The following is a 49,540-nucleotide window of genomic DNA, read 5'->3' as shown; positions in this document are numbered from 1 at the left end:
AGAAACGGTACGGCCGCCCGTCCGGAGCTCATGCCTGGTCCACACAGTCAGCACAAGGGGCCAGCGAAAGGGGCTCGCGCTCGGCGTCGCCTCGCACCTGCGGCGTGTGGCCGTCGGCGAGAGCACGGCGGGCCTCACGAAAGGCTGCCCAAGGCGAGATCGCCGGCCTCACGAAAGAGACTGTGAGCGGCACCGTCGTCGTCGCACTGCGCTTGCCCGCGGGGTCCGGGAGCGACTTGGCCCGAACTGACACCGTCCGTCCCGCAGTCCGCCCCAGGAGCCGACGGGCCGTGCTCATCATCGGGGGCGCAGTGGCGCTGAACTCGCCCACCGATCCCGGCACTTCCTGGAACTGACGAATCAACCCCCGAACACCTGGCGCTCGCCGTCGTCGACGAGCTGGAGCGCCCCGGCGGCGAGCAGCACATCACCGTCGTCGCCGGGAACCCGGGCGACTCAAATCCAGGACGACAGGAACATGTGCGAGACCCAGAAAGAGCGTGAGACCGTCTGTCCTGTCCAGATCGGCCACCAGAAGACTGCTGCCGCACAGGCAAGGAGCGTGACCGCGATGATGAGGCCGATGCCCTCGGTGCGGATCTGCCACGTGGGTGCCATCGTCCACCTCGCCAAGGAGGCCCACGGGCGGCGCCGGTCAGCCAGCCGTGGTACCCCGCCGTCGGACCACGCCGGCTTGGTGGCGTCCCCGGATGTCGACGGGGTCGGGTAGCCGGTCAGCTCGTCGTAGCTGCGCGCCAGGGCCGCATCGGTCCGCGGGTCGCTGAAGGGGGCGCCGGGCTCGAGGTCGTCGCCGTCGACCAGGGTTGGGTTGATGCGGTAGATCCCGGGGTCGGTCTCCTCCACTGGCGGCGTCCACACGGGTGTGCGCGCGAACTGCGGGCCGAAACCCAGGAACCTGGCGCCCATGCCGCGCCACGGTCGGATACCCGGGCCGATCTGCCGCCTGAGGAGAGCCTCCATCTGGGTGTCGGCGCTCGCCGAGCCCGGCAGCGGTGGCAGCAGTCCGGACGCCATGCCCAGCGCCAGCACGAGGACGAGCACGACGCAGGGCACGAAGGCCACTGTGTAGAAGGTGAAGATGGTGCGATCCCGGTACTGGAACCAGGGCACATACAGGCCCAGGTAGCCGATGAGAGGCACCCAGGCCCGCCAGTCGCGGTTCTTCACCCCGATGATGATCACGGCCACCAGCGCCACCACGGCGGACCACCAGATGACGATGTTCCCGATCGAGGTGATGGCCTGAATGCAGTCCCCGCCCCCGCAGGTCTGCGGCACCTGAGCCTTGTCCTCCCAGAAGAAGGAGGTCGGGCGGGTCTGCAGCAGCCAGCCCGAGGGCTTCGACTGGTACGTGTGCGGGGCGTCCAGGCCCACGTGGAACTCGTACATCTGCTGGTGGTAGGCGATGAAGTCGTTGATCTTCTCGAACACCGAGTTGTCGACGTAACCGGACAGCCAGGGGGCGGGAACCGGCAGCCCCTGTTTGATCTGCTCGGCCGTCCAGCCGTGCTTGAAGGCACCCGGGTGGGTGAACCAGGACCACCAGCAGCCGACGTAGACCACGATGACTATCGGAATCGCTTGCAGGAAGTCGCTCACGCCCTGGGCGACCGTCCCCTCCAGGAACCAGGCCCGTGCGCGCACTCGCCGTAGCGCCAGAGTGTCCCAGGTGACGACGGCGATGCCGGATACCGCGACGAGGTAGAGCCCTGACCACTTGATGGAGCAGGTCAGCCCCAGCGCGATGCCCGCGGCCAGCAGCCAGGGGCGGATGGTGGCGTGCGGGGCGCGCGCCCCGGGCGTGGTCCCCGCCATCCTGCGGGCCAGTCTCGTCCGCGACCACTCCCGGTCGCGGACCAGGCAGTACAGGGACAAGGTGGCGAAGAAACCGATGAACACGTCCAGCAGCCCGATGCGGGACTCGGTCAGGGCCACGCCGTCGATCGCCAGGAGCAGCCCGGCCAGGCCCGCCAGCAGCGGTGAGCGCGTCAGGCGCATCGTCAGGCGCGCCAGCAGCATCACCGTGAGGATTCCGGCGACGGCAGGCATGAACCGCCACCCGAAGGGGGACGACGCCGGCCCGAAGATCTCCATGCCGGCGCCGATGAGCCACTTGCCCAGCTGAGGGTGGACGACGTAGGCGGCCTCGGTGGACAGCCCGGAGAAGTCCCCGTTGGCGAAGGCCGCATCGGAGTTGGCCGCCCAGCTCCCCTCATAGCCCAGGTGCCACAGGGAGTAAGCGTCCTTGACGTAGTAGATCTCATCGAACATGAGCGTCTTGGGGTGGTTCAACCCGATGAGGCGCAGCAGGGCTGCGATGACGCCGACGACGCCGGTGACGATCCACCCGCGGGCCCTCACGTCGAGGGGCATCACGGCACCCACCGGGCCCAGCCCGAGCATGGTGCGCAGCTCGGCCTCGGTGCGCTCGGCGGCGGGCTCGGTGTCGCGTTCGGCGATGACCGGCTCGGCGACGGCGACCTCGACCGGCGCGGGGCCCGTGGCCTCATCCCGCGCCGGGGCGGCTTCCTGTGCTCGTTCCTGCTCCGCGTCCGGGCCGCAGGAGCTGTCACGGGTCTGTTCGGAGGACTGCTCTGGGGCCTGTTCGGGGGACTGTTCGGGAGACAGCGCGCTCGGAGTCGTCACACCCCGAGTGTAGGCGGAGGCTTCATCGAGGGCGCACCGACATACTGTGTCCTATGACTGAGAGCAGCCCGCCCCCACCTGCCGCCGCCGACGTCGATCCCGCCGATGCCCCCGCCGCCCACAGCCCGGACCTGCGCGGCGGGACGATCACCCTGGCCGCCACCCCGATCGGCAACGTCTCCGACGCCTCCCTGCGGCTGCGTCGCGCCCTGGAGCAGGCCGACCTCATCGCCGCCGAGGACACCCGCCGGCTGCGGTCCCTGGCCCAGCGCCTCGACGTTGAGCCCCGCGGGCGCGTCATTGCCTTCCACGAGCACAATGAGCGCGAGCGCGCCGCCGAGCTGCTCGAGGCCGCCCGCGCCGGCCTGCGCGTCCTGGTGGTCTCCGACGCCGGGATGCCCTCGGTCTCCGACCCCGGGTACCGGCTCGTCCAGGCGGCGGTGCGCGAGCAGGTGCCCGTCACCGTTGCACCGGGCCCCTCGGCGGTGCTGACCGCTCTGGCCCTGTCCGGGCTGACCTCCGACCGGTTCTGCTTCGAGGGGTTCCTGCCGCGCAAGCCGGGGGAGCGGCGCCGCGCCCTGGAGTCCTTGGCCGGCCAGGAGCGCACCATGATCTTCCTGGAGTCCCCCCGCCGCGTCCACGACTCCCTGACCGCCATGGCTGAGGTCCTCGGTGACAACCGCCCCGCGGCACTGTGCCGGGAGCTGACCAAGACTCATGAGCAGGTGCTGCGGGGCTCCCTGGCGGAGCTGACCCGGGCCACGGCCGACGGCGTCCTGGGGGAGGTGGTCCTCGTCGTCGCCGGAGCCGAGCCCCTCGTCGCCAGTCCTGAGGCCGCCGCGCACAAGGCCCTGGCCCTGGCCGAGGCCGGTATGCGCCTCAAGGCGGCCGCGGCCCAGGCGGCCGGCGAGGGCGGTCTGCGCCCCAACGAGGTCTACCGTGCGGCCCTGGAGCTGCGTGACACCAAAGGCTGAGCCGACCGGGCTCCTGGCGGGGCCGAACCCGCTATGGTCGGGTCATGAACACCGAGCACCGCACCGGTTCCCAGGCCCCCGCTCGCCGGGCCCTCATCATCGTCGACGTCCAGCCCACCTTCTGCGAGGGAGGCGCCCTGGCGGTGGCCGGCGGCAACGCCGTCGCCGAGCGCATCGCCGCCTACCTGTCCTCCCACCGGGAGGACTACGACCTGGTGGTCACCACCCAGGACTGGCACATCGACCCCGGAGAGCACTTCTCCAGCGAACCCGACTTCATCGACACCTGGCCCGTTCACGGCGTGGCCGACTCCGCCGAGGCCCAGCTCCACCCCGCCCTGAACGGACTCGAGGCCGACGCCGCCGTGAAGAAGGGCCAGTACGCCGCCGCCTACTCCGGCTTCGAGGGCGTGGACGAGGACGGGCGCACCCTGGCGGACATCCTGAGCGCCGCCCGTATCGAGGCCGTCGACGTCGTCGGCCTGGCTGAGTCCCACTGCGTCAAGGACACCGCCCTGGACGCGGTCCGACAGGGCTACCGGGTGCGGGTCCTGACCGATCTGACCGAACCGGTCAGCCCCGAGCTGGGACGCGTCGCCCGCGCCGACATGAGCGCCGCCGGCATCGAGCTGGCCCCCTCCCACTGAAGGACTGCCCGCACCGGTCACCGGGGCCGGTCGCCAGGCTGCTCACCAGGGTTGCGGCCCCCAGTCGCCCCCGAACACCATGGGTGCCCTCGCCGATTGCCTCGGCGAGGGCACCCATGCGTTGCCTGAGACGGGTTACTGGGCCGGCCAGCCACCGGGCTGCTGGTACGGGCCGGGCTGCGCCTGCGGGTTGTACTGGCCCTGCTGGCCCTGCTGGCCCTGCTGCACGGGCTGAGTGAAGACCGAGGGCTGCGCGGACTGAGCCTGCTGCTGCGCCGGTTGCTGACCCGTCCAACCGAACTGGGCGGTCGGGGCCACCTGCGAGTACTGGGGCTGGGCTCCAGCCCCCGCGGCCGAAGCTGCATAGGGGGCCTGCTGGGGGGCCGGCTCGGGCTGCTGGTACTGGGGCTGCTGGGCGTACTGCGCCGCCTGCGGCTGCTGGTCGGACTGCCAGGCCCCCTGGGTGTAGACGGTCGGGGTCCCGGGCGCCGCGCCGGACATCGGGCTGAACGCCTCACCCGCCGCAGCTGGAGCGGTCCCGGCAGCGGCCAGCTTGGAGCGCCAGGCCATGCCGCCGGCGCCCATCACCAGACCCACGACCGCCATGATGATCGTGCCGACGACCCCGAACAGCGACATCAAGGTGGCCTTCCCCGACGAGGGGGCGATGATCTCACCCATGGAGACTCCCGCAGTGTTGTTGCAGTCAACGGTGTAGGCGCCCGACTTCTGGGAGGAGAAGGTCGAGAAGAGCTTGCCGCCCTTGACCTTCGTGGACGACGAGCTGGACTTCGTGTCGACGTCGTCGCCATCGGGAGAGGCCACTGAGCACTCCGGCGCGTCGTCGCCGTCGCTGTAGAACAGCCCGTAGGTGCTGCCCTTGTCCAGCTTCACCGTGGCGGCCTGGTCATCCGGCAGGTCGGTGATGGTGGCGTTGAACTGGCTGCGGGTGACCGCCGAGCCGATTCCGCCGATGATGGCGATCAGGAGAATGGCCAGGCCGGCCACCGCCAAGGCTGTCGGGGCGGCCAGGCTCCTGGACGCCGCCGGCTGGCTCGCGGCACCTGAGTAACCGCCCTGAGGCGTCTGGAACGGTGCGGCCGGCGGGTACTGCGAAGGCTGAGGCTGACCGCCGGCAAGAGCCGGGTCATAGCCGTTGGCCGACCAGCCTGCTGAGCTCGCTGGGTACTGGGAGCCGGGGTACTGGGACATAGCTGGCCTTTCTGGTCCATCGTGTCCGTGTGAGAGGCGCGTGGGAACACGTCATGACGGCGTGTACGGCAGCAACGCGAGGCTGGAAGCTCGCAGCGCACCCGAGGCCTCACAGGAGGCGTCGATATGTCGGAACAATTACCGGGCGGGAGCCGCACGACTCGGACAGACTACCGGCAGGTGGCGGTGCCTCGCAGGCCGTGGACCAAATCTGTGGCCGTGAACTGAATCGGCCGGGAACCCGATAGGCTGACCTCCATGACCCACATCCTGTCCGCAGTCGCCTGGCCGTACGCCAACGGCCCGCGTCACATCGGCCACGTCGCCGGCTTCGGTGTTCCCTCTGACGTCTTCTCGCGCTACATGCGCATGGCCGGTCATGACGTCCTCATGGTCTCGGGCACCGATGAGCACGGCACCCCGATCCTCGTCGCCGCCGACGAGGAGGGCCTCAGCGCCCGTGAGCTCGCCGACCGCAACAACCGGCTCATCGTCGAGGACCTCGTGGCCCTGGGCCTGTCCTACGACCTGTTCACCCGCACCACTGCCGGCAACCACTACCACGTGGTCCAGGACATGTTCACCACCGTGCGGGACAACGGCTACATGGTCCAGCAGGTGACCCGCTCTGCGATCTCCCCCTCCACCGGGCGCACCCTGCCCGACCGCTACATCGAGGGCACCTGCCCGATCTGCGGCGCCGAGGGGGCCCGCGGGGACCAGTGCGACACCTGCGGCAACCAGCTCGACCCCACCGACCTCATCAGCCCGCGCTCGCGGATCAACGGCGAGACCCCCGAGTTCGTGGAGACCACCCACTGGTTCCTGGACCTGCCCGCCCTGGCCCAGGCCCTGGGCGCCTGGCTCGACGAGCGCGAGGCCTCCGGCACCTGGCGGCCCAACGTCATCAAGTTCTCCCAGAACCTCCTGGGGGACATCCGCCCGCGCGCCATGACCCGGGACATCGACTGGGGCATCCCGGTGCCCGGCTGGGAGGACCAGCCCACCAAGCGCCTCTACGTCTGGTTCGACGCCGTCATCGGCTACCTGTCCGCCTCCGTGGAGTGGGCGCGCCGCAGCGGCGACCCCGAGGCGTGGCGCGCCTGGTGGAACGACCCCCAGGCCCTGTCCTACTACTTCATGGGCAAGGACAACATCGTCTTCCACTCCCAGATCTGGCCCGCCGAGCTCCTGGGCTACAACGGCCAGGGGGAGCGCGGCGGCGAGCCCGGGCGCCTGGGCTCGCTCAATCTGCCCACCGAGGTCGTCTCCAGCGAGTTCCTCACCATGGAGGGTAAGAAGTTCTCCTCCTCCCACGGCATCGTCATCTATGTGCGCGACTTCCTCCAGCGCTACCAGGCCGACGCCCTGCGCTACTTCATCTGCGCGGCCGGCCCGGAGACCGCGGACGCGGACTTCACCTGGGCGGAGTTCGTGCGGCGCACCAACGGCGAGCTCGTGGCCGGCTGGGGCAACCTGGTCAACCGCACTGCCTCCATGATCCACAAGCGCTTCGGGCAGATCCCCGAGTCCGCCGAGCTGGAGGGCATCGACCGCGCCCTGCTCGACGCCGTCGAGGCCGGCTTCACCTCCGTGGGCGACCTCATCGCCCAGCACCGCCAGAAGGCGGCCCTGGGGGAGGCGATGCGCCTGGTCGGTGAGGCCAACAAGTACGTCGCCGACACCCAGCCCTTCAAGCTCAAGGGCGAGGACCCCGCCACCCAGGCCCGCCTGGCCACGGTCCTGCACACGCTGGCCCAGGCGGTCACCGACCTCAACCTCATGCTCTCGCCCTTCCTGCCGCACGCCGCCAACGACGTCGACCGGGTCCTGGGCGGGAGCGGCAGGATCGCCCCGATGCCCCGCATCGAGGAGGTCGACGAGCTCGACCCCGACCACCTGCCCGAGGCCTTCGACGGTCGCACCGGCTACCCGATTATCACCGGCGACTACCAGGACGCCCCCACCTGGGGACGCCACCCCGTCACCGTCGGCACGCCCGTGGCCAAGCCGGCCCCGGTGTTCACCAAGCTGGACGAGTCGATCGTCGAGGCCGAGCTGGCCCGCTACGCCGGCTCCGTGCCCGACGACGTCACCGGTTCCTGAGGGCGCATGGGCTCGAGGAAGCGCGACCGCTCCTGGCCGCCGGCCGACGCCGTCGCCCCCCTGGCGGTCCCGGTCACCGACAACCACACGCACCTGCCGGTCGCGGCGGACGCCGGCGGCCCCGGCTCCGAGGCGCCACTGAGCGCCGCCGAGCTGGTCGAGCGGGCCGCCGCCGTGGGCGTGACCCGCGTGGTGACCTCCGCCTGCGAGACCACCACCTGGCAGGAGAGCCTGGCCCTGGCCCGCGAGCTGCCAGGAGTGCGCGTGGCCCTGGCCGTGCACCCCAACGAGGCCGTCCTCCACGCCGGAGTGCGCGAGACCGGTCCCGACGGGCTCGAGCCGCGGGCCCAGGAACACCACGGCGAGCCGCTCGAGTCGGTCATGGCCCGCCTGGAGGAGACGCTCAGGGCGAACGCCGACGTCGTCGTCGCCGTCGGGGAGAGCGGCCTGGATTTCTTCCGCACCGGTGAAAAGGGGGCCGCCGCCCAGCGCGAGGCCTTCCGAGCGCACATCGCCCTGGCCAAGGAGCTCGACCTGCCCCTGCAGATCCACGACCGTGACGCGCACGCCGCCTGCGTGGAGGTCCTCAAGGCCGACGGCGCCCCCGAGCGCACCGTCTTCCACTGCTTCTCGGGTGGGCAGCAGCTGGCCGCCGCCTGCACCGAGCACGGCTGGTACGCCTCCATCGCGGGCCCGCTGACCTACCCGGCCAACGACTCCCTGCGGGAGGCGGTCGCCGCCCTGCCCGACGCGCTGCTCCTGGTGGAGACCGACGCCCCCTACCTCCCACCCAAGCGCTGGCGCGGCCGCCCCAACGCCTCCTACCTGCTGGGTGACACGGTCCGCTTCCTGGCCGAGCAGCGGAGCCTGGGTGAGGAAGACCTCTGCCGCCGCCTGCAGGCCACCACCGAGGCGGTCTACGGGAGCTGGTGATCGCCGTCGGCCGCCGAGGACCGGTGGGGGACGCCCGGGGCTCAGACCTATGGACCCTGACGTCCTGCGGGGAGATGCCCGCAATCCCGGGAAGAGGAAAAGAGTGCGCGGTGGTGGCGGCGCGGCCGATTTTGTCCGGACGATACCTCCCAGGTTAACACCGTTCACCCAGGGGTGTCCCAGGTGGGTGGCAGGTGAGAATCAGGGCCTGTCTGCACGGTTCCATCACAAGCGCACAGGGTGTGAGCAGGTGCATTGGCACGTCCCTGGGTCATCGGTTACGGTGACACGCAGTCGTCAAAACGAAGGAAGTTCTATCGTGGGTCGTCACTCCCAGACCAGCTCCCTGAGTACTACGCTCGCCGGCCTTGGCTCCTTGGCCTCCAAGAGGCAGACCGCCTCCGGCGTCCGCGGACGTCGTCGCGCCGAGGGGCCCGCCAAGACCTCCCTGACCCCCATGCTCTTCAAGGCGGGGGGCGCCGCAGCCGCCTTCTCCCTGGCGGTCTCCGGTGCCGCCTACGCGGCCATCTCCGCAGGGGGTGACGAGGGGCGCTCCTCCTCGGGTGGTTCCTTCGGGCTGATCGGCGGCGAGTCGGACGGGCAGGTCAAGGCCGCCGCCACCCAGAAGGCCGGTGCCGGCAAGATCGCCAGTGCCCAGACCTCCACCACCACCGTCGACGAGCCGCAGGTTCACAGCACGGTGAAGAAGGAGACCGACTCCCTGCCCAAGGGTGAGACCAAGGTTGAGACCGCCGGCGTTGACGGGCTCGTGCGCACCACCTACGAGGTCACCACCCAGGACGGCAAGGAGGTCTCCCGCACCCCGGTCGCCCAGGTCGTCGTCACCCAGAAGGTGGACGAGGTCGTCCTGGTGGGCACCGGGGAGCAGCAGGCCCAGCAGGAGGCCGCCCAGCAGGCCCAGTCCGCCGGTGACGGGCAGACCGCCCAGTCCAACGGGAGCGGTGAGGGCTCGAACAGCGCCACTTCAGCGCCCGCGGCCAGCTCCAGCGCGGGGACCGACCCTGACGGCGCCAAGGCCATCGCCCGCTCCATGCTGGCCAGTCACGGCTGGGGAGACTCCGAGTTCACCTGCCTGGAGAGCCTGTGGACCCGCGAGTCCGGCTGGAACTACCAGGCCGAGAACGCCTCCTCGGGCGCCTACGGCATCCCCCAGGCGCTGCCCGGCGCCAAGATGAGCGAGGTCGCCGACGACTGGGCCACCAACCCCGCCACCCAGATCACCTGGGGTCTGAACTACATCTCCGGCCGCTACGGCTCCCCCTGCTCGGCCTGGGCCCACTCCGAGTCCGTCGGCTGGTACTGAGCGAAGCGGCCCGCCCGGGGCATCTTCTCGCCCCACACGGCACCCGGAACGTCGTCGACGGCGCCCGTCTCCCTGTGAGACTGGCGCCGTCACCATTGCTGTGGGAGGTAGGTCACACGGGAGTGAGGTGGCTAATTGTCGCCACTGTAACGTTTCCACTACCGTGGCACTCGCCGTCGACTGGAAGGACGTCCCCCCATGACTCCCCTCGCTCGTTCCCACGCCCACGTCCTGCCGGAGGAGCCGCAGGCCCCGCAGGAGGCGGCCCAGGAACGGCGCGGCATGCGCAGCATCGCGCTGCGCGCGGGTCTGGCGGCCCTGGCCCTGTCGGTCGCGGTCTCCGGGGCCGCCTACGCCGCTGTCCGCGCGGGGGAGCCCTCTCGGGCCTCCGGTGCCGAGGCGGCCGCACAGCGCACCGATGGCCTGGGTGCTGAAGGTGGTCGTGGCCGGGTCTCAGTCACGCCGAGCACCCAGAAGGTGACCACCGAGACGGTCGACGCCACCGACCCCCACGGCTCCGTCCAGCAGGAGAACGGCGACCTGTCCGAAGGCGAGACCAAGGTGGCCACGGCCGGCGTCGACGGCGTCGTGCGCACCACCTACGAGGTCACCACCGTGGGCGGCAAGGAGGTCTCCCGCACCCCCGTCGCCCAGGTCGTCGTCACCCAGAAGGTCGATGAGGTCGTCCTGGTGGGCACCGGCACGGCCAAGAAGCAGGAGAGCAAGCCGGACCAGACTCAGTCCCAGGAGCAGAGTCAGGCTCAGTCCCAGGGACAGGGCCAGGCTCAGGCGCCCTCGCAGTCCGCCGGCGGCTCGGCGTCCGGTGGCAGTGCCGGCACGACCGGCGGCGATGCCGGAGACGACGGCGTCTGGGCCAAGCTCGCCCAGTGCGAGTCCGGCGGAAACCCGGCTACCAACACCGGTAACGGCTTCTACGGCATGTATCAGTTCACCCTGGAGACCTGGCAGGCCCTGGGCGGAACCGGCTACCCCCACGAGGCCGACGCCGCCACCCAGACCGCCATGGCCAAGAAGCTCCAGGCCCAGTCCGGCTGGGGCCAGTGGCCCGGCTGCGCCGACAAGCTCGGCCTGCACTGAGCGGCCCGAGCCGCACCGGGGCGCCGCGCACACCCCGGGTCTCGATCATCCCGATCATGCAGAGAGCGTGCGGCATGTTCCCAGATATCTCACAGTGACAAAGGGTGGGTGCCGGTTACTGTGTCCCCATGACGTTGCCGGCCCCCGATTCACAGGTGCCCCCGGCAGGAGCAGCCCCCACTGACGGGCACGACCCTGCGGGAGCCTGTGAGGCCACCTCCGAGACTCCCGCCGACGCCGCCTGTGCAGAGCACGCCAGTCAGGAACCCCGGGATCCCCAGGATCACGGCGCCTCCCCGGGCTCCCGGGCCGCCGGCCTCCTGGGCCCCACCGAGGTCCGCGGCCTGTCCCAGGCGCTCGGTATCCGCCCCACCAAGGCACTGGGACAGAACTTCGTCCACGACGCCGGCACAGTGCGCCGCATCGTCAGGAGCGCGGGCGTTCGCCCCGACGACACGGTCCTGGAGATCGGGCCGGGCCTGGGCTCCCTGACCCTGGCTCTCCTGGAGACCGGGGCGCGAGTGATCGCCGTCGAGATCGACCCCGCCCTGGCCCGGGCACTGCCCGTCACCGTCGCCGACCGCATGCCGCATGCCGCAGGCCGCCTGACCCTCATCCAGGCCGACGCACTGAGCATCACCGGCCCGGACTCGCTGGGCGAGGCCGGAGCCGCTCCTACCCGCCTCGTGGCGAACCTGCCCTACAACGTGGCCGTCCCCGTCCTGCTCACCGCGCTGGAGGCCCTGCCCAGCCTGGAGAGCGTCACCGTCATGGTCCAGACCGAGGTCGCCGACCGCCTCGCCGCCGAACCCGGCTCGCGGACCTACGGGGTCCCCAGTGTCAAGGCCGCCTGGTACGCCGCGGCCCGCCGCACCCTGACCATCTCCCGCCGCGTCTTCTGGCCCGTGCCCAACGTCGACTCCGCCCTCGTCGAGCTCGTGCGCCGCCGGTCCCCCGCCACGCGCGCCACCCGTGAGCAGGTCTTCGCCGTGGTCGACGCCGCCTTCGCGCAGCGCCGCAAGACCCTGCGCAAGGCCCTGGCCAGGCTCGCCGGAGGGGCCGACGCCGCCGAGTCCGCCCTGCGCGCCGCCGGCATCGACCCGACGCGGCGCGGCGAGACCCTCGACATCACCGCCTTCGCCGCCCTGGCCGAGGTGCTGCAGCCCGTCGCCGTCGATGAGACCGCTGCGCCAACGCCTCCCACCTCACAGGAGCAGTCATGAGTCATCTGCGTGCCGTCCCCGACGGCCCCACCGGTCCGCGCGAGTCCACCGTGCCGCCCCGCAGCGGCTCGGCCAGCTCGGTGCGCGTCGAGGCCCCCGGCAAGGTCAACCTCTTCCTGTCCGTCGGCGCCCCCGGCCCAGACGGCTACCACCCGCTCACCACGGTCTTCCAGGCGGTGCGCCTCATCGAGACCGTCACCGCCCGCCGGCAGTCCGCTCAGGACCACGGCACCGTCACCCTCACCCTCGAGGAGCCCGACGCCGACGTCCCCGCGGACGACTCCAACCTGGCCGTGCGGGCCGCCACGCTCCTGGCGCAGACCACCGGCGTCAGCGAGGGCGTCGACCTCCTGCTGCGCAAGCGCGTTCCCGTCGCCGGTGGGATGGCCGGGGGATCCGCCGACGCCGCCGCCGCCCTCGTGGCCTGCAACGCCCTGTGGGGCACGGGCCTGTCCCTGCCCGAGCTCTCCGCCCTGGCCGCCCGCCTGGGAGCCGACGTCCCCTTCCCCCTGACCGGGGCCACCGCCGTCGGGAGCGGCCGCGGTGACCTGGTCACCCCGATCATGACCCGGGGCGTCTACCACTGGGTCTTCGCCCTGGCTGAGGAGGGCCTGTCCACCCCGGCGGTCTTCCGGCGCTTCGATGAGATGGCGGGCGGCGGGCAACCCGCTTTACACGACGTGCCCGAGGCCCTCACCGCCGCCCTGCGCGCCGGGGACGCTCGCGCCCTGGCCGGCTCCCTCCACAACGACCTCCAGGCCGCGGCCCTCGACCTGCGCCCCGAGCTGGCCGAGGTCATCGCCGTGGCCGAGGAGGCCGGGGCCCTGCGCGCCATCGTCTCCGGATCCGGCCCCACCATCGCCGCTCTGGTCGAGGACCCCGGCAGCGCCCAACGGGTCTCGCGCGCACTGAAGGCCTCGGGCCTGGTCGCCGACGTCCCGCGCGCCGACGCCCCCGTGGCCGGCGCCCGGGTGGTGGGCTGATGGCGCACCTGCTCGGCGTGGAGAACCTGCGTCTGACCGTCGGCTCGCGCCTGCTCCTGGACGAGGTCACCCTGGGGTTGGAGGACGGCACCCGCGTCGGCGTCCTGGGTCCCAACGGCGCAGGCAAGTCCACCTTCCTGGCGGCCCTGGCCGGTCGGCGCGAGCCCGACGGCGGCCGCGTCACCCGCACCGGCGGCGTGAGCGTGGCCGTCCTCAGCCAGACCGACGACCTGCCGCCGGGCGCCACCGTGCGCACCGCCATCCACGGCCAGGCCCCCGAGCACGAGTGGGCCTCCGATCCGGCCGTGCGAGACATCCACGCCGGACTCATCGCCGACCTCGACCTGTCCGCCGACGTCGCCACCCTCTCGGGGGGACAGCGCCGCCGCGTCGCCCTGGCCGCGGTCCTCACCCGCCGCGCCGACGTCGTCATCCTCGACGAGCCCACCAACCACCTCGACGTCGAGGGCGTGGACTGGCTCGCCCGCCACCTGCGGGCCCGCTTCAACGGCCCGGGCGGCCGAGCCTGCGGCGCCCTGGTCACTGTCACCCACGACCGCTGGTTCCTGGACGCCATCTGCACCAACGTGTGGGAGGTCGTCCCCGGCATCGATCCCGGCGGCGGGCGCCCCCAGGTGGCCGGCCGCATCGAGACCTACGACGGCGGATACGCCGCCTACGTCCTGGCTCGGGCCGAGCGCGCCCGCCAGGCCGCCGTGGCCGCCGTCAAGCGCGAGAACCTCCTGCGCAAGGAGCTGGCCTGGCTGCGCCGCGGCGCCCCCGCCCGCACCTCCAAGCCCCGCTTCCGCATCGAGGCCGCAGAAGCCCTCATCGCCGACGTGCCGCCCCCGCGCGACACCGTGGCCCTGACCGCCATGGCCACGGCCCGCCTGGGCAAGAAGGTCCTCGACCTCGAGGACGTCACCGTGCGCTACCCCGGGCCGCCCACCGACGGCGGCGAGACCACCCAGCGGGAGGTCCTGCGCCGGGTCACCTGGCGGCTCGCACCCGGTGAGCGGGTCGGCGTCGTCGGCGTCAACGGTGCCGGCAAGACCACCCTGCTGCGCCTGCTCGAAGGCGTCCAGGAGCCCACTGCCGGCCGTGTCGCCCGTGGCAAGACCGTTCAGGTGGCCACCCTGTCCCAGTCCACTCACGAGCTCGACGCGCTCGCGGACCTGCGCGTTGTCGAGGCCGTGGCCATGGTGGGGGAGAGGGTCGTCGTCGGGGACAAGGAGATGACGGCGGCCCAGCTCGTCGAGCGCCTGGGCTTCACCCGTCAGCGCGCCTGGACCCGGGTCGGGGAGGTCAGCGGTGGGGAGCGCCGCCGGCTCCAGCTCCTGCGCCTGCTCATGACCGAGCCCAACGTGCTCCTGCTCGACGAGCCCACCAACGACCTGGACACCGACACCCTGGCCGCCGTCGAGGACATCCTCGACTCCTTCCCCGGCACCCTCGTGGTCGTCTCCCACGACCGCTACCTCCTGGAACGGGTGACCGACCACCAGGTGGCGCTGCTGGGCGACGGCACCGTGCGCGACCTGCCCGGCGGAGTCGAGCAGTACCTCCAGATGCGCCGTGAGGCCATGGGCGGCGCCGGGAGCCCCAGAGCCTCAGCGGGCGCCGCGGCATCCGCGACGACGCGGGCGGCGGCTGAGCCCACGTCTGAGCGCAGCGCCTCCAGCGGGGCCCGCCGGCACGAGGCCCGCAAGGCCTTGGGGCGCATCGAGCGGAAGATGGAGCGCGCGGCTCAGTCGCTCGCCACGCTGCACGCGCGCATGGAGGAGGTCTCGGCCGATCCGAACCGGGTGGGGGAGCTGGCCGAGCTCGGCCGTGAGCTCGTGGCCGCCGAGGCGACCCACGCCGATCTGGAGGAGCAGTGGCTCGAGGCGGCGGAGGCGCTGGAGGCCTGAGAGGCGCCGTCACGGCCTGGGGCCTCATCGCTGGAAGCGGTGGGGAGGGAGTGGGGTTCGGGGAGAGGGATCAGGAACGGGGAGGTGAGCGGCGGCGTCGCTGCTCACGACCGCCCGGACCGTCCGTGCCGCTCAGACGACGGGGGCGACCTGGCGGGCCAGCTCGACGAGATGATCCAAGTTGGGGGCGATGTCCTCGGCGGCGGCGCCCCACAGGCGCATGACCAGGTCCACCGGGACCGTGGGCAGTCCCGCCAGCCTCAGGACGACGACGCCCTGGGTGGGTCCGTTGGACTCATAGAAGGCGGAGAACCCCACCATGTCCGGGCCCGGTCGCAGGCGCACCAGCTCGGCCTCGGGCAGGAGCGCGGCGACGAGCTGGCGCTGGGTGGCACGGCGTCCCTCCTTGGAGCCGTCATCCTTGGCGATCTCCAGGCTGAGGTCGATGACGAAGGGCGGGTGGGCGACGTCGTCGATATGCAGGAGACGGGCGAAGCGTCCCTGGCGCTCCATGGCCTGCAGCTCGTTGAGCAGGGACTCCAGCTCGGAGCGCCACTGCGGTCCGGTCACTCCCAGGTGGGCGCTGCGGTGCCTGGCCTCCTCCCGCGCCCACCCCGGAGGTGGGAAGGGCGGGATGATCACCCATCGCTGGGGATCAGGGGTGACCGCGATCTGCACTGTGTGTTCCTTCCGAGACCTCGTCCGACTGCGAGGCAGTGGGCTGGGCGCCTACCATGTCTGTCCTATGAGGACCCGAGAGCGACATACGACAATTATGCCTGCATCCGCACGCCGCCGCGTGGTTCGCGTACTGGTGGATGCGGGGCTCATCATCGCACTGTGTGCCGTCACGGAGCGCTGCTGTGGAATCTTATTCGCTGTCGGGGCGGTTGTGCTGCTTCTTGCTGTGATGACTGCCATGATGGCGATGACAGGCGCCACACCCGGTGGGCTGGTGACGGGGGTCCGGTTGCGGAGGGTGGCGGACACGAACGGCCCCCCTGGGCGCTCTGCGGTGATTTATGTCGCATTTTTGGGTCTGTCTTTGGTGGCAACCGCAGGGTTGGCCCCCCTAGTGTTGTGGATTCTCTCACTCTGGCGTGCTGAACAGCGCACCTGGTTCGACCGACTGGCCGGTACGGTTCTTCTCAGTGCTAGACCGACCTCGGTCTCGACCTGCTCCCTGGTGGTTGAGGGCTCAGTAATCCCAGTTCTGGGGCCGATTGTTCTCGGGCGTCGGCCGGCCCCGATCGAGTCCCACCCCGATGCTCAGCTCGTTGCGGTGCTCCGTTCGGAGGACTCCGTGTCCAAGACGCACGCCCTGTTCGTGCCCGCTTCGGATGGGGTACTCGTCACAGATCTGGGTTCGACGAACGGCACCCACGTCGAGGACGAGGAAGGCGTTCACCGACTCTCACCCGGCCGACCGGAGTACGTGCAGCGGGGACGGCAGGCATACTTGGGTGACGGTGTCTGTATCGTCCGTTGAGGAGAAAAATGATGACAAACAGCCCGAACAGCAGCGCGAACAACGAGGTCTGGTGGACCGAGGGTTCGTGGACAGGCGTGGTCACGCCACATGCTGTGATGATCCTGCCCCCGTCGGTGCCGCAGGACCTCACCGAGCGCCTGTGGCGGCTGCTGCGCAGTGAGGAGGCCTCGCTGACGCGGGCCCTGGATGAGCTGGTGATGGGAATGGGCGGACGTCTGGGTGCGATCCCGGACTTCGTGCTCGCCGTCTCGGCGCCCGAGGACGTCTTCCACGTGGCGCTGCGCGGTGCCCCGCAGATGGAGGTCGACGGCAAGGCGCTGGACGCCTCGGCGGTCACCACCTGGTTCGAGACGACGGTGACCGCCCCCAACTCGGTCATCGTCAGCGCGCCCGACGGCGCCGGTCAGGTGCGCCGCCCGGCGGTCGACGCCGTCGTGAGCACCGGCCACCTGGTGCTGCGCGGATCGGAGAAGTCGAGCGGGACCCCGTCCCCCAGCCGTGCATCGTCGAAGGGGTCCGGTGACTCCGACGACGATGACCCTGACCCGGCTGGTCCTGACTACTCCACCGCTTCTGCCGGTTCCGCCGGCACCCCCGCTGCTGCCGTGAGGACCTCTCGATCCTCCCGTCGGGCATCGCGTCGCGCCTCGCGCCGACAGTCCGCCTCGTCGGACCACTCGGAGCAGGACGACTCGTCTGAAGGGGCGCCTGCCGAGACCGCGGCTTCCGCCGACGTCGTCGACGACCTCATCGAGATCGCGCAGGACAACGCCGAGCAGCAGGCCCTCGAAGGCGCCGAGCTCGCCGCGTCCCTCGAGAGCGCTGAGGCCGCTGAAGCCGCCGTCGGTCAGTCGGAGGACTCCGACGCCTCTGAGGAGTCGACCCTGAACGCCGACTCCGAGGGACCCGCTGACCTGCTGGCCGTCGTGGCCGGCATCTCTGAGGCCGCTGAGGCGACTGAGGTGACGCCGTCACCCGAGCTGCCCGAGTCGGCCGAGTCGGCCGAGGCCCCCGTCGCGACCCTGGACGCCCAGACCCCTGAGGCTGCCCAGGCCGCTACCCAGTCCTCACCGGAGGCCTCCGATGAGGATCTGCTGATCGCCCCCGTCTTCGATATCCCGGCCCTGCCGATCCCCTCCGCTCAGGAGGCAGAGGCCATGATCCCGCCCCCTCCGCCCCCGTCGAGCGAGGATCTTGAGGCTGCTGGTATCAAGGACGCTGCCGCTGAGGTCACCGAGGTCGTCCAGACCCCGGCCGACTTCGCGCCCGTTGAGGCCGCCGAGGCTGCCGTGGTCGCGGAGGCCACTGCTGTTGCCGAGGCCGCCGCGCAGGTGCACGCCGAGGAAGAGCCCGTACGCTCCGGGGACCACGACGGACAGACCATCAACGGCCTGCCCGAGGACCTCTCCCAGGAGCTGCGCGCCGAGCTGCTCAACCAGGGGCTCGGCCCCCTGGAGCCGAGCCAGTCGGCGGAGGTTGCCGAGTCTGCCGGATCCGCCGCCGCGGATGCCGCAGTGGTCGAGCCCGTGCAGCCCTCCGGCGACGAGCCGGCGACCGCGGAGCTCGGTCGCGGGGACCACGACGGACAGACCATCAACGGCCTGCCCGAGGACCTGGTCGGCGAGCTCGTCTCCCTCGTGGGAACCGGGCCCTCCAGCCCGGCCTCCCCGGTCTCGGCGAGCTCTCCCAGCGAACCCGACGCCATCCGGATCGTGCTGTCGGCGGTGTGCCCCCAGGGCCACCCCAACCCCACGAACTACACCGTGTGCCGCGTCTGCGGAGCTGAGCTCAACCGTCCGGCCAAGTCGGTGGCCTGCCCCCCTCTGGGGCGCGTGGTCACCTCCGGCGGCGAGAGCATCGAGCTCAACCGTCCCCTCCTGGTGGGTCGCAACCCTGTGGCCGACGACATCACCAGCGTCGCGGAGGTCCCCCTCCGTCCGCTGACCGTCGCCAGCCCGAACCAGCTCGTCTCCCGCAACCACATCCTCATCGACCTGGATGCGTGGAGCGTTCTGGCCCAGGACCTGGGCAACTGCAATGGCACCGTTCTCAACCGCCAGAACGAGGCGCCCGTGCGCCTGTCCTCGGCGAATCCGGTGCTCCTGCGCAGCGGAGACGTCCTCGACCTCGGCGATGGTCAGACCCTCGCCTTTGAGAACCTCCCCTGATGCTGGATCACAAGGGACCGCCTCCGGTCATCTCCGGGTTCACGTACCTGGAGAGACTCGGAGCGGGAGGCTACTCCACGGTCTACCTCTTCGAGCAGCACATGCCCCGCCGCGAGGTCGCGGTCAAGGTCATGAACGCTGACGTGGAGGACAAGACCGCCTCCCGCTTCGAGTCGGAGGCGAACCTCATGGCGCGGGTCTCCTCCCACCCGGCCATCCTGTCCATCTACGGCGCGGGCGTCTCCGCCGACGGCCACCCCTTCCTGGTCATGGAGTACTGCCCGCCGCCGCAGCTGGGTGCCATCTTGCGCCAGGGTCCCCTCAATGTCGCTGAGACCCTGTCCACGGCGATCCAGATCGCCGGAGCGGTGGAGACCGCTCACCGGGCCGGTATCGTCCACCGGGACATCAAGCCCGCCAACATCCTGTTCACCACGTACCGTCGTCCGGTGCTCTCGGACTTCGGCATCTCCGCCATGAGCGGGCCGGAGGGGGCCGAGGAGCTGCGGGGGATGAGCGTGCCCTGGGCTCCCCCCGAGCAGCTGGTCGGTATGCGCTCGGCCAATCCGGCTTCCGACATCTACTCCCTGGGTGCGACCACCTTCGCGATGCTCACGGGGCACAGCCCCTTCGAGACCGACGGCATCCCGGACGTCTACGAGCTCTCCCGCCGTATCGTCAAGGACCCCCTGCCGCCGCTGGGGCGTCAGGACGCCCCGCCGTCGTTGCACCGCGTGCTGTCGGTGGCGATGGACAAGAACCCGGACTCGCGCTACCCAACGGCACTGGCCTTCGCCCGCGCGCTCCAGCAGGTCCAGGCCGAGCTCGACCTGCCGATCACGACTGTCGACCTGTTCCAGGAGCCGGACAAGGCCGCGAAGTCAGCCCGGCGGCCCAACCCCGACGAAGCCGACACCGCCACGAAGATGGGGGTGTTCAACCAGGTCGATGTCACCAGCGAGCACATCGCCATGCGGGTGGAGCCCGACAGCGAGGACAACGGCTCGTCGTCGGACTCGGAGGCAGGTGAGCCGAGCCGCCCGAACCGCATGCGGGCCGTGCTGACCGGGCTGCTCGTCGTGGCCATGATCGCCGCCGTCGTCGCCGCGATCGTCGTCTCCCAGAACCAGGACAAGCGCAAGAAGCCCAACAACCCCATTGCCACGATCGCCCCGCAGCCCGACGCCAACCCCCTGCAGGCCTCGGTGCCCATGGTCGGCGATATCGTCGGCGAGGCGCAGGGCGACGGCACGGTGAAGTTCACCTGGGGCGAGCCGGAGACGAACTGGAGTGGCAGCTACCTCTACCGGGTCAAGCTGCCCGATGAGGAGACCGAGCTGGACTCCGTGCACACCAACGAGGTCGTCGTCGACGCCCAGCCGGCGCGCACCTGCCTGGAGGTCACCGCGGTGCGCTCGGATGGTAAGGCGTCCCCGGCCAAGACCGCCTGCGTCGACACTCCCTGAGGCCACCTCCCGAGGGGATCACGCCCGAGGCGTTGTTGAGCCAACGCCGCCAAGACCCGCAGATACTGGGGCCCGCACTCCTGGAGAGGAGTGCGGGCCCCAGCGCTTGAGGGAACCGGTGCGGGACTCAGACGACCTCCACCTTGAAGGCGATGCGGCCGAAGAAGATCGTACTGCCCTCCAGGGCGGACAGGGCCTTGTCCGGTACGGCCTCGACGGTGCGCCCATCGCGGTACTCCACCCGAGTCCCGTTGGTGGAGTGCAGGTCGGTGACCCACACTCCGTCCAGCAGCGGGAAGATCGCCGCATGCGTCTTGGACACAGAGCGCGTGGGATCGTCAAGAGCGACGCGCTCCGCCCCGGGGTAGGCCGAGATGTTGTCGGGGTCGCGGCCCACCACTGTGGGCTCGTGGATGAGGATCGGGTTGCCGCCCAGCAGCGGGACGAGACGCACCGACAGGGCCGGAGCGGCCGAGGAGGCCGACGGGAGCGACGGCGTGGCTGTCTGGGCACTCGCGTTGGGAACCGGGGTGAGCGGGGGCAGGGAGCCGCCTGCAGCGGGGGCGGAGGCCGGTGCGGCCGCCTCCGGCATGCTGCCGGCACTGCGCCTGGACACACCGGTGCGGGACTCACCGGGGACGGCGCGTCCGTCCGCGGGCGAGGGGATTCCCGGCCCCGAGAAGCGGTGTGAGGCGTGGGACCGGCGCGAGGAACTCTCCTCCGGAGCGGCCGCGCTCGTCGCGCTGCCGGCGGAGGCCCGAGCATGGCTGCGGTGACTGCGCACGGTCGGGTGCGCCGTGCCCTCCGAGGCGGCAGGCAGGCCACCGGGCACGGTGGCGGGGTTGGTCAGGTCCATCGGGGACGCGTGCTGCGCAGGCGCCGACACCGTCTTCGGCTGCTGGGGCAAGCCGTCGTCGGAGACGATGGCTCCCTCCGGCAGGGAGTCCACCGTGGCGGCATCGACCGAGGTAGGAACCGAGGACCAGGGCACCGAGTCGATGAGGGCCTGCGTGTTGCGGTCCTCCGAGGGCAGGATGCTGGAGGTGTCGAAGGTGTGCGCCACCTCCGGGACGGGGCCGGCTCCGGCAGCGTAGCGCTGCCGCTCGGTGGTGAAGAGGCTCTCGCGACGAGGTACGCCGGGCTGTGACACCGACTCTCGCTGATCCTCGGCAGGTGCAGCAGACGAACCGGAGGACTTCTTGCCGGTGTGACCGGGCTGAATCCTCCAGCGCTGGGCGTGGGCGTGTCGTGGTTCCATCGTTTGTGATGTTACGGGTTTTGTGGCTTTCGAGCGCGGGACTTGTGGTGTGGAAGTCGCATCGTGCGACGTGGAGGACCGGGATGCCTCGGAATCGGCAGCAGTTTTGGAGGATTCCGCTGAGGGCGTCGTCGCTTTGGACTGCTGCTGATCGGCCGGGTGCTGAGATGAGGGCGGCGCGTGGGTCGAGGGCTTCTCGGCCTCGTCACCTTGACTGTCGGCGTCATCCGTGGACTGAGACGGCGCGTCCTCCACGACGTCGAGCGTAGCGGTTTCGGTGTCCATCGGCGAGGGCTGCTGCGACGCGGCGTCGTCCGAGCTCGACGATGCGGCTGCCGACGGCTCCTCGGCTTCCTCGGCCGGCTCCTCGGTCGACGTCGGGCTGGTCGGCTCTGATGATGCCCCCGGTGCGGCATCGTGCGCTGCCGGCTCCGTGGCCTCGGTGAGGTCGTCCGGAGCTGTGTCCGCGTCCCCCTGAGCCGGGGAAGCGGCACCCTCCGGGGCCTTGGGGGCGGTTGCGACGGCGTCCTCGTCGGCCGGCCCCGCCGACGGCCTCGAGGCCTCCTCCACCGCCGGCCGGGACCCGGCACGGGCCGCAGTCATCGCAGCGGACGCCTGAGGGTCCATGGGTGTGGCGGAAGCGACTGCGACGGCCTCGGCGTCGGTCTCCACGATCGCCGGACCGGCGGAGGCCGCCGACTTCGCAGAGGCGGACGATGAGACGGTCGCCGCCTTGGTGGCCTTGGCGGCGGTATGAGGCGCGGCCGCGGTCGTCGCGGCAGAGGTGCTCACGGCCTGTTCCTCGGCGGAGGTTTCTGAGACCGCTGACGCGTAGCCGCTGGACGAGCCGGTGTTCAAGGCGCGACCGGCATGGCGTGCGGGCCGGCCCGGGCGGGCCGGACGGGGCCGACGGATCGAGGAGGAGACCGGATCCGACGTCGTCGGGTGCGCACTCCTGCCGGAGGACTCGGTGATACCTGCCTCGGCGGCGCTCTGGGCGCCCGCGGCGGTGGCCTGCCGGGTCTCCTGTGCTGCCTCTTGACCGGACCGTGCGCGCGTCGAGCCCGGGCGGGGGCCGCGTTTCCTGGCCTTCTTGCCCCGTGCCGCCTTCCCGGCCTTCTTCTCGGCCTTGCGCTCAGCCTGTTCGGAGGGCCGAGCGCGGGACGCGGACTCGTCTGGCACCTTGGTGGCCTGGGCGGACGGTTCCGAGGCGGGTTCCCGGCTCGTGGCGCTCTGCTCGTCGGAGGAGGAGAGGGACGCGCGCCTGGCGGCGTCCCACGCCTCACCGATGTCCCGGGAGGTGGACTCCTCCGGCGTGTCGGCGCCGGCGTCGGTCTGAGGGCCGGAGGAGGCGGGTTCGGTGACGGGGTGGCGCTCCGATGCGGCCGCTGAGGGAGCGGGCCGTGCGGGGCGCCTCGTCCTGTGGGCGCTGAGCAGCGCCATCCCGGAGAGCTTGTCGTGCCAGCCGCGCCCCTCAGAGTCAGCGGCCGCCGTGCGCATGAGGGCGATGGTGCCCAGGCCGAGCGTGGTGATGCTGACGGCCAGGATGAGGTCGGCGTGGAGGAAGGAGCCCAGCGGTGAGGGGGTCTGGTTGCGGGCCCCCAGCATGCGGATCCTGAGCAGCCTCCCGCCCAGGGACCAGCCGGTGGCGGCGATGGCGAGCCAGCGCGCACCGACGACCAGCCCGAAGGCGATGAGCCCGCTAGTCAGGACCGGGCGCCCGCCCACCTGCCAGATGACGGTGGTCAGGCCTCCCACCAGAAGTGAGCCGATGACGAGGTCGATGACCCCGGCAACAATGCGTGCCCGCACCGGGGCCGGGGGAAGGCGACGATGCGCAGAGGAGGGCGTATGCGCAACCGGCCGGGTCGCATCGGGCTCCGAGCCTCGGGAGCCGTCGCCGTGCGGGTCATCGGGGGCGCTCAGCGCCGTGCCGTACGGACTGACGACGTCGGTGTGCGGCGCGCCATCGGACACGGGGGAGGACGTTGGCGGGCCCGCAGCGGTCGAGGCGCTGCTACGGGCGTCAGCAGTGATCGTCATGACCGCAACCTCCTGGGGGGACGTGACCGCCTGCCGGCGGGATGGACGAGGGAGCGCGGGGACAAACGGGCCCATACCCGCCCCAGGCGCGAGCGTTCCGCCCCCATGCAGCGGACGATCGCATCTGAGGATTCCCACAACTCCCCTAGAGCGTACGATGGCGGCTCCCCGGAGCTGAAGACCTGGGAGTCAACTGCTCCGGCGAATCGAGGCAGATCGACCTGCGGGAAGTGAGGGGCCAGCTGAGCGGCCGCCTCCCGCCGAGTGGCTCCCCACCCCGGGAAGCGCCCCAGGTCACGGGCCCGGTCGAGGATCTCCTCCCAGGCCCCCAGGGCCTTACCGACGCCGGTGCGTGCGCGCCGGCGACTGCGCCGCCAGGCCTTCCACCCCAGGACCGAGCCCACGATCATCGCGATCGCCAGGATGGAGCCGCCGACGGCGATGACCGCGGTCGGCAGGCCGCCCTTGTCCTTGTCCTGGGGGTCGTCGCGCTGCGGGTCCTCGTAGTTGGGGGGCAGCTGGGCGGGGTCCTCATTGGGCAGCGGGGGCTGGAGGACGTTGGGCTCGGGGTTGGAGACCTTCTGGGTGGTCTGCTGCTGGGGAACCTGGTTGCGGTCCGGCGTGACGTCGAAGGACACCCAGCCCAGCCCTTCGAAGGGGATCTCCACCCAGGCCTTGACGTCCTCACCGGTGACGGTCTTGGCGTCGCCGTCGGTGGCCGGGTCGAAGCCCATGACGACGCGGGCCGGGATGTTGAGCGAGCGGCACATGAGCATCATGAGCACCGAGTACTGCTCGTCGTCGCCGATGGGGGAGTCGGCCTCCACCATGGAGGCGATGCGGGCGGCCCCGTGCCCGGGCTGGGAGGGGCTCTTGGTGCCGTCGGAGTAGTAGCTCGTGCGCAGGCGCTGCTGGAGCGCCCGGATCTGAGCGATGGGGTTGGACTCGGCCCCGACGATCTCCTTGGCCAGGGCGGTCACCGACGGCGGTACCTGCTCGACCGGTCCCAGTGAGGTCTGCGCCAGCGCGGCCTTGTTGAGGGCGGCCTCGGAGGGCGCGGTGTAGGGGGCGACCCGCTCGGTGAGGACATCGCCCGAGGCCAGGCCGCTGGTGGCGATCCCGGTGGAGGAGAACTTGTCGTAGTACATGCCCTCGCGCAGGGCGGACTGACGCGGCCCGGAGGACTCGATGCGGATCGTCTCGGGCATGGTGGGCACCCAGGGGAAGCTGTAGTCCTCGATGGTCAGGGAGGAGGTCTGCTTGCGCCCGTCGAGCCGGTTGGCCGTCAGCTGGGTCTTGTCACCGATGCGCTCGAAGCGCGACTGCCCGTTCTCGTTCTGACCGATGTGGGCCGACAGGCCGTCGTAGGAGTCCAGGGCGGCGATGCGGATGCGTCCCCCCGAGGGCAGGTTGACGGGCTTCATGAGTCGGGTGTGGGCCTTGTCCGTCTCCAGGGTGCGTACCAGGGACAGCGGGCTGGCGTACTCGGTCACGTCCAGCGGCGGCTGGAACAGGTCGCGCACCACCGTCCGGGAGGTGGGGGCGGCGGGGGCGAGGACCATGGCGGCCAGGGAGGTGACCAGCAGCAGCACAGCGGCGATGACCGTTCCGCGCAGGGCCGCCCGACCCAGGTCCCCGGTGGAGCGGGCGCTCGTGGCGCCCGAGGTCGTCGAGAAGGAGCTCAGGTCCAGGGCCTCGACGACGTGGCTGCGCCGCTGACGAAGGGAGCCGCAGGTCCACAGCGCCAGGATCCCGACGACGAACAGGACGCCCAGCACGGTGGGGCGCACGGTCTCCTGCCCACCCCAGCCGATGCCGACGGCGGGCAGGCAGGCCAGAGTCAGGCCGGCCAGGACCTCGCGGCCCGCCAGGATGAGGCGGGTCGCCAGCGCCGAGACCACCAGCCCGGTCATCCAGGGCAGCACCGTCATGCCGCTGAAGGAGCTCAGCGGCATCGGCACGGTCAGGGCGTCGCGCCACACGGTGATCGTGGAGCCCAGCACGGTCTTGATCGCCGCCGTCCCGGAGCCGACGTCGGTCAGCAGCCACGGGGCCACCAGGACGTGGACCAGCGCCAGGGCCGCCATGCTCGGCAGCACCGACAGGCGCAGGCGTGAGCAGATCAGTGAGGTCAGGGCGCCGATGAGCGCGCCGTAGCCGACGGCCAGGCAACCGACCACGGAGGCGAAGACCGGCAGGAAGGGGACCGCTCCGATGGCGAGGATCCCGGCCATGAGGACCAGCTCGAGGGCGGCGGCCGCAGGCGTGGGCGGCTTGGCGCCGCGCCGGGGAGGCAGGAAGCGTCGGGCGGAGAGCGCCGGCCGGGAGGGGCGCGACAGGAGTGGGCCTGCGCCGGTGATGGAGCGGGCCTGACGAGTCGTCTCGTTGCTGGAGAGGCTGCGCGTGCGCGACGACGTCGCCGTCGACCACGAGGAGGGCGACTCGCCCGAGCCGCCTAAGGGCGCGGCGGTGACCTGCGAGGGGGCGTCGGCCGGAGAGGACGCCCCGGCCGGCGAGGCGCCCGAGGTCGGGGAGCCCGCGGTGCGGGGGGACGCGGTGGTGAGGGTCGTCGAGGGGGTCATAGTGCTCGCCTCAGGGCGGTGGGAAGCTGCTCAAGACGGTCCATGTCCACGACCGGCATTGTTCCGGCGTGGTGGCGCGACAGACCGTGCTGGCCCGTGCGCAGAGCAACGGTCACCATGGGCAGCGGGGCGAAGCCGCGAGCCCGGGCCAGCACGGCGCGGTCGACCTGCTGACCGGTGACAAGGACGACGATAGAGGCATCGGGGTGCGCCGTACAGGCGTGTCGCACCAGGAGGTCGCAGCCGAAGTCGTCCTCACCGGTGCTCAACAGGCAGGACGTGTCCAGCATCCGCAGGGCGGAGGAGGTGGGCAGGGCCCCGATCTGGGTGATGAAGCGGACCTCGCGCCCGTCCTGGATCGCGTCCATGGCCAGTGAACAGGCGATGGACACCGCGGTCTCGAAGTCCTCCTCGCCGGCGTAGTCGTCCTGGCGGGTGGACAGCAGGACGAGCAGGCTGGAGCGGCGGGTCTCCTCGAACTGACGCACCATGAGACGGCCGGTGCGGGCCGTGGTGCGCCAGTGGACGTTGCGCCGGTCATCGCCGGGGACATACTCGCGCAGGGCGTGGAAGGCGACGTCGGAGCTGGACAGGTCCTGGGTGACGGCGCCCTCGATGTCCCGCAGGACGCCGTGCAGGACCGTGCCCAGGCGCACGGTACGCGGGTGGATGTGGATGTGCTGCGGGGTGCTCAGGGAGCGCTCGCGCTGGAGCAGCCCCACCGGATCGCGCTGGACCGCCAGGACCGGACCGACGGTGACGATGCCGCGACGCTGCGTGGGCAGGACGAATCCGCGCTCGTGGACGGCTCCGGGGGTCAGGGTCGGCACGACGAAGACGGCGCGCCCCGGCCCCACCGGCATCTCCATGCGCGAGGGCAGCAGTGGCCGGGTGCGGGGGTTGGTGACGGTCAGGCGGATGAGGGCGTGGTCGCCCACGGTGACGCGGGGCTCGAGCAGGTTGTGGTTGACCGAGTAGCCGCGGCGGGGGATGAGCCACAGCCAGGCGCTCACCGCGACGATGCCGACGGCGGCCGCGGCGCTCCACGCCTCCTGCCACCCCATGACGGCCCCGGTCAGTCCGCAGGCCGCCAGCAGCACCAGGCTGCCCCATCCGATCGGGGTCACGGTGTGCATCAGCCAGCGCAGCGGCCGCAGCGCCGCCGCGGCCAGTGCGGTCAGCCGGGACTGAGAGGGCCTGGCGCTCAGGGCCTCGCTCGCGGAGGTCGACGACGCGGCCGATGGCGCGGACTGCGCGGACGCCGGCGCACTCGAGGACGTGGGGGCCGCAGCGGAAGAAGGGGATGCGCCGGACCCGCCCGCCGCGCCCGGACGGGCCTGGCGGGCAGGTTTCTGCGACGTCGTCTGAGGCGTCATGCGGCTCAGTCGCGGGTCGTGGGGGCGGGGACCTGGGCCAGGGCGGCGGTGATGACGCCGGAGGCGGTGGCACCGGTGAACTCGGCGTCGGGGTCCATGACCAGGCGGTGGGCCCACACGACCTCGGCGAGGTCCTTGACGTCGTCGGGCAGGACGTAGCTGCGCCCCTGGGAGGCGGCCCACACCCGGGCGGCCCGTGCCATGCCGATGGCGCCACGGGTGGACACGCCCATGCGGGTCTCGTCGGCTGCGCGAGTGGCCTCCACCAGCGCCCCGATGTAGTCCAGCACCGAGTTCTCGATGTGGTTCTCCGCGGCGAGGTCGGCCATGGAGGCCACCACGGAGGAGGCCACGACCGCGGACAGGCTCTTGGAACGGTCCGGGTGGGCCGAGCTCGACAGGATCCGGGTGAGCGCCTCCCGGTTGGGGTAGCCCACGGAGGTCTTCATCAGGAAGCGGTCGAGCTGGGCCTCGGGCAGGCGGTAGGTGCCGGCCTGCTCGATGGGGTTCTGGGTGGCGATGACCATGAAGGGTCGCTCGGTCGTGTGGCGCACACCGTCGACCGTCACCTGGGACTCCTCCATGACCTCCAGGAGGGCCGACTGGGTCTTGGGGCTGGCCCGGTTGATCTCGTCGGCCAGGACGATGGAGGAGAAGATTGGGCCGGCGTGGAAGTCCCACGTGCCGGTCTTCTGGTCGTAGATCGTCACGCCCGTGATGTCGCTGGGCAGCAGGTCGGGGGTGAACTGGATGCGCGAGTGCGTCCCCTGCACCGAGGCCGCCAGGGCCCGGGCCAGGGCGGTCTTGCCGGTGCCGGGGGCGTCTTCGAGCAGAAGGTGGCCTTCGGAGAGCATGGTGGTCAGGGCCAGCTTGATCACGTCTTCCTTGTCGAGCAGCGCCTGACCGACGTTGTTGACAATGGTGGAGAAGGCGTCAGCGAACCATGTCGCGTTCTCGGGAGTCATCGGCATGGAATCAATGATCCTTCGAGTGGAGAGAGGTGAGTGTGTGACTTGTTGCGTTCCGGGCATCGATCTGGTTAATGACCCGGTTACTTCTGGGTGCAGGTGACGGTCTGGTTCCATCTCGGTGTGCGGTGAGGGAACTTGTGCCGGGCGTAACCGTTCTTATCGAGAGTGATCTCCTCCTCGTTCCAGGCGGGCTGCCAGTCCCAGGTGTCCCAGTACCAGTAGCCGCAGGACAAGGTGCTGTTGGGGTTGCCGGTGAGGTCGAAGACCATCTGATAGCAGGTGCCCCAAGGGCCGAAGGGGCGGCATGTCTGCGAGTAGTCCACGGAGAACTGCTGCTGCGTGCCAACTGCGACGGGCTGCTTCTTGTCATCGTCGTCATCGTCATCGTCGCCGCTGTGCTTGGGCGGCCTGGTGACGGTGTCGCAGCCCCACTCGGAGGTGCCGGCGTTGTTCCTTGCCCGCACGCACCAGGTGAGCGACTCACCGCGCTTGAGCTTGCCGTCGTAGGTGTCACCGATCTTGACGTTCTCCACGGACTTGCCACCGTCGTCGGTCTGCTCGTACTCGGCGCTCGCGCCGTTGTTGGCCCCGGGGCTCCAGGAGCAGGAGACCTTCTTCTGCTTCTTACCGGTGAGCTCGCAGCTGACCGAGGGAGCCGACGGCGGGCCGTAGGGCGCCACCGGCGAGGAGGCGACGACGTCGGAGTACTGGCCGCTGCCGTTGGCGCGGGCGTAGACGGTGTAGGCCTGCCCGTTGGTCAGTCCCCGGATGGTCGAGGAGCTGGTCCAGGTGACCTGGTCGACGGAGTACTCCACCGTCAGCTCGCCCACGCTCCAGCCGTTGCCGGCCCGGGGCGAGGAGCTCACGGACAGCTCGCCGCTGTTGCCAGTGGCCTTGACGGCGGGGGTCGACGGCGTCAGCGGGGTCGGCTTGTAGGTGTAACTGGCCTGGCCCGAGGTCTTGGAGCCGTGACCGTTGTCGGCCTCGACCCAGAAGGTCCAGGTGCCGCGCGAGACCGAGACCGTGGTGGAGGTGGAGCCTCCCACGTTCTTGGAGTCGCTGGTGTGCCCGTTGGAGTAGTGCAGCGTGTAGCTCACGGGGCTGCCATTGCCGTTGGCGGCCTGCCAGCTGACGGTGAGCGTGCCCCCGTTGGAGGTGATGACGGGGGTCCCGGGGGTGCCGGGCTCGCCGTAGGGCGTCACCGAGTTGGACGCGGAGGACCACTCCGAGACCGTCCCCTGGCTGGACCTGGCGCGCACCTGAGCGGTGTAGGCGCGTCCAGGGGCGACGTCGAAGGAGGCCGAGCCCCCGGAGATGCCCGTCTGCACGGTGCCGTCCGACAGGCGCACGTCGTAGGTCGCCGTGCCCCCGAAGGGGTCGTCCACCTCGGTCCAGGTGGCGGTGAGCTTGCCCGAGCCGGCCGTCAGCGTGGGCGCAGCCGGGGTCTTGGTGGTGGCGTTGTGCTGATAGGACACCGTCGCGGCCTCGGAGTCGCCGTACTTGTTGGTGGCCACGACCTGGATGCTGTAGCTCTGACCGGGCGTCAGGCCGCTGATGAGGCAGCTCGAGGTCGAGCAGGCCTGCTCGGTGCCGTTGACACTGACCTTGTAGCCGGTGATGGGGGAGCCGTTGGCGGAGCCGTCGGTCCAGGACACGCGCGCCGAGTCGGCGCCCACGGGGGTCACGCTCACCCCGGAGGGGGCTGCGGGCGCCACCCCGCCGACCTGCACGGTGATGGTGCCGGTGACGGCCCGGGACTCCGAGCCGGTGGAGTCCAGCACCTTGTACTGCGCGGTGATGGTGCCGTGGAACCCGCTGTTGGGCGTGATCGTCACGGTTGTGCCCGAGGCGCTGATCGCGCCCTGGCCGGAGGTGATCGTCGGGGTGCCGGACAGGGTGATCGGCTTGTCCGGGAAGGGGTTGCTCACCGCCTTGGACACGTCGGTGCTGACCGCCTCTCCGTTGCGGGACTCCAGGTTGATCGGGGCCGTGGTCATGAGGGGCTTGTTGGAGGCGCTGACCCGCACGGGCAGGGAGGCGCTCACCGGCGGGTTGACGCCGTCGGAGACCGTGATCGGGATGGAGCCCGTGGTGCCCTCGGCGGTCTTGTCGGCGGCCTTGACCGACAGCGTCGAGCCGCTCAGGGAGATCTCGAATCCCGCGGGGGCCGGACCGGCCTGGAAGGAGAGCTTGTCACTCGGGTCGGGGTCGGTGGTCATGGCGGCCAGGTTGGCCGTCACGGCCCCCTCGCCGGGGGCGACCGTCACCTCGGTGGGGGTGAAGGTCGGCGGCCGGTTCGTCGAGGACTCCACGATGATCGGCAGCGTGAGCGTCGCGCTCAGGGCGTCCGAGCCGGTGCCGTCGGCCACGGTGAAGGTCACCGAGGTCTGCCCGGTGAAGCCCGAGTCGGGGGTGAAGGACAGCGCCGACCCGCCCGAGGCGGCCTTGGCGTCCTTGGTGCCTTTGGCCATGTGGATGGAGGAGGTGTCCGTGATGACGGGCTTGGTGCCCTCACGGGTGAGGATGTAGGAGGACAGGTTGATGTCCGTGGTCTTGTCCGACAGGACGCGGGCGGGAACGGCCGAGGGGTTGATACGGGGTCGCAGGGCCGAGCGTGCTGGCACGACGACGACGGCGTGACCGGTCAGCCCGTCGGCGTCGGTGATCGTGTAGAGCACGAGCCGCTGGGTCTCACCCACCGTCAGGCTCAGGGAGTCCTTGCCCACCTCGACGTCGGGGTCGGAGGAGGACAGCTTGAGGTCCCACGGCGAGCCGTCGGTGTCCTTGTCGTTGTCCAGGACCGGGACGGTGACCCGGCCGTTGGCGTCGACCTGGTCGACGGTGACGTAGTCGTCCACGCCCACCGGGTTGGCCAGGGGGGCGTTGCTTGAGACCTGGACGGTGACGGTGCCGGTGTCCGTGCCGCCGCGTCCGTCGGAGACGGTGTAGGCGACCGAGTAGTTGCCCTCCTTCTTCGGCAGGTCGAGCACCAGGCGGCCGGCCCGGGTGGACACGCCCAGGGAGGGGTCGCTGGAGACCGGGTCGCCCTCCAGGGACAGGCTGTCGCCGTCGGTGTCCAGGTCGTTGGACAGCACGTCCACAGCCACGGTGCGTCCGGGCTTGGCCACGACCAGGTCGTCGGTGGCCACGGGGGCCACGTTGAGCGGCGAGGCCGGGGCGACCCCCACCCGGACCGTGCCGGTGGCCTGAGCCCCGAAGCGGTCCTCGACGACGTAGGTGAAGGTATCGGTGCCGGTGGCCCCCTCGGAGGGTGTGTAGGTCAGCCACGAGGAGTTGATCTCCACCGAGCCCAGGGACGGGGCCTGGTTGAGGCCCACGAGGCTCACCGAGTCGCCGTCGGGATCGATGCCGTCCAGCGGCACGGTGATGTTCGTGGCCGAGCCGGCCAGGGTGCGGGCCTCCAGGTTGCGCGGTGAGGGCGCGGAGTTGTGCTCGGCGTCCTGGGCGCGCACCTCCACGGTGAGGATGCCCGAGGCGGTCTGGCCCTGGTCGTCCTTGGCCGTGTAGGCGTAGGAGGTGCGGCCGGGCTGGTTGCCGGCGCGGAAGCGGACGGTGTTCTCGCTGACCCAGGCGGTGCCCAGCTCATCGCCCACCAGGCCGACCTGGGAGTCCACCGACAGGTTGAGACCGGCGGGGGAGGAGTCGTTGTCCAGGACCGGCACGGTGACGACGTCGCCGGCTCGCACGACGGCGGTGTCGTTGGTGACCACCGGCGGCTGGGGCTGGGACTGGGTCACCGGGACGATGGAGACCTTCCCGGTGGCGCTGGAGGTGCCGTTGGTGACCGTGTACTCCACCGTCAGGTTGGCCGGCACGGTGCTGGCCGCGCTGATCTGCAGCAGGGAGTGGTCCACGACCGTGACGGTGACCCCGGAGTCCGGCGGGGTCTTGACCGACTGCAGGACCAGGATCCCCCCGGAGGGGTCGAAGTCGTTGTTGAGCGGGGCGATGGTTGTCGAGCCGCCGTTGCGCAGCAGGGCGGTGTCGTTCTCGGCCTCGGGAGGCACGGTGGCGTCGGCCTTGGGCGTGACGTCCACGCGCACGATGCCCTGGGCCGTGTTGGCCCCGTCCATGACGTCGTAGGTGAGGTAGTAGGTCTGGGCCTGGGCATTGGCCTCGGTGGAGAAGGTGAAGACACCGGCCTGCTGGTCGACGCTGATCGAGGTCCCGGCCGGGGCCTCCTGCACCGCGGCCAGGCGCAGGGTCCCCCCGGAGGGGGAGGTGTCGTTGTCCAGGGGCGAGACGACGGCCTTGGTGCCGGCGACGACGCGCACGTGGTCGGCGTTGGCGATCGGCTTGGCCGACTGGGCCGGCTGCACGTCGACCTTGACCACGCCGGAGGCGGTCTCCCGACCGTCGGAGACGGTGACGGTCAGGTCACGGGTGCCGGTGCCTGCGCCCAGCTCGCGCACCGTGACGGTGCCCTCGTTGGAGACCTTGGTGTCCAGGCCATCGCCCTGGGCGGAGACCAGGTAGAGGTCGTCCCCGTCGGGGTCCAGCCAGTGGCCCAGCACGTCCAGGGAGCCGGAGGCCTTCTCGGCGACGGTGAGGGTGGGGGTGGTGATCTGCTTCGGGGCGCCGTTGACGTCCCAGCCGTGGACGTCAACGGTGGCGACGGCGGAGTCGCTCATCCCGCGGCCGTCGTCGGCCGTGTAGGGCACGGAGTAGCTGCCGGAGGCGTTGTCCGGGATGTCCATGCGCAGAGCCAGCCCGCCCTGGGCCTTGGTGGCCTTGAGCGACCCGCCGTTGTCCTGGGGGGTGGCGGTGAGGACGTCGCCGTCGGGATCGGTGTCGTTGGCCAGCACCGGCAGGAGCGCGGAGCGGCCCGGGCGCACGCCGAAGCTGTCATCGACCGCCTTGGGAGGGTGGTTCTCCTCGGTGCGCTCCGGCGGGGTCTGGGAGTCCGAGGTGTTGGCCGAGTCGTCCTTCTGATCGGCGTTGTCGTCGGTCTGGGCGGTCTTGTCCGTCCAGTCGTCGATGAGGACGAGGTCCTCGTTGGGCAGCCACACCGAGCCCGTGTCCAGGTCGTTGAGCACGATGGCGTCGCGGTTGACCCGGAAGATCGGGGCGGAGGAGGAGGCGAGCTTGTCGTCGTGGGCGGTGTCGGTGCCGCCGCCGAACAGTCCCGAGCAGCTGCGCACGAACTGGCCCGAACCGGACCAGGCCGCGTACACGCACTTGCCCAGGCGCACCGGCTGGGCGGGCACGCCCTCGGGGGCGGAGCCCTCCTTGGCCGACGGCGTCCTGGTGACTTTGCCCCCGTCCATGGGGACGGAGATGAGCTCGTTGCGGGAGGCGACCAGGACCGAATCGGCCTCGGGACCGGGCTGCTGGAGCACCAGGCCGGAGGTCCCCAGGTTGACGGACTTGCCCTCGGGCAGGTGGAGGATGCCGGTGCCGCGCTCCAGGACCACGGGCTGGTCGCCGACGGCGGTGATGGCCAGATCGGTCCCGGCGGTCAGCTTCAGGGAGGTGTTCGTGGCCTCCTTCCAGCCCTTGTCGCTGGTTTCCAGGGAGACCAGCGACTTGCTGGTGGCCGAGACGGCGTGGATGGCGCCGTCCTTGCCGATGGCGGCCACGACGTCGGGCATGCCGGTGACCACGGGGGCGGCCGCGGTCAGGGAGCCGGCCTCCTTGGTCTTGGCGGCGCGGATGGTGCCCTGAACCTTGTCGACCGCCATGACCCGGTCTCCGCCCTGGGCGATGGTCACGCCCTTGGTGAGCTGGGTGCGCCCGGAGAAGGCGACCTGGGCGGGGTCGACCGAGGAGACGGAGGCGTCGCCGGAGTCGGGGACCAGGACGTCCTCGGCGTTCTGGGTGACGTCGAAGGAGGACGACGAGGTACGGATCGCGCCGTCGACCTCGCGGGAGGGGTAGTTGAGGCGGGCCACCAGGTGCTTGGAGGTGGAGGTGACCCACACGCCGCCGTCGTTGAGGTGCAGGTCGGCCTGGGCCACGCCCTCGTGGAGCCAGGCGGCCGTTCCCAGGGCGGTGACGCACACGACGGCGGCCAGTGTCGACATGCGCTTGCGCAGCCGCACGCGCTGGGCGCGCGACTGGGGGATGCGGAAGGTCGCGGCCAGTCGGGAGGTGGTGGTGCCGGAGGTCAGGCCCGATCCGACGTCCTGAACGTCGTCGGATCGGGAGGCCCTGCTCCGCCGCCGCAGGCGCAGGGCGCCGGCGGCACGGGCGAGCAGACCGGGACGGTCCGCGGCGGACGACTCGGTCTGGGCGGTGCCGGAGTCGGATCGGTTGCTTCCGCCGTCACCGGCACCGGAGGCGGCTGCGGCGGAGTCGATGCTGCTCGACGGGGTGTCGGGCGTCTCGAAGTCGTTGCGTGAAGTGGTCACTTGGCCCCTTGGGGACTACGGGATGCGACCTCCTGGACGAGGGTGCGTCGCAGCATCGTCGAGGAGGTGGTGGGTGTGTAGGGCAGGTAGATCACCGAGGCCCCGACCTCGGCCATCTCGGCCTCCAGACGGCGGCCCTTGTCGGTGCCCTCCCAGTCAGTGCCCTTGAACAGCACGTCGAAGGGGGAGCGCTTCCAGGCCAGGCGCTTGTCCTGGTCATAGTCGGGGACCACGGAGTCCACCATGCGCAGGGCGGCCACCATGGCCATGCGCTCGGCCAGGGGCACGATGGGGGCGCGTCCCTTCATCCGCTCCAGCGACTCGTCGGTGGCAACCCCCGCGATGAGGCGGTCGCAGCGCTTGGCCGCCTCGGTGAGGATGTTGAGGTGCCCCACGTGCAGCATGTCGAAGCCGCCGGGGACGTAGCCGGTGATCATCAGTAGGCTCCTTTTCCGCCGATAACCGCGCGCAGCGTTCCGGCGAAGATCTTCGCGTCCAGGGCTCCGCCCCGGTTCTCCACGTAGTGACGGTCCAGGGCCACGGTCGAGGCCCAGGACAGGTCCGAGCGTCCGGAGATCTGCCACAGGCCGGTCAGCCCGGGCTTGACCAGGAGACGACGCAGCGCCTCGGCGTCGTACTTGGCGACCTCGACGGGAAGGGCGGGGCGGGGCCCCACCAGGCTCATGTCCCCGCGCACGACGTTGATGAGCTGGGGGAGCTCGTCAATCGACAGGCGGCGGATCCAGCGGCCCACGCGGGTGATGCGCGGGTCCTGACGGTCCTTGAACATGACCTCGTTGCCGGCGTCGCCGCCGGCCTTGACCACCGAGGCGCGGCGCGCGTCGGAGTCGATGTACATGGAACGGAACTTCCACATGGTGAAGGGCTTGCCGTTCTGGCCCACGCGGGTCTGGGTGTAGAAGACCGGACCGGGGGAGTCGAGGCGGATGGCGAGCGCGGTGGCCGCCAGCAGCGGCGAGATGAGGGCCAGCCCAATGGCGCCGGCGAGGCGGTCGAACAGGGCCTTGCCCGCGGCGCGGGTGCGGCGGGTCTTGACGGCGATGAGACCGGTCCAGCCGTGCGTGACGGTCAGGGCCCGCATGCGCCCGGGCACGACGTCCTGCAGCCCGGGGGCGACGACGAGGCGCACCTGGGTGCCCTCCAGGCCGCGCATAAGGGTGACCAGGTCCTCGGGGATGACCGAGCCGACCGTCATGACGGCGTCGATGCGCTCGGCGTGCAGGGTCTGGGCGATGTGCTGGGGGCTGCGCACGGGCTCAGCCGAGTGGAAGGCGCGGTCCTGCCCGGAGGACAGGTAGCCCACGATGAGGAAGCCGTCCATGGGGTGGCGGCGCAGCTGGGTGAGCATGGGCTGGGAGCCCGAGCCCATGACGATGAGGGTGCGACGCAGGGCGTGCCCCTCGAGGCGGCGGCGGCGCAGCCACCCGGCCTCGATGGAGCGTCCGGTGATGGCTAGGAGGAGCTGGACCGCCAGAGTGACCAGCAGGGTGGTCCGGGCAACTCCGGACAGGTCGGCCAGCAGCAGGGCCACCGGGACGCTCACGGCGGCCGCGGCGACGAAGCGGCCCGTGCCGGGGCCGGCCTGCTCGACGGCGTCGATGCCCAGAGCACCCAGGAACCAGGCGACGAGCACCATCGTGACGCCCACGGTGGTCGCGGACCAGACCAGTGGCAGGTGGCCACCCAGGAGGGCGAGCCAGAAGGGGACGGCGACGGCGAAGAGATCGGACAGGACGAGCCAGATGACGAGGTCGTGGCGCGTGCGTGCCCAAGGACTGCGCGGAGCGGTGGGGGAGATGGCGTCGGCTGCTGCTGTCGAGGGACGCCGGTGCTGCTCGCGCTGGGGCAGTGTCAGGGTCGAACTAGACAAGGTGGACTCCGCAGGGATGATCGTGGGTGGGCAATAACTGGTCGGCTAGTGCTGACGGGACGTCGTGAACAGCAGCGTTTTAGAATGCTACTAACTCTTGCGGACGTTATTTGTGGGAAGTGGCCAAGATCGCAGGGACAAGGTGAGGAGTCGAAGGGTTTCTGAGACGTCTGTATGTTACAGGTGAGCAACGATATGGAGGTGTCAATGCACCTGTGAGGGACCTTTCAGGGTTCTTCCAGCGAGCCGCGTTCTGGCTGGTCATGACCGGTTTGCTGGGGTTGTGCCAAGGGGGGTGGGTGGGGGACCGTCTATGTCACAAGACGATAAACAAAAGATACCAGGTCGCCGGTCCTGATGCGTCTACTCTCGTGCCTGTCTTCGGGCGTCTTTCCGATGCCGGATTGTGACCTTCCTACAACATCAGGAGTGCTACGTGACCCAGTCGAGTTCTTCGGCGCCGCAGCCGGCTTCCGAGCCAGCCGTGGCGCAACCGGCGTCCGGCGGTGCCCCGGCGGGTGCCTCTGAGCGCGGGCGAGATGCGGATAGCTCAGGTGCCGCAACCCTCTCGGCGGTTGAGGTGAGTGATGGGGCGGCCGCCTCCCGAGGCTCTCGTCGTTCTCCGCTGCGGCGGCTCGGCGGGGCCCTCAAGCGGGGGTCGTCGTCGGGCGCCAGCTGGTCATCTGTGGGAACCACAGCCGTGGCCAAAGTGGTGGTCATGGGGGTGTCCGGCATCTTCGGGCTGGTCAACACCAGTCTCATCATCAGGCACTTCGGGGCCGACGCCTTCGCCCAGTACGGCCTGCTGGCCACCTTCCCCACCCTCATGCCCTTCACCGACCTGGGCATCGGCGCGGTCATCCTCAACACGGTGGCGAGCTCGAGCGACCCGGCCCACGACTCGACCGTACGGCGCACGATCACCACCGCCGTCCGCGTGCTGCTCGGCTCCGCCCTGGTCATCAGCACCGTCGGCGTCGTCATCCTGCTGCTGGGCGCCTGGCCCTGGCTGCTGGGGAGCAAGCTCATGGAGGGCGGCGGGCTCACCGCCACCGTCTGCCTCATCATCTACGCCGCGGCCCTGCCGCTGTCCGTGGGTCAGCGGGTCATCATCGGCCTGGGGCGCTCAACCACCCAGGTCATCAGTCAGGGGGTCGTCTCCCCGGCCATGTCCTGCTTCCTGCTGCTGGCCATTGTCACCGGACTGGGGCGCGGCAACGCCGTGTCCATCTACTCCTACATCGCCAACGCCCTGGTGTCGGTCATCTGCATCGTCGTCGCCTGGCGCGCCACCCGCCCCCTGTTCAAGGGCGCCCTGAGAGACGTGCCGCGGCTGCGCAGCGTGCGCGGCGTGCGTATCGTCAACACCGCGGGACCCCAGCTGCTGCAGTCCCTGGCCATCCCGATCGCCTTCCAGACCGACCGCCTCCTCCTGTCCCACCTGGGCCAGTCCCAGGCCCTGGCCGAGTACAACCTGGCCAACAACCTGTTCAACATGCTCACCCAGACCGTCATGGCCGCCGGCGTCGCCATGTGGCCCATGTTCGCCAGGGCCCGGGCCGACAAGCGCATCGAGAGCCCCTTCAAGCCGGCCATCGCCTTCAGCGGGGGCGGCTTCCTCCTGGCTCTGGCCCTCGTCGCCATCACCCCCTGGGCCGCCCGAGTCATGTCCCACGGCAAGATCGTCCTCCCAACCGTGCTCGTGTGGGCCTTCGCCGCCTATGTCGCCGTCGAGGCCGGCAAGCAGCCGCTGGGCATGTACATGACCGACCCGCGCGGCCTGCAGTTCCAGGTCATCCCGGTGCTCATCCTGGTGCCGATGAACCTCGCCATCTCCTGGGTCCTCATTGGGCCCTTCGACGCCGCCGGGCCTATCCTGGGCTCGGTGATCTCGGTGGTCCTGTGCCAGATCCTCCCGTATGTCTGGTGGGTTCGCCGGGACGTGGCCAGGCGTCGTCGAGAGCTGGCGCAGCGGTGATCCCCTCCTCGTCGGCCGCCGGTGCGGAGCCGGCTCGCGGAGCCCGGGAGCCGACGCCGTGGCCCGACGCCCGGCCGCTGCCCGATGTCCCCCGACTCCCTGATCTCGCCGTTCCTCATCTGTCCAACACCCGGTCCGGTTCCCCGGACCCCACTCAAGGAGAGGCCTCATGAGCTCCCCTGCTGGTTCCCCCACCATCGCCGAGAACATCAGAGCCCTGTCCCGGGCTCAGAAGTCCAAGGCCGGTGCCCCCCTCTACTCCCGCATCATCAACCGCCCCGCGGGGCGGGTCCTGGCCGCGGTCGCCCACCGGCTGGGCGCGACCCCGGACCAGGTGACGGTCCTGTCGGCACTGTGCACCTACAGTGGCATCGCCCTCATCGCCCTGTGGCGTCCTACAGTCGTGTCCGCCGTGGCGACCGCCCTGCTGCTCATGTTCGGCTACGCCCTCGACGCCGCTGACGGGCAGCTGGCGAGATTGCGCAACGGCGGATCAAAAGCCGGTGAGTGGCTCGACCACGTCGCAGACGTTATTAAGCTCTCGACAATTCACGGAGCCATCGCGATCTCACTATTCCGTTTTGCAGAATTACCGGCCCCGGTCCTGCTTATTCCGCTCGCTTTCGGGGCGGTTCAAAATATTCACTTCTTCAGTTACATTCTGACGTATCAGCTGCGTTATCACGGTGGGACACCCCTGGCCAAGGACGAGTCCCGCCCCGGCGTCCTCAAGTCGGTCCTGTCGGCTCCCACGGACTACGGGCTCATGTGCTTCGTGCTCATGACCCGCTTCGCCCCCACGGTCTTCCTGTGGGTGTACGGCATCATGCTCCTGGGCTACGCGGGCTACGTGTCCCTGGCCCTGCCCAAGTGGTACCGCGACCTGCGCAACGACCTCCAGTAGCCCCTCGCGAGATCTCCAATCGCTTCTCCCTCAAACGTCTGTTAAGGAATCTTATGGCTCTGCTCACCGGCCGCAAGGCGCTACTGGTCTATACGGGACGCAAGGACGGACTGGGCAACCGCGTGCGCGCGCTGCTGTCCGCCCAGGAGCTCGCCCGAGTCGAGGATCGCGACCTCTACTACGTGTGGAGCACCGATGAGTACTTCGGCCCCAGGATGGATGAGCTGTGGCACTTCGAAGGGGGCAGCCCCGTATCGCGCCTGACCTCCCGGGCTCTCCTCCCCCTGGCCCGGTACCGCCGGCCCAAGGGCGTCCGGATCACCGCCGACCTGCGTCGCCGCCACCTGTGGCAGATCCACTCCCACGGCCTGCCCGTCACCTGGGAGGACCCCGCCTGGCGGGGGAGCGCCGGGGAGGGGGCCGGACCCGCCGGGCCGCGTCCCTGGACCGAGCGGCTGCGCGAGCTCACCCCCGTTGACGAGATCGCCGACGAGGTCCGCTCCCTCTACGACGCTCACCTGCGGGGACGCCCCTACGTCGGCATCCAGGTGCGCACCCATGCGGTCTCCCACGCCAAGACCATCGAGTCCTCACCGGTGGAGTGGTTCGCCAACCGGATGCGCCAGATCCGCGCCGACCACCCCGACGTGCCCTTCTTCCTGTCCTGCGACACCCCTGAGGCTCAGAAGCAGCTGGCCGGGGAGTTCGACGGCTGCGTCTTCCTGACCGACAAGGGCGGCTACAACACCGTCAAGGGCGTGCGCTCCGGCCTGGTCGACCTCTACCTGCTGGCCAGCTCCCAGCACCTCATCGGGGCCTCCTTCTCCAGCTTTGTGGAGATGGCCGTCTTCCTGTGCGACGGCGTCGTCCCCTTCGAGCGGCCCGACCAGCCGCTCGAAGGCGAGTTCAGCCTCTCCCTGGGGCTGGCCGAGGACCCGCTGCGCCCCGCCCAGCGCTGACGCCCCACCGAGCCGGGCGTTTTTCGCGTAGCCCTACAGAAAAACCGTAGGGCTACGCGAATTTTGTCGGTCTCGGCAGAACCTCGGAGACCGCGGAGGTGGGGCCTCAGCGCTTGAGGAGCTCGTCGACGATTCGAGTCATCGTGGCGCGGTACCCGGCCACGGAGAAGCGCTCGGCGGCCTCGCGCTCACCCTGGGCGGCGAGCCGGGCCGCCAGGGCCGGGTCGGCCGCCAGGGAACCGAGGGCGTCGGCCAGGGCCTGCGCGTCGTCGGCGGGCACGAGCAGGCCGGTCACCGAGTCGGTGACGACCTCGGCCAGGCCCTGGACCCGGGAGGCCACCAGCGGCCGGGCCGCGTGCATCGCCTCGACCGCCGTGTTCCCGAAGGGCTCGGCCCGGGAGGGCACGACGACGGCGTCGGCGGCCTCCAGCACCGGCCAGGTGGGGTGCACGTACCCCAACAGCTCGACGTGCCCCTCCAGGTCCTCCTGATCGGCGCGCTCACGCAGCTCGGCCTCGTACCACTCGTAGCCGGGGAAGACCGAGCCGCACACGCTCAGGGAGGCGTCCACCCCCGATCGGCGCAGCAGCCCGACGGCGCCGAGAGCCACGTCCACGCCCTTGCGCGGGGACAGGCGCCCCACCATGGCGATCCTGAAGGAGTCCCCGGGCTGCCTGGAGCGCAGGGGCTCCAGGGGCCGGTCCGGTCCGGCGACCCCGTTGTGGACCACCTCCGTGCGCGAGGCCAGTCGCGGCTGGGCGTCCAGCAGCGCGTCGCGGGCCGCCCCGGAGTTCGCCACAATCCGGGACGCCGCCAGCAGCGGGGCGTTGAGCCCGGCGCGGATGATCCGACGCTGGGTGTCCTCGGCCTCGTGCACATGGGCCAGCACCGGGACGCCGGCCGCGCTCGCGGCCACCGGCCACCAGGGGATCGTTACCGTGTTGGTGAGGACCACCTCGGCGCGGCTGGCGCGGATGACCGACCGCAGGCGGGCGACCTCCGGGGCGGCCTGGGCGGACAGCCTCGCCAGACCGGTGGGGCTCAGCAGGGCCTTGCGCAGGACCGTGAAGGGCATGACGGCCACGCGGGCGCCGGCGTCGCGCAGCACCGCCACCAGGGGGCCGTCCTGGGGCAGGGCCACGAGGACCTCGTGGCCGGTCTCGATGAGTCCGTGAATGGTCTCCACCAGCTGCCAGTCCGAGCCGTACAGGTCGGGGGAGGGGTGGGCCACAAGAATCCGGGCGGCACCGGTGCGGGCGCTTCCCGCCCCGCCCCGGCTCACCAGCCCGCCTTCCCGGTGCGGCGTCCGGAGGGGCGACGACGGACGGGGCCCTCGAGCGCCAGGCGCCGGGCCAGGGCCTCGTAGCCGGAGGCCACCTCGTCCCAGTCGTAGAGGGCCGCTCGCTTGCGGGACTCCTCGCCACGCGCGGTCTGGGCCTCGACGTCGGACTCGGCGGAGACGACCAGGGCGGCCACCTCGTCGGGCGTGGTCCAGTAGCGGCCGGCCTCGCCCAGGACCTCGCGGTTGAAGGAGACGTCGAAGGCGTCCACCGCGGCCCCGGCGCCGATGGCGCGCAGAAGAGAGGGGTTCGTCCCGCCCACGGAGTGGCCGTGGTAGTAGACCAGGGCGCCGGAGTAGAGGGCGTCGAGCAGATCCTGGTCCCACAGGCCGCCGAGCAGGCGGACTCGGCCGTCGGCCAGGGACTCGATACGGGCGGTGTAGTCGTCGGCGTAGGGGGCCGAGCCGACGACGACCAGCGGCAGAGCGGCCCCGGAGCGCACGTAGCCCTCCACGATGACGTCGACGTGGTTCTCCACCTCGAAGCGGGCCACCACCAGGTGGAAACCCTTGGGCGTCAGGTCCAGGTCGGCCAGGCGCGAGGTGTCGGCGCAGACGCGGGGCGCCCCGTAGGCGAGAAGGTCGGTGGGGGCGTTGAAGTCCTCGGTGTAGTAGTCGGCGATGCCTTGGGCGTCGGCGATGAGCGCGTCGGAGTAGCGCACGGCCAGGGCCTCAGCGGCGCGGTAGTAGCGCTTGCCGGTAGGGCCCCACTTGCCGCGGCGCCACTCCAGGCCGTCGACATGCGTGGCCACCGGAATGCGTGCGGCGCGCAGGGCCGGCAGGAAGGGGGAGTTCGCGGCGTTGAAGACGAAGGCCACGTCCGGGTGGGTGCGGCGCAGCAGATGGGCCACTGACAGGGCCGTGTGGGACAGGGTCTCCAGGCTGCGGTTCTTCACCGAGGGCAGCTCGACCAGCCGCATTCCCAGGTAGGTGTTGGGAAGCGGGGTGTCCGGCTCAGGGTTGCGGCAGTAGACGAGGACCTGATGACCGCGGTCGGCCAGCCGCCGGCCGACCTCCTCGATGGCGGTCTCGAAACCTCCGTAGCGGGCAGGGACGCCTCGCGTCCCGATCATGGCGATACGGAGCCTGTCCGGGTTCACAGCAGTCAACGGAGTCCTTTCGAAGGGCGGCGGGGCCGCTCAGGGATGGGAACCAATGATCCCCCTCGATGCGACTGCCGGTCACGGCAAGGGCGGAGGATCATCGACGAGGGTGATGGGGAGACGGTGATGACGGTGATGATGATGGTGATGAGACGAGGGACTGGGCTCACGCCCTTGAGGTCGCGGGTTCCTGCGGAGCGCCTACGGACTCGTGGTGCCACGCTCGCCTGGTACACCCGGTCAGCAGTCTAGAGGCAGGCGCCGCCGATACACACCGAACGAGTCGTCACGTCAACACCTCCGGCACCTTGGAGTACGGGGGCGGGGCGCCGCCCTGGTGACGTGCCGGAACTATGGTGGGGGGATCGTGTCCGACTGGTCCACACCACCTGGGCAGGGGCTGAGTATTCCAGCTAAGAATCGGGTGTGGAACCCCGCGGCAGTTAATGAGAGTCTATCTGTGAGAAAAGTGGATGGGGGGCGCCTTCTCGCTTGAGAAGTGATTGATTGCACAACAGGAGCTGGAGTAAAGGCCCCTGGAGTCGTTATCAAAGCGTTATCGCTGTAATACTCTCGTGACCGGCGCCGGTCTTGCTGAGGCAGGGCCATCCCGTCATACCGCGCCACTTACCCACGTTCCCTCACGTCTTAAGAACGGAGCACTCGTGCATCCTTTCCGCGCTGTCTCCAGTGTGGGGGCGGTTCTGACCGCCCTCCCCCTTGCCCTTGGTGCGCTCGTCGCCCCAACTGTTGTCACGCCCCCGGCTGCTGCTGCCCAGGGGCAGGTCACTCTCGCCTCCCCGCAGGTTCTGCCCACCCCCCAGATCGACGGCATCGTCTGGGACCAGGCGGTCGTGGGCAATATCGTCTACGTCGTCGGAGAGTTCAACAATGCCCGCCCCTTCGGTGCGGCCGACGGCGAGAACGAGTCCCCTCGCTACAACGCCATGGCCTTCGACATCACGACCGGCGCGCTGCTTGACTGGGCGCCCAAGGTCAACGGCAAGATCAGCTCGGTCACGGCCTCGGCTGACGGCTCCACCATCTACCTCGGTGGCAACTTCACCTCCGTCAATGATGAGACGGTCTATCGGGTGGCGGCGGTGGACGCCACTGGCAAGCGCAAGCCGCTGGGGGCGTCGGCCAACGGGGCGGTCATGGACCTGGAGCTCTCCCCCGACGGCTCGACCCTGTACCTCGCGGGCTCCTTCACCCAGCTCAACTCCTCGTCGCGTCTGCGCGCCGGCGCTGTGGATCTGAAGACGCACCGGGTGACCGGCTTCGCCCCGCAGGTTGATAACTACATGGTGCGCTCCATCACGGTGGCGGCTGACAACTCCGCTGTGGCGATCGGTGGTTCCTTCACCTCGGTGGGAGGGTCCTCCGATGCGTACGGTCTCGCTGTTCTGGAGAAGGACGGGTCCCTGCGTCACACCAATATCGCCGGCGTTGTCCGCAACGCAGGGAGGGACTCCGGGATCATGAGTGTGAAGTCCGACTCCCGGGGGCTCTACGCCGTTGCCTACTCTCAGGAAGGCGCCTTTGAGGGGATGTTCCGGGCCAGCTGGACCACCGGGGACATCGACCTCATGGCCGACTGTCACGGCGACACCTATGACGTGCTGCCCACCAATGACGTCATCTACATCGCCAGCCACACCCACGACTGCAGCAACATCGGCGGCTTCGCTGACGGGGAGGAGAACGGCAAGTATCACCACGCCGTCGGCTTCTCCAGCACGGCCACCGGAACCGTGCAGCGCAACAAGGTCTGGGGCTACACCGACTTCGAGGGGCAGCCTGCGCCCACTCAGTACAACGGCTTCCTGCCCGGTTTTGCCAATGGTAGCTACAGCGGACTGAACCAGGCCGTCTGGACCGTTGAGGGCAACGGCCAGTACATCGTCTATGGCGGTGAGTTCGTCGCGGTCAACGGTATCCACCAGCAGGGGCTCGTGCGCTTCTCCGCGAGCGGAGGCGATGCCAACGGTCAAGGGGGCAACGACAACAACGGCAAGGACAACAACGGCAAGGACAAGAACGGCAAGGACAAGAAGAACAAGGACAAGAAGGATAAGAAGAACAAGAAGAAGCATGACGACTGGGGCGACCAGGATGGCTGGGACAACCAGGGCGGCTGGGACAACTGGGACGATCAGGATGATGAGTGATGATGACGGCCATGAGAGCCGTCGGGTCTGCGGACCTTCGCGGCGTATCCCCTGAATCCGCCGGTTCTATGTCCGGTGGCGGTGTGCTCCCGAACTCAGTGATCGCTGAGGACGGTGCAGGGCGTCGCGGAGGTCGTACGCTTCGGCACGTGTCACGAACTCGAATGCTGATCCTCCCCGCCGTCCTGGTACTGGGTCTGGGACTGGCCGCCTGTGGAGGCGGAAAGTCCCAGAGCACTGCCAGTCCCTCCGCCCCGGCCTCTGCCAGTGGCTCGGCCTTTGCTCAGGCCGCCCCCTCGAACGTCGCCACACCGACGGTCCAGACCGCGAAACCGACGACGGCGCCGGCATCTCCCTCGGGTGACGTCTCCACCCCGGATGCCTCCTCGATCGACCCCAAGGCCGTTGAGACCGGGGATCTGTCGAAGGATGAGTACCCCGAGGTGGGCCTGGACAAGTCCGTCCGTGTTGATGGGGATCTGGTGATCTCCCTGGGGCAGATGCAGGCGAAGGACTTCGCCAGCGGTCCCGGCGAGGTGGGAGGTGCTGGTGTCCTGATCCCAGTGACGGTGACGAACAGGTCCAGCCAGGAGCTGCCGCTGGCCAGCGTGCTGTCCACCACCGTCAACTACGGCGAGGGCGCTGGTACCCCCGCCTCCGAGATCGTCTCGGCCTCGGATGCGGTGCCGGCCAAGCTCGCAGCCGGTGAGACGGTGACTGTGAATCGAGCCTTCGTCATCCCGGCGGAGGGGCGAGGAAATATCAAGGTCGTTGTCGATCTGGGTGCGGACCACGGAGCCGCCACCTTCCGGGGGTCCGCAGGCTGACCCAGGACGAGTCCTCCGAGGGTGTTGACCACCCTTCCGTGTGTCTGTATCAAGGCGCCGTCCGTTGCTCATGAAAGTGAGCGTCGGACGGCGCCTTGGCGTGCTGGATGATCCGCTTGGGGGCCCCGTTGGAGGCCGTGACCGTTGCTTCGTCGTGACATGAGGTGAATCGACACTGAAAGCAACCTGAGTTGTGTCTATATAGAGGGTGTTTCCAATCGTGGAGGCTTATGGGTGCTGCGGACTCCTTGAAACGACGGGAGTATGGCGGGATTTGAACGAAGGGTCGGTGTGTGGCGGAATTGTCCTGCTCTGTGGTGTGCACCAAAACGGGGGCGGGCAGGTTGTTGACGGTGTACGATGAGCCCGCCCGTCGACCCGTGTCGGGCGCGGAATACCAGCCATTCGTAAGGTTGCGTGTCCGTGATCTGAGTATGTTCTGAATGGAATACCTGTGAAGCTCCCCCGCCGATTCCTGAGCGGCCTGCTGGCCGCGGCTCTCGTTTCCATCGGTGCCGTCACGCTCGCTCCGGCCTCCCCTGCCGCCGCGGACCCTGCGCCCACCCCCGCCGGCGCTGCCGGTACTCCCAACACCGTCTCCGCCGATGCCCTGCCCACCGCCCAGATCAATGGCATTGTCTGGGACCAGGTCGTGGTCGGGGACATCGTCTACGCCGTCGGGAAGTTCTCCGCGGTCAGGCCGGCAGGATCGCCTGCCGGCCAGAATGAGTCGCCGCGCGGCAACGCGATGGCCTACAACATCAACACCGGTGAGATCCTCGACTGGGCGCCCACCACCAATGGCACCATCAACGCCATTGCCGCCTCCGCCGACGGCCAGACCCTCTACCTGGGCGGGGAGTTCACGACGCTGGACAACCAGACCGCCTGGCGTGTCGGAGCGGTCCGGGCCTCCGATGGCCAGCGCGCTCCGCTGGGCGCCTCGGCCAACGGCAGCGTCAAGGCCCTGAGCGTCTCGCCCAACGGGCAGACCCTGTACATCGGCGGAGCCTTCACCCAGATCAACTCCTCGGCCCGCCAGCGCGTCGCCGCGCTCAACCTGAGCAATCAGCAGCTGACGAGCTTCGCGCCGAAGATCGACAACTACTACGTGCGCAGCATCGTCGAGGCCGTTGACGGCTCGGCAGTGGCCATCGGTGGGGCCTTCGAGTCTGTCGGGGGCAGTGACAAGCCCGGTCACGGGATCGCCATCTTCGAGAAGGACGGCACCCTGCGCAAGAACAACGCCTCCAGCGTGGTCCACGGCGCCGGCGCTGAGGCCTCCGTCATGAGCGTCAAGGCTGATGAGCAGGGCCTGTACGCGGCGAGCTACTCCCGGCTCGGCACCTTCGAAGGCGTCATGCGCCTGAACTGGGTCACCGGGGACATCGACTACATGGCCGACTGCCACGGCGACTCCTACGACGTCCTCCCCGCCGGTGACGTCATCTACGCCGCCAGCCACTCCCACGACTGCTCCAACATCGGTGGCTTCCCGGACGTCTCGTACCACTACCACAACGCAGTGGCCTACACGAACGCCGCCACTGGAACGGTGGAGGAGAACCACGCCTGGGGCTACAAGAACTACGCCGGCCAGAACGCCACCACGAACCTCAACTTCTACCCCGACTTCACGCCGGGCAAGATCTCCGGCGCCATCCAGGCGACCTGGACCGTCGAGGGCAACGACAAGTACGTCGTCTACGGCGGTGAGTTCCTGGCCGTCAACGGCACAGCCCAGCAAGGACTGGTGCGCTTCGCCCGCCGTGACATCGCCCCGAACAAGCAGGGGCCCATGGACAAGGGCGGTGCCTTCAAGGTCTCCGGCACCTCGCCGCGTGCAGGCGTCGTCTCCCTGTCCTTCAAGGCCAACTGGGACCGGGACGACAAGACCCTGACCTACAACGTCTACCGCGACTCCATGGACGGCCAGCCGGTCACCAGCCAGACGGCGACCGCCGGCTTCTGGGAGCGCCCCGACCTCAGTGCCACCGACGTCGTCGAGCCCGGAAGCACGCACCGCTACCGGGTCCAGGTGACCGACCAGTGGGGGGCCTCCACGGTCTCGGACTGGGTGACGGTCAAAGCCGCTGAGGGCCAGGGCCTGAGCAAGTACGGCGCCCGCGTCCTGGCCGACGGCGCCGCCCACTACTGGTCCTTCGACGAGACCAGCGGCGACAAGGCCGAGGACTTCGTGGCCCAGCGCAACCTGACGATCCGCGGCAAGGCCTACACACGCGGAGCCAAGTCCGTCCTGGGATCGGGGGCCTCGCTCGGCCTGACCTCGGACGCCACGAACAAGTCGCACGCCGCGACACGCGTCGCCTCCCAGGCGCCCACCGCCTTCTCCATGGAGGCGTGGGTCCGCACGACCTCGACCTCGGGCGGGGAGATCATGGGCTACGGCTCCTCCGCGGCCAACCAGTCGTGGAACCGTGACCGCATGGTGTACATGCGCAATGACGGCACGCTCAGCTTCATGCTCTACCCGGGCAAGCTGACCACCATCACCACTCCTAAGAGCTACAACGACGGGCAGTGGCACCACATCGTGGCCTCCATGAGCCCGACCGCCGGCGCCATGCTCTACGTGGACGGCAACCTCGCCGCCTTCGACGCCGCCATGACAGCGGGGCAGAGCTACTCCGGTTACTGGCGCATCGGTGGAGACGCCCTCAGCGGTGTCAACGGCCAGCCCTCCAACACCAACATCCAGGCCGACATCGACGAGGCCGCCGTCTACAGCACACCGCTGTCGCCGCGGCAGATCGCCGAGCACTACACCGCGGCCACCGGCAAGCAGGTCGAGCCGGACAAGGGCGATGGCAAGGGTAAGGACAACGGTAAGGACAACGCCGGCAAGGACAAGGGCAAGCAGCCCGAGGGCAAGGCCCTGCTGGACGACTCCTTCGAGCGCAGCGTCAACGGCGGCTGGGGCAAGGCCCAGGCCGGCGGTGAGTGGAAGACCACCTGGAACGCCGCGGCCTTCTCCGTCGACGGCACCAGCGGCCGGATCGCCATGGCCGGTCCGCGCTCCTCGGCCTCCATCATCTCCGACCCGATCAAGTCGACCTCCACCGACGCCGTCGTGGACTTCTCCCTGGACGCGGTGCCCGCCGGTAACGGTGCCTTCATCTCCTACGCCGCCCGCACGACCAAGGCCGGTCAGTACCAGGCCACGGTTCGCATCGGCGGCGCCGGTAACCCGGTGGTCACGGTCTCGCGCGTGGTCAAGGGCAAGGAGACCTCCCTGGGCTCCTACGTGATGAAACAGCCCTACACAGCCGGTCAGCCGCTCCACCTGCGCATGGTGGTTGACGGCGCGGAGTCGACCACCATCCAGACCAAGCTCTGGGCAGGAGACACCGAGCCCGCCGAGTGGGGGATCGAGGCCGTCGACAACGACAAGACCCTCAACGAGGCCGGAACCGTGGGGCTGACCACCTACATGTCCAGTTCGGCCGGACCGCAGACCGTCACCCTGGCGGTCGACAAGGTCACCATCAAGCAGCACTGACGCCGTCGAGCGCAGCGCGCCTGCGGGGCGGGCCGGGAAGACAC

General features: G+C 70.2%; 30 protein-coding genes. 18 read left to right on the top strand and 12 right to left on the bottom strand.

What is annotated here, in order from left to right; translation table 11 throughout:
- Positions 1-456: 456 nt before the first annotated feature.
- Positions 457-2,667, bottom strand: coding sequence for a phospholipid carrier-dependent glycosyltransferase (locus BKH20_RS07100; RefSeq protein ID WP_075390476.1), 2,211 nt, complete (start codon positions 2,665-2,667; stop codon positions 457-459).
- 53 nt (positions 2,668-2,720) lie between these two features.
- On the opposite strand from BKH20_RS07100, the gene rsmI reads away from it, so the two are divergent.
- Positions 2,721-3,641: a 16S rRNA (cytidine(1402)-2'-O)-methyltransferase gene (rsmI, locus tag BKH20_RS07095; RefSeq protein ID WP_075371304.1), complete on the top strand. Its 921-nt coding sequence runs from the start codon at positions 2,721-2,723 to the stop codon at positions 3,639-3,641.
- A gap of 44 nt (positions 3,642-3,685) precedes the next feature.
- Positions 3,686-4,288 (top strand): isochorismatase family protein, encoded by a 603-nt coding sequence (locus tag BKH20_RS07090; RefSeq protein WP_070660930.1) that lies wholly within the window; start codon positions 3,686-3,688, stop codon positions 4,286-4,288.
- A gap of 135 nt (positions 4,289-4,423) precedes the next feature.
- On the opposite strand, the gene BKH20_RS07085 is transcribed toward BKH20_RS07090, so the two are convergent.
- Complete coding sequence (locus BKH20_RS07085; RefSeq protein WP_075390475.1) at positions 4,424-5,500, bottom strand: hypothetical protein; 1,077 nt, start codon at positions 5,498-5,500, stop codon at positions 4,424-4,426.
- Between the two features lie 258 nt (positions 5,501-5,758).
- On the opposite strand from BKH20_RS07085, the gene metG reads away from it, so the two are divergent.
- The 7 genes from metG to BKH20_RS07050 all read left to right on the top strand — a co-directional run bounded on the left by metG (position 5,759) and on the right by BKH20_RS07050 (position 15,077).
- Positions 5,759-7,606, top strand: a complete 1,848-nt coding sequence (gene metG, locus BKH20_RS07080; protein WP_075390474.1) for a methionine--tRNA ligase — start codon at positions 5,759-5,761, stop codon at positions 7,604-7,606.
- 6 nt (positions 7,607-7,612) lie between these two features.
- The gene (locus BKH20_RS07075) at positions 7,613-8,539 is read left to right on the top strand and encodes a TatD family hydrolase (protein WP_070660939.1); all 927 of its coding nucleotides are present in this window, start codon (positions 7,613-7,615) and stop codon (positions 8,537-8,539) included.
- Positions 8,540-8,858: 319 nt separating this feature from the next.
- Entirely contained in the window at positions 8,859-9,863 is a 1,005-nt protein-coding gene (locus BKH20_RS07070; protein WP_075390473.1) for a G5 domain-containing protein, read from the top strand.
- A gap of 198 nt (positions 9,864-10,061) precedes the next feature.
- A complete protein-coding gene (locus BKH20_RS14920) occupies positions 10,062-10,961 on the top strand; it encodes a resuscitation-promoting factor (protein ID WP_075390472.1) in 900 nt (299 codons plus the stop codon).
- A 128-nt stretch (positions 10,962-11,089) separates the two neighbouring features.
- Positions 11,090-12,184: a 16S rRNA (adenine(1518)-N(6)/adenine(1519)-N(6))-dimethyltransferase RsmA gene (rsmA, locus tag BKH20_RS07060; protein ID WP_075390471.1), complete on the top strand. Its 1,095-nt coding sequence runs from the start codon at positions 11,090-11,092 to the stop codon at positions 12,182-12,184.
- On the top strand, positions 12,181-13,167 hold the full coding sequence (locus BKH20_RS07055) for a 4-(cytidine 5'-diphospho)-2-C-methyl-D-erythritol kinase (protein ID WP_075390470.1): 987 nt from the start codon (positions 12,181-12,183) through the stop codon (positions 13,165-13,167). Before rsmA ends, BKH20_RS07055 begins: the two co-directional genes overlap by 4 nt.
- Positions 13,167-15,077, top strand: a complete 1,911-nt coding sequence (locus BKH20_RS07050) for an ABC-F family ATP-binding cassette domain-containing protein (protein ID WP_075390469.1) — start codon at positions 13,167-13,169, stop codon at positions 15,075-15,077. Before BKH20_RS07055 ends, BKH20_RS07050 begins: the two co-directional genes overlap by 1 nt.
- A 132-nt stretch (positions 15,078-15,209) precedes the next feature.
- Here the strand turns inward: BKH20_RS07050 and BKH20_RS07045 are convergent, their stop codons facing one another.
- On the bottom strand, positions 15,210-15,755 hold the full coding sequence (locus tag BKH20_RS07045; RefSeq protein WP_070660957.1) for a hypothetical protein: 546 nt from the start codon (positions 15,753-15,755) through the stop codon (positions 15,210-15,212).
- Here BKH20_RS07045 and BKH20_RS07040 point away from each other — a divergent pair.
- From BKH20_RS07040 to BKH20_RS07030, 3 genes are read left to right on the top strand one after another with little or no spacing between them, the layout of a single operon-like run.
- Positions 15,712-16,566 carry an FHA domain-containing protein gene (locus tag BKH20_RS07040; protein WP_314890506.1) on the top strand — a complete coding sequence of 285 codons (855 nt, stop codon included), beginning with the start codon at positions 15,712-15,714 and terminating at the stop codon, positions 16,564-16,566. The two genes, BKH20_RS07045 and BKH20_RS07040, sit on opposite strands and share 44 nt — an antisense overlap.
- Positions 16,567-16,574: 8 nt before the next feature.
- Positions 16,575-18,737 (top strand): FHA domain-containing protein, encoded by a 2,163-nt coding sequence (locus BKH20_RS07035; RefSeq protein ID WP_075390468.1) that lies wholly within the window; start codon positions 16,575-16,577, stop codon positions 18,735-18,737.
- A complete protein-coding gene (locus BKH20_RS07030; protein WP_070660964.1) occupies positions 18,737-20,203 on the top strand; it encodes a serine/threonine-protein kinase in 1,467 nt (488 codons plus the stop codon). Before BKH20_RS07035 ends, BKH20_RS07030 begins: the two co-directional genes overlap by 1 nt.
- 127 nt (positions 20,204-20,330) lie before the next feature.
- On the opposite strand, the gene BKH20_RS07025 is transcribed toward BKH20_RS07030, so the two are convergent.
- From BKH20_RS07025 to BKH20_RS06995, 7 genes are all read right to left on the bottom strand, one after another.
- The gene (locus tag BKH20_RS07025) at positions 20,331-23,504 is read right to left on the bottom strand and encodes an RDD family protein (RefSeq protein WP_075390467.1); all 3,174 of its coding nucleotides are present in this window, start codon (positions 23,502-23,504) and stop codon (positions 20,331-20,333) included.
- Entirely contained in the window at positions 23,501-26,086 is a 2,586-nt protein-coding gene (locus tag BKH20_RS07020) for a transglutaminase-like domain-containing protein (protein ID WP_075390466.1), read from the bottom strand. Before BKH20_RS07020 ends, BKH20_RS07025 begins: the two co-directional genes overlap by 4 nt.
- Positions 26,083-27,462: a DUF58 domain-containing protein gene (locus BKH20_RS07015; RefSeq protein WP_075390465.1), complete on the bottom strand. Its 1,380-nt coding sequence runs from the start codon at positions 27,460-27,462 to the stop codon at positions 26,083-26,085. The genes BKH20_RS07020 and BKH20_RS07015 overlap by 4 nt, the downstream gene beginning before the upstream one ends.
- A gap of 5 nt (positions 27,463-27,467) precedes the next feature.
- Complete coding sequence (locus tag BKH20_RS07010) at positions 27,468-28,433, bottom strand: AAA family ATPase (protein ID WP_003787581.1); 966 nt, start codon at positions 28,431-28,433, stop codon at positions 27,468-27,470.
- Between the two features lie 80 nt (positions 28,434-28,513).
- Positions 28,514-34,804, bottom strand: a complete 6,291-nt coding sequence (locus BKH20_RS07005) for a fibronectin type III domain-containing protein (protein WP_081381639.1) — start codon at positions 34,802-34,804, stop codon at positions 28,514-28,516.
- Entirely contained in the window at positions 34,801-35,241 is a 441-nt protein-coding gene (locus BKH20_RS07000) for an adenylyltransferase/cytidyltransferase family protein (RefSeq protein WP_070660973.1), read from the bottom strand. The genes BKH20_RS07005 and BKH20_RS07000 overlap by 4 nt, the downstream gene beginning before the upstream one ends.
- Entirely contained in the window at positions 35,241-36,695 is a 1,455-nt protein-coding gene (locus BKH20_RS06995) for a sugar transferase (protein ID WP_070660976.1), read from the bottom strand. The genes BKH20_RS07000 and BKH20_RS06995 overlap by 1 nt, the downstream gene beginning before the upstream one ends.
- Before the next feature lie 718 nt (positions 36,696-37,413).
- Between BKH20_RS06995 and BKH20_RS06990 the strand changes: the two genes are divergently transcribed.
- From BKH20_RS06990 to BKH20_RS06980, 3 genes are all read left to right on the top strand, one after another.
- Positions 37,414-38,673, top strand: a complete 1,260-nt coding sequence (locus BKH20_RS06990) for an oligosaccharide flippase family protein (protein WP_075390479.1) — start codon at positions 37,414-37,416, stop codon at positions 38,671-38,673.
- 169 nt (positions 38,674-38,842) lie between these two features.
- Positions 38,843-39,577: a CDP-alcohol phosphatidyltransferase family protein gene (locus tag BKH20_RS06985; RefSeq protein WP_075390464.1), complete on the top strand. Its 735-nt coding sequence runs from the start codon at positions 38,843-38,845 to the stop codon at positions 39,575-39,577.
- A 53-nt stretch (positions 39,578-39,630) separates the two neighbouring features.
- Positions 39,631-40,536 carry a NodZ family protein gene (locus BKH20_RS06980; protein WP_075390463.1) on the top strand — a complete coding sequence of 302 codons (906 nt, stop codon included), beginning with the start codon at positions 39,631-39,633 and terminating at the stop codon, positions 40,534-40,536.
- Between the two features lie 106 nt (positions 40,537-40,642).
- Here the strand turns inward: BKH20_RS06980 and BKH20_RS06975 are convergent, their stop codons facing one another.
- Entirely contained in the window at positions 40,643-41,818 is a 1,176-nt protein-coding gene (locus BKH20_RS06975; RefSeq protein ID WP_075390462.1) for a glycosyltransferase family 4 protein, read from the bottom strand.
- Positions 41,815-42,948: a DUF1972 domain-containing protein gene (locus BKH20_RS06970; RefSeq protein WP_075390478.1), complete on the bottom strand. Its 1,134-nt coding sequence runs from the start codon at positions 42,946-42,948 to the stop codon at positions 41,815-41,817. Before BKH20_RS06970 ends, BKH20_RS06975 begins: the two co-directional genes overlap by 4 nt.
- Before the next feature lie 695 nt (positions 42,949-43,643).
- Here BKH20_RS06970 and BKH20_RS06965 point away from each other — a divergent pair.
- From BKH20_RS06965 to BKH20_RS06955, 3 genes are all read left to right on the top strand, one after another.
- On the top strand, positions 43,644-45,149 hold the full coding sequence (locus BKH20_RS06965; RefSeq protein ID WP_075390461.1) for a hypothetical protein: 1,506 nt from the start codon (positions 43,644-43,646) through the stop codon (positions 45,147-45,149).
- A gap of 149 nt (positions 45,150-45,298) precedes the next feature.
- The gene (locus tag BKH20_RS06960) at positions 45,299-45,976 is read left to right on the top strand and encodes a hypothetical protein (RefSeq protein WP_256693068.1); all 678 of its coding nucleotides are present in this window, start codon (positions 45,299-45,301) and stop codon (positions 45,974-45,976) included.
- Between the two features lie 454 nt (positions 45,977-46,430).
- On the top strand, positions 46,431-49,496 hold the full coding sequence (locus BKH20_RS06955) for a LamG domain-containing protein (protein WP_075390459.1): 3,066 nt from the start codon (positions 46,431-46,433) through the stop codon (positions 49,494-49,496).
- The last annotated feature ends 44 nt before the right edge of the window (positions 49,497-49,540 follow it).

This window comes from Actinomyces oris (assembly GCF_001937445.1).
Classification (GTDB): domain Bacteria; phylum Actinomycetota; class Actinomycetes; order Actinomycetales; family Actinomycetaceae; genus Actinomyces; species Actinomyces acetigenes.
Note: the sequence above shows the minus strand (reverse complement) of the source record. Positions and strands in the feature narration are given on the sequence as shown.

What these genes read in the sequence shown, in the direction of transcription:
- rsmI (WP_075371304.1), top strand. Translation starts at nt 2,721, where the DNA reads ATGACTGAGAGCAGCCCGCCCCCACCTGCCGCCGCCGACGTCGATCCC.
- BKH20_RS07090 (WP_070660930.1), top strand. Translation starts at nt 3,686, where the DNA reads ATGAACACCGAGCACCGCACCGGTTCCCAGGCCCCCGCTCGCCGGGCC.
- BKH20_RS07085 (WP_075390475.1), bottom strand. Translation starts at nt 5,500, where the DNA reads ATGTCCCAGTACCCCGGCTCCCAGTACCCAGCGAGCTCAGCAGGCTGG.
- metG (WP_075390474.1), top strand. Translation starts at nt 5,759, where the DNA reads ATGACCCACATCCTGTCCGCAGTCGCCTGGCCGTACGCCAACGGCCCG.
- BKH20_RS07075 (WP_070660939.1), top strand. Translation starts at nt 7,613, where the DNA reads ATGGGCTCGAGGAAGCGCGACCGCTCCTGGCCGCCGGCCGACGCCGTC.
- BKH20_RS14920 (WP_075390472.1), top strand. Translation starts at nt 10,062, where the DNA reads ATGACTCCCCTCGCTCGTTCCCACGCCCACGTCCTGCCGGAGGAGCCG.
- rsmA (WP_075390471.1), top strand. Translation starts at nt 11,090, where the DNA reads ATGACGTTGCCGGCCCCCGATTCACAGGTGCCCCCGGCAGGAGCAGCC.
- BKH20_RS07055 (WP_075390470.1), top strand. Translation starts at nt 12,181, where the DNA reads ATGAGTCATCTGCGTGCCGTCCCCGACGGCCCCACCGGTCCGCGCGAG.
- BKH20_RS07050 (WP_075390469.1), top strand. Translation starts at nt 13,167, where the DNA reads ATGGCGCACCTGCTCGGCGTGGAGAACCTGCGTCTGACCGTCGGCTCG.
- BKH20_RS07040 (WP_314890506.1), top strand. Translation starts at nt 15,712, where the DNA reads ATGATCACCCATCGCTGGGGATCAGGGGTGACCGCGATCTGCACTGTG.
- BKH20_RS07035 (WP_075390468.1), top strand. Translation starts at nt 16,575, where the DNA reads ATGATGACAAACAGCCCGAACAGCAGCGCGAACAACGAGGTCTGGTGG.
- BKH20_RS07030 (WP_070660964.1), top strand. Translation starts at nt 18,737, where the DNA reads ATGCTGGATCACAAGGGACCGCCTCCGGTCATCTCCGGGTTCACGTAC.
- BKH20_RS07025 (WP_075390467.1), bottom strand. Translation starts at nt 23,504, where the DNA reads ATGACGATCACTGCTGACGCCCGTAGCAGCGCCTCGACCGCTGCGGGC.
- BKH20_RS07020 (WP_075390466.1), bottom strand. Translation starts at nt 26,086, where the DNA reads ATGACCCCCTCGACGACCCTCACCACCGCGTCCCCCCGCACCGCGGGC.
- BKH20_RS07015 (WP_075390465.1), bottom strand. Translation starts at nt 27,462, where the DNA reads ATGACGCCTCAGACGACGTCGCAGAAACCTGCCCGCCAGGCCCGTCCG.
- BKH20_RS07010 (WP_003787581.1), bottom strand. Translation starts at nt 28,433, where the DNA reads ATGCCGATGACTCCCGAGAACGCGACATGGTTCGCTGACGCCTTCTCC.
- BKH20_RS07000 (WP_070660973.1), bottom strand. Translation starts at nt 35,241, where the DNA reads ATGATCACCGGCTACGTCCCCGGCGGCTTCGACATGCTGCACGTGGGG.
- BKH20_RS06990 (WP_075390479.1), top strand. Translation starts at nt 37,414, where the DNA reads ATGGGGGTGTCCGGCATCTTCGGGCTGGTCAACACCAGTCTCATCATC.
- BKH20_RS06985 (WP_075390464.1), top strand. Translation starts at nt 38,843, where the DNA reads ATGAGCTCCCCTGCTGGTTCCCCCACCATCGCCGAGAACATCAGAGCC.
- BKH20_RS06980 (WP_075390463.1), top strand. Translation starts at nt 39,631, where the DNA reads ATGGCTCTGCTCACCGGCCGCAAGGCGCTACTGGTCTATACGGGACGC.
- BKH20_RS06970 (WP_075390478.1), bottom strand. Translation starts at nt 42,948, where the DNA reads ATGATCGGGACGCGAGGCGTCCCTGCCCGCTACGGAGGTTTCGAGACC.